The organism is Nonomuraea sp. NPDC050394 (genome assembly GCF_044459065.1).
In the GTDB taxonomy this organism is placed as follows: Bacteria; Actinomycetota; Actinomycetes; order Streptosporangiales; family Streptosporangiaceae; genus Nonomuraea.
In genome coordinates, this window is sequence record NZ_JBITIO010000001.1 from 893,554 (window position 1) to 948,493 (window position 54,940).

At 69.0% G+C, this 54,940-nt stretch carries 58 protein-coding genes, 1 tRNA gene and 2 pseudogenes (2 of these 61 running past the window's edge); 19 read left to right on the plus strand and 42 right to left on the minus strand.

Annotation, left to right across the window (positions count from 1 at the left end; all coding sequences use genetic code 11):
• The 3 genes in view from ACIBKY_RS04410 to ACIBKY_RS04420 are tightly spaced (at most 9 nt apart) and all read left to right on the plus strand, a layout consistent with a single transcriptional unit that may run on beyond the window.
• Window positions 1–94, plus strand: partial view of an alanine racemase gene (locus ACIBKY_RS04410; RefSeq protein WP_397094328.1) — the 3' portion only. The gene continues 965 nt to the left of window position 1, outside the view; 94 of the gene's 1,059 nt are visible here — the last part of the coding sequence; its start codon lies beyond the left edge, outside the window; the stop codon is at window positions 92–94.
• Between the two features lie 8 nt (window positions 95–102).
• Window positions 103–483 (plus strand): RidA family protein, encoded by a 381-nt coding sequence (locus ACIBKY_RS04415; RefSeq protein WP_379621854.1) that lies wholly within the window; start codon window positions 103–105, stop codon window positions 481–483.
• Between the two features lie 9 nt (window positions 484–492).
• Complete coding sequence (locus ACIBKY_RS04420; protein WP_397094329.1) at window positions 493–1,689, plus strand: hypothetical protein; 1,197 nt, start codon at window positions 493–495, stop codon at window positions 1,687–1,689.
• Here ACIBKY_RS04420 and ACIBKY_RS04425 read toward each other — a convergent pair.
• From ACIBKY_RS04425 to ACIBKY_RS04465, 9 genes are read right to left on the minus strand one after another with little or no spacing between them, the layout of a single operon-like run.
• Entirely contained in the window at window positions 1,682–2,224 is a 543-nt protein-coding gene (locus ACIBKY_RS04425) for a TetR/AcrR family transcriptional regulator (RefSeq protein ID WP_397094330.1), read from the minus strand. The two genes, ACIBKY_RS04420 and ACIBKY_RS04425, sit on opposite strands and share 8 nt — an antisense overlap.
• A gap of 5 nt (window positions 2,225–2,229) precedes the next feature.
• Window positions 2,230–2,847: a LysE family translocator gene (locus ACIBKY_RS04430; RefSeq protein ID WP_379621848.1), complete on the minus strand. Its 618-nt coding sequence runs from the start codon at window positions 2,845–2,847 to the stop codon at window positions 2,230–2,232.
• A gap of 55 nt (window positions 2,848–2,902) precedes the next feature.
• Window positions 2,903–3,700, minus strand: coding sequence for a class I SAM-dependent methyltransferase (locus ACIBKY_RS04435; RefSeq protein WP_397094332.1), 798 nt, complete (start codon window positions 3,698–3,700; stop codon window positions 2,903–2,905).
• 21 nt (window positions 3,701–3,721) lie between these two features.
• Window positions 3,722–5,284, minus strand: a complete 1,563-nt coding sequence (locus tag ACIBKY_RS04440) for an amidohydrolase (RefSeq protein WP_397094333.1) — start codon at window positions 5,282–5,284, stop codon at window positions 3,722–3,724.
• Window positions 5,281–5,967: an ABC transporter ATP-binding protein gene (locus ACIBKY_RS04445; protein WP_397094335.1), complete on the minus strand. Its 687-nt coding sequence runs from the start codon at window positions 5,965–5,967 to the stop codon at window positions 5,281–5,283. Before ACIBKY_RS04445 ends, ACIBKY_RS04440 begins: the two co-directional genes overlap by 4 nt.
• A complete protein-coding gene (locus ACIBKY_RS04450; RefSeq protein WP_397094337.1) occupies window positions 5,964–7,664 on the minus strand; it encodes an ATP-binding cassette domain-containing protein in 1,701 nt (566 codons plus the stop codon). The genes ACIBKY_RS04445 and ACIBKY_RS04450 overlap by 4 nt, the downstream gene beginning before the upstream one ends.
• Window positions 7,651–8,508 (minus strand): branched-chain amino acid ABC transporter permease, encoded by an 858-nt coding sequence (locus ACIBKY_RS04455; protein WP_397094339.1) that lies wholly within the window; start codon window positions 8,506–8,508, stop codon window positions 7,651–7,653. The genes ACIBKY_RS04450 and ACIBKY_RS04455 overlap by 14 nt, the downstream gene beginning before the upstream one ends.
• The gene (locus ACIBKY_RS04460; protein ID WP_397094340.1) at window positions 8,508–9,695 is read right to left on the minus strand and encodes an ABC transporter substrate-binding protein; all 1,188 of its coding nucleotides are present in this window, start codon (window positions 9,693–9,695) and stop codon (window positions 8,508–8,510) included. The genes ACIBKY_RS04455 and ACIBKY_RS04460 overlap by 1 nt, the downstream gene beginning before the upstream one ends.
• Before the next feature lie 30 nt (window positions 9,696–9,725).
• Complete coding sequence (locus ACIBKY_RS04465; protein ID WP_397094341.1) at window positions 9,726–10,121, minus strand: nuclear transport factor 2 family protein; 396 nt, start codon at window positions 10,119–10,121, stop codon at window positions 9,726–9,728.
• A 73-nt stretch (window positions 10,122–10,194) separates the two neighbouring features.
• On the opposite strand from ACIBKY_RS04465, the gene ACIBKY_RS04470 reads away from it, so the two are divergent.
• Window positions 10,195–11,628, plus strand: a complete 1,434-nt coding sequence (locus tag ACIBKY_RS04470) for a GMC family oxidoreductase (protein WP_397094342.1) — start codon at window positions 10,195–10,197, stop codon at window positions 11,626–11,628.
• Here ACIBKY_RS04470 and ACIBKY_RS04475 read toward each other — a convergent pair.
• The 3 genes from ACIBKY_RS04475 to ACIBKY_RS04485 form a co-directional block, all read right to left on the minus strand.
• On the minus strand, window positions 11,617–13,842 hold the full coding sequence (locus ACIBKY_RS04475; RefSeq protein ID WP_397094344.1) for a xanthine dehydrogenase family protein molybdopterin-binding subunit: 2,226 nt from the start codon (window positions 13,840–13,842) through the stop codon (window positions 11,617–11,619). The genes ACIBKY_RS04470 and ACIBKY_RS04475 overlap by 12 nt on opposite strands.
• Before the next feature lie 121 nt (window positions 13,843–13,963).
• Window positions 13,964–14,944 (minus strand): FAD binding domain-containing protein, encoded by a 981-nt coding sequence (locus tag ACIBKY_RS04480; RefSeq protein WP_397094345.1) that lies wholly within the window; start codon window positions 14,942–14,944, stop codon window positions 13,964–13,966.
• Between the two features lie 215 nt (window positions 14,945–15,159).
• Window positions 15,160–15,654 carry a (2Fe-2S)-binding protein gene (locus ACIBKY_RS04485; protein ID WP_379630824.1) on the minus strand — a complete coding sequence of 165 codons (495 nt, stop codon included), beginning with the start codon at window positions 15,652–15,654 and terminating at the stop codon, window positions 15,160–15,162.
• Between the two features lie 712 nt (window positions 15,655–16,366).
• On the opposite strand from ACIBKY_RS04485, the gene ACIBKY_RS04490 reads away from it, so the two are divergent.
• Window positions 16,367–19,114, plus strand: a complete 2,748-nt coding sequence (locus ACIBKY_RS04490) for an AAA family ATPase (RefSeq protein WP_397094346.1) — start codon at window positions 16,367–16,369, stop codon at window positions 19,112–19,114.
• 98 nt (window positions 19,115–19,212) lie between these two features.
• Here ACIBKY_RS04490 and ACIBKY_RS04495 read toward each other — a convergent pair whose 3' ends face one another.
• Window positions 19,213–19,599, minus strand: a complete 387-nt coding sequence (locus ACIBKY_RS04495) for a response regulator transcription factor (protein ID WP_397094348.1) — start codon at window positions 19,597–19,599, stop codon at window positions 19,213–19,215.
• A gap of 117 nt (window positions 19,600–19,716) precedes the next feature.
• On the opposite strand from ACIBKY_RS04495, the gene ACIBKY_RS04500 reads away from it, so the two are divergent.
• Window positions 19,717–19,788, plus strand: a tRNA-Arg gene (locus ACIBKY_RS04500).
• Between the two features lie 168 nt (window positions 19,789–19,956).
• Here the strand turns inward: ACIBKY_RS04500 and ACIBKY_RS04505 are convergent.
• The 10 genes from ACIBKY_RS04505 to ACIBKY_RS04550 all read right to left on the minus strand — a co-directional run bounded on the left by ACIBKY_RS04505 (window position 19,957) and on the right by ACIBKY_RS04550 (window position 25,654).
• The gene (locus tag ACIBKY_RS04505) at window positions 19,957–20,961 is read right to left on the minus strand and encodes an HNH endonuclease (RefSeq protein ID WP_397094350.1); all 1,005 of its coding nucleotides are present in this window, start codon (window positions 20,959–20,961) and stop codon (window positions 19,957–19,959) included.
• Window positions 20,962–21,037: 76 nt separating this feature from the next.
• Entirely contained in the window at window positions 21,038–21,832 is a 795-nt protein-coding gene (locus ACIBKY_RS04510) for a tyrosine-type recombinase/integrase (protein ID WP_397094351.1), read from the minus strand.
• Window positions 21,833–21,950: 118 nt separating this feature from the next.
• On the minus strand, window positions 21,951–22,181 hold the full coding sequence (locus ACIBKY_RS04515; RefSeq protein ID WP_397095444.1) for an integrase core domain-containing protein: 231 nt from the start codon (window positions 22,179–22,181) through the stop codon (window positions 21,951–21,953).
• Window positions 22,142–23,011, minus strand: coding sequence for a helix-turn-helix domain-containing protein (locus ACIBKY_RS04520; RefSeq protein WP_397094352.1), 870 nt, complete (start codon window positions 23,009–23,011; stop codon window positions 22,142–22,144). The genes ACIBKY_RS04515 and ACIBKY_RS04520 overlap by 40 nt, the downstream gene beginning before the upstream one ends.
• Before the next feature lie 65 nt (window positions 23,012–23,076).
• Entirely contained in the window at window positions 23,077–23,229 is a 153-nt protein-coding gene (locus tag ACIBKY_RS04525) for a hypothetical protein (RefSeq protein ID WP_397094354.1), read from the minus strand.
• A 157-nt stretch (window positions 23,230–23,386) separates the two neighbouring features.
• Complete coding sequence (locus ACIBKY_RS04530; protein ID WP_397094356.1) at window positions 23,387–23,740, minus strand: YybH family protein; 354 nt, start codon at window positions 23,738–23,740, stop codon at window positions 23,387–23,389.
• A gap of 237 nt (window positions 23,741–23,977) precedes the next feature.
• Window positions 23,978–24,124: a hypothetical protein gene (locus tag ACIBKY_RS04535; RefSeq protein ID WP_397094357.1), complete on the minus strand. Its 147-nt coding sequence runs from the start codon at window positions 24,122–24,124 to the stop codon at window positions 23,978–23,980.
• A gap of 476 nt (window positions 24,125–24,600) precedes the next feature.
• Window positions 24,601–24,795: a hypothetical protein gene (locus ACIBKY_RS04540; protein ID WP_397094359.1), complete on the minus strand. Its 195-nt coding sequence runs from the start codon at window positions 24,793–24,795 to the stop codon at window positions 24,601–24,603.
• Between the two features lie 166 nt (window positions 24,796–24,961).
• Window positions 24,962–25,474, minus strand: a complete 513-nt coding sequence (locus ACIBKY_RS04545; RefSeq protein WP_397094360.1) for a hypothetical protein — start codon at window positions 25,472–25,474, stop codon at window positions 24,962–24,964.
• 30 nt (window positions 25,475–25,504) lie between these two features.
• Window positions 25,505–25,654 (minus strand): hypothetical protein, encoded by a 150-nt coding sequence (locus tag ACIBKY_RS04550; protein ID WP_397094362.1) that lies wholly within the window; start codon window positions 25,652–25,654, stop codon window positions 25,505–25,507.
• Between the two features lie 235 nt (window positions 25,655–25,889).
• Between ACIBKY_RS04550 and ACIBKY_RS04555 the strand changes: the two genes are divergently transcribed.
• Window positions 25,890–26,303, plus strand: coding sequence for a hypothetical protein (locus ACIBKY_RS04555; RefSeq protein WP_397094364.1), 414 nt, complete (start codon window positions 25,890–25,892; stop codon window positions 26,301–26,303).
• Between the two features lie 243 nt (window positions 26,304–26,546).
• Here the strand turns inward: ACIBKY_RS04555 and ACIBKY_RS04560 are convergent, their stop codons facing one another.
• The 5 genes from ACIBKY_RS04560 to ACIBKY_RS04580 all read right to left on the minus strand — a co-directional run bounded on the left by ACIBKY_RS04560 (window position 26,547) and on the right by ACIBKY_RS04580 (window position 30,866).
• The gene (locus tag ACIBKY_RS04560; protein WP_397095445.1) at window positions 26,547–28,052 is read right to left on the minus strand and encodes a serine hydrolase domain-containing protein; all 1,506 of its coding nucleotides are present in this window, start codon (window positions 28,050–28,052) and stop codon (window positions 26,547–26,549) included.
• Window positions 28,053–28,150: 98 nt separating this feature from the next.
• Window positions 28,151–28,795 (minus strand): response regulator, encoded by a 645-nt coding sequence (locus tag ACIBKY_RS04565; protein ID WP_397094365.1) that lies wholly within the window; start codon window positions 28,793–28,795, stop codon window positions 28,151–28,153.
• The gene (locus tag ACIBKY_RS04570) at window positions 28,786–29,844 is read right to left on the minus strand and encodes a sensor histidine kinase (protein ID WP_397095446.1); all 1,059 of its coding nucleotides are present in this window, start codon (window positions 29,842–29,844) and stop codon (window positions 28,786–28,788) included. The genes ACIBKY_RS04565 and ACIBKY_RS04570 overlap by 10 nt, the downstream gene beginning before the upstream one ends.
• The gene (locus ACIBKY_RS04575) at window positions 29,738–30,142 is read right to left on the minus strand and encodes a transposase (protein ID WP_397094367.1); all 405 of its coding nucleotides are present in this window, start codon (window positions 30,140–30,142) and stop codon (window positions 29,738–29,740) included. Before ACIBKY_RS04575 ends, ACIBKY_RS04570 begins: the two co-directional genes overlap by 107 nt.
• Window positions 30,143–30,365: 223 nt before the next feature.
• A complete protein-coding gene (locus ACIBKY_RS04580; RefSeq protein WP_397094369.1) occupies window positions 30,366–30,866 on the minus strand; it encodes a nuclear transport factor 2 family protein in 501 nt (166 codons plus the stop codon).
• Window positions 30,867–31,086: 220 nt separating this feature from the next.
• Here ACIBKY_RS04580 and ACIBKY_RS04585 point away from each other — a divergent pair.
• A pseudogene (locus ACIBKY_RS04585) lies at window positions 31,087–31,224 on the plus strand (aldehyde dehydrogenase family protein); the annotation flags it as partial.
• 113 nt (window positions 31,225–31,337) lie between these two features.
• Here the strand turns inward: ACIBKY_RS04585 and ACIBKY_RS04590 are convergent.
• Window positions 31,338–32,399 (minus strand): integrase core domain-containing protein, encoded by a 1,062-nt coding sequence (locus ACIBKY_RS04590; protein ID WP_397094370.1) that lies wholly within the window; start codon window positions 32,397–32,399, stop codon window positions 31,338–31,340.
• 849 nt (window positions 32,400–33,248) lie between these two features.
• On the opposite strand from ACIBKY_RS04590, the gene ACIBKY_RS04595 reads away from it, so the two are divergent.
• Window positions 33,249–33,839, plus strand: a complete 591-nt coding sequence (locus tag ACIBKY_RS04595) for a hypothetical protein (protein ID WP_397094372.1) — start codon at window positions 33,249–33,251, stop codon at window positions 33,837–33,839.
• A gap of 383 nt (window positions 33,840–34,222) precedes the next feature.
• Here ACIBKY_RS04595 and ACIBKY_RS04600 read toward each other — a convergent pair whose 3' ends face one another.
• The 3 genes from ACIBKY_RS04600 to ACIBKY_RS04610 all read right to left on the minus strand — a co-directional run bounded on the left by ACIBKY_RS04600 (window position 34,223) and on the right by ACIBKY_RS04610 (window position 37,462).
• Complete coding sequence (locus tag ACIBKY_RS04600; RefSeq protein WP_397094374.1) at window positions 34,223–34,921, minus strand: molybdopterin-dependent oxidoreductase; 699 nt, start codon at window positions 34,919–34,921, stop codon at window positions 34,223–34,225.
• A gap of 474 nt (window positions 34,922–35,395) precedes the next feature.
• Window positions 35,396–36,559: a hypothetical protein gene (locus ACIBKY_RS04605; protein WP_397094376.1), complete on the minus strand. Its 1,164-nt coding sequence runs from the start codon at window positions 36,557–36,559 to the stop codon at window positions 35,396–35,398.
• Window positions 36,560–36,976: 417 nt separating this feature from the next.
• Window positions 36,977–37,462: a hypothetical protein gene (locus tag ACIBKY_RS04610; RefSeq protein WP_397094378.1), complete on the minus strand. Its 486-nt coding sequence runs from the start codon at window positions 37,460–37,462 to the stop codon at window positions 36,977–36,979.
• A gap of 202 nt (window positions 37,463–37,664) precedes the next feature.
• On the opposite strand from ACIBKY_RS04610, the gene ACIBKY_RS04615 reads away from it, so the two are divergent.
• The 3 genes from ACIBKY_RS04615 to ACIBKY_RS04625 all read left to right on the plus strand — a co-directional run bounded on the left by ACIBKY_RS04615 (window position 37,665) and on the right by ACIBKY_RS04625 (window position 39,258).
• The gene (locus ACIBKY_RS04615) at window positions 37,665–37,799 is read left to right on the plus strand and encodes a hypothetical protein (RefSeq protein ID WP_397094380.1); all 135 of its coding nucleotides are present in this window, start codon (window positions 37,665–37,667) and stop codon (window positions 37,797–37,799) included.
• A gap of 81 nt (window positions 37,800–37,880) precedes the next feature.
• Window positions 37,881–38,600, plus strand: a complete 720-nt coding sequence (locus ACIBKY_RS04620) for a pentapeptide repeat-containing protein (protein ID WP_397094382.1) — start codon at window positions 37,881–37,883, stop codon at window positions 38,598–38,600.
• A 148-nt stretch (window positions 38,601–38,748) separates the two neighbouring features.
• Entirely contained in the window at window positions 38,749–39,258 is a 510-nt protein-coding gene (locus ACIBKY_RS04625; protein WP_397094384.1) for a hypothetical protein, read from the plus strand.
• Window positions 39,259–39,290: 32 nt separating this feature from the next.
• Here ACIBKY_RS04625 and ACIBKY_RS04630 read toward each other — a convergent pair whose 3' ends face one another.
• Together ACIBKY_RS04630 and ACIBKY_RS04635 are read right to left on the minus strand one after the other, a co-directional pair.
• Window positions 39,291–39,809 carry a hypothetical protein gene (locus ACIBKY_RS04630; RefSeq protein ID WP_397094386.1) on the minus strand — a complete coding sequence of 173 codons (519 nt, stop codon included), beginning with the start codon at window positions 39,807–39,809 and terminating at the stop codon, window positions 39,291–39,293.
• Window positions 39,810–40,435: 626 nt separating this feature from the next.
• Window positions 40,436–41,224, minus strand: a complete 789-nt coding sequence (locus tag ACIBKY_RS04635) for a helix-turn-helix domain-containing protein (protein WP_397094388.1) — start codon at window positions 41,222–41,224, stop codon at window positions 40,436–40,438.
• Window positions 41,225–41,450: 226 nt separating this feature from the next.
• On the opposite strand from ACIBKY_RS04635, the gene ACIBKY_RS04640 reads away from it, so the two are divergent.
• Both ACIBKY_RS04640 and ACIBKY_RS04645 read left to right on the plus strand, forming a co-directional pair.
• Window positions 41,451–42,119 carry a DUF4097 family beta strand repeat-containing protein gene (locus ACIBKY_RS04640; protein ID WP_397094389.1) on the plus strand — a complete coding sequence of 223 codons (669 nt, stop codon included), beginning with the start codon at window positions 41,451–41,453 and terminating at the stop codon, window positions 42,117–42,119.
• 135 nt (window positions 42,120–42,254) lie between these two features.
• Entirely contained in the window at window positions 42,255–43,484 is a 1,230-nt protein-coding gene (locus ACIBKY_RS04645) for a serine hydrolase domain-containing protein (protein ID WP_397094390.1), read from the plus strand.
• Between the two features lie 407 nt (window positions 43,485–43,891).
• Here the strand turns inward: ACIBKY_RS04645 and ACIBKY_RS04650 are convergent, their stop codons facing one another.
• The 4 genes and pseudogenes from ACIBKY_RS04650 to ACIBKY_RS04665 form a co-directional block, all read right to left on the minus strand.
• Window positions 43,892–45,334 (minus strand): serine hydrolase domain-containing protein, encoded by a 1,443-nt coding sequence (locus tag ACIBKY_RS04650; protein WP_397094392.1) that lies wholly within the window; start codon window positions 45,332–45,334, stop codon window positions 43,892–43,894.
• 37 nt (window positions 45,335–45,371) lie between these two features.
• Window positions 45,372–45,962, minus strand: coding sequence for a hypothetical protein (locus ACIBKY_RS04655; protein WP_397095477.1), 591 nt, complete (start codon window positions 45,960–45,962; stop codon window positions 45,372–45,374).
• 103 nt (window positions 45,963–46,065) lie between these two features.
• Window positions 46,066–46,743: pseudogene (locus ACIBKY_RS04660) on the minus strand (MFS transporter); the annotation flags it as partial.
• Window positions 46,744–46,842: 99 nt separating this feature from the next.
• On the minus strand, window positions 46,843–47,265 hold the full coding sequence (locus tag ACIBKY_RS04665) for a VOC family protein (protein ID WP_397094393.1): 423 nt from the start codon (window positions 47,263–47,265) through the stop codon (window positions 46,843–46,845).
• A gap of 171 nt (window positions 47,266–47,436) precedes the next feature.
• On the opposite strand from ACIBKY_RS04665, the gene ACIBKY_RS04670 reads away from it, so the two are divergent.
• Window positions 47,437–48,348, plus strand: a complete 912-nt coding sequence (locus tag ACIBKY_RS04670) for a LysR family transcriptional regulator (protein ID WP_397094394.1) — start codon at window positions 47,437–47,439, stop codon at window positions 48,346–48,348.
• A gap of 101 nt (window positions 48,349–48,449) precedes the next feature.
• Window positions 48,450–49,325 (plus strand): Tn3 family transposase, encoded by an 876-nt coding sequence (locus ACIBKY_RS04675; protein WP_397094396.1) that lies wholly within the window; start codon window positions 48,450–48,452, stop codon window positions 49,323–49,325.
• A 334-nt stretch (window positions 49,326–49,659) separates the two neighbouring features.
• Here ACIBKY_RS04675 and ACIBKY_RS04680 read toward each other — a convergent pair whose 3' ends face one another.
• Window positions 49,660–50,385, minus strand: coding sequence for an SDR family oxidoreductase (locus ACIBKY_RS04680; protein WP_397094398.1), 726 nt, complete (start codon window positions 50,383–50,385; stop codon window positions 49,660–49,662).
• A gap of 67 nt (window positions 50,386–50,452) precedes the next feature.
• On the opposite strand from ACIBKY_RS04680, the gene ACIBKY_RS04685 reads away from it, so the two are divergent.
• Window positions 50,453–50,884 (plus strand): MarR family transcriptional regulator, encoded by a 432-nt coding sequence (locus tag ACIBKY_RS04685; RefSeq protein WP_397094400.1) that lies wholly within the window; start codon window positions 50,453–50,455, stop codon window positions 50,882–50,884.
• Window positions 50,885–51,661: 777 nt separating this feature from the next.
• Here ACIBKY_RS04685 and ACIBKY_RS04690 read toward each other — a convergent pair.
• The 3 genes from ACIBKY_RS04690 to ACIBKY_RS04700 are packed head-to-tail and all read right to left on the minus strand — an operon-like array spanning window position 51,662 to window position 53,991.
• Window positions 51,662–52,990: an alpha/beta fold hydrolase gene (locus ACIBKY_RS04690; RefSeq protein ID WP_397094402.1), complete on the minus strand. Its 1,329-nt coding sequence runs from the start codon at window positions 52,988–52,990 to the stop codon at window positions 51,662–51,664.
• 11 nt (window positions 52,991–53,001) lie between these two features.
• Window positions 53,002–53,325, minus strand: a complete 324-nt coding sequence (locus ACIBKY_RS04695; protein WP_397094404.1) for an ArsR/SmtB family transcription factor — start codon at window positions 53,323–53,325, stop codon at window positions 53,002–53,004.
• A gap of 54 nt (window positions 53,326–53,379) precedes the next feature.
• Window positions 53,380–53,991 carry a dihydrofolate reductase family protein gene (locus ACIBKY_RS04700; protein WP_397094406.1) on the minus strand — a complete coding sequence of 204 codons (612 nt, stop codon included), beginning with the start codon at window positions 53,989–53,991 and terminating at the stop codon, window positions 53,380–53,382.
• A 104-nt stretch (window positions 53,992–54,095) separates the two neighbouring features.
• On the opposite strand from ACIBKY_RS04700, the gene ACIBKY_RS04705 reads away from it, so the two are divergent.
• Window positions 54,096–54,674 carry a TetR/AcrR family transcriptional regulator gene (locus ACIBKY_RS04705; protein WP_397094408.1) on the plus strand — a complete coding sequence of 193 codons (579 nt, stop codon included), beginning with the start codon at window positions 54,096–54,098 and terminating at the stop codon, window positions 54,672–54,674.
• Between the two features lie 85 nt (window positions 54,675–54,759).
• A protein-coding gene (locus tag ACIBKY_RS04710) for a hypothetical protein (RefSeq protein ID WP_397094409.1) crosses the window boundary here: on the plus strand, window positions 54,760–54,940 show its beginning. Its footprint extends 182 nt past the window's final position; only the first 181 of its 363 coding nucleotides appear in the window; its start codon is at window positions 54,760–54,762; the stop codon falls past the right edge of the window.

Genomic DNA, 54,940 nt, shown 5'->3' on the forward strand with positions numbered 1-54,940 from the left:
CTCGCACCCGTGCACCGCCTTCGACAAGTGGCGCGCGCTGCCCCTCGTCGACCCTGACTACCGCCAGGTCGGCACCATAACCACGCATTTCTAGGAGATCTCGTGAAGAAGGAAATCAGGACCAACGACGGCGCCGCTCCCGTCGGGGCCTACTCCCAGGGCCTCGTGGTCGGCGACTTCGTCTACACCTCGGGCGCCGGGCCGCTCGACCCGGTGACCGGCGAGGTCGTCGGCGACGACGTGGCCGCCCAGACGCACCAGACGATGAAGAACCTCGGCGCCGTCCTGGCCGCCCACGGGCTCGGCTTCGACGACGTGGTCAAGGCGACCGTGCACCTGCAGCACCTCAAGCGCGACTTCGCGGCCTACAACGAGGTGTACAAGTCGTACTTCAACCAGCCTTTCCCGGTCCGCACCACGGTGGGATCCGACCTGATGGACATCCTGGTGGAGATCGACTTCGTCGCGCACAAGAGCGCGTAAGGTCAACCCGTGGACAGTTCGGTATACGTCTTCGTCGAGGACCTCCGGGGTGAGGGCGTCGACAAGGTGCTCGACCGTGTCGCCGGATACGGCACGGCCGGCATCACCGTGGGCGCCGTGCACCACGGCTCCCGCGACGTCACCCCGCACGGGCTGTCCAGGCTGACCCTGCGCCACGACGGCGCCCACTTCGTCCCGCCGCACGAGCTGTTCGCCGGGCTGCGCCTCACGCCGGTCCCCGGCTACACCGACGCCCTCGACGGCGTCCGGGAGGCCTGCTCGAAGCGGGGCCTGAAGCTCCACGGCTGGACGGTGTTCCTGCGCAACCTCACGCTCGGCACCCGCCATCCCGACGTGACCGTGCGCGACTGCTTCGGCGACCGCGGCTCGCTCACCGACCTGTGTCCCGCCCACCCCGACGTGCGCGAGTACGCCGTGGCGCTGGCCAGGTCGGTGGCGAGGCTCGGCGTCGACAGCGTGGTGGCCGAGTCGCTGCACTTCCGGCCGCTGCGCCCCGAGCGCTCCTTCGTCCCGCTCGGCCCCATGGACAACTACCTGTTCGGCCTGTGCTTCTGCGACTACTGCATGCGCCGCGCCACCGACCTGGGCGTCAACGCCGAGGTGGCGCGGGACGAGTGCGCCAGGATCGTCGGCGGCGTCTTCGACGGCGACCCCGCCGCCCAGGGTGAGGTGACCAGGGCCGCGCTGACCGCTTACGCCGGTCCCGACGTCGTGGCCTACGCCCGCGCCCGCTCGGAGACCGTGACCACGCTGGTGTCCGAGGTCGCGTCCGCGGTGGCGGAGGAGGGTTCCAAGCTGGTGTTCATCGACTACACCGGCTCGGTCAAGGGCTACCGCGACGGCCTGCCATCGCCCGGCCTGGCCGCCCACGACGCCTGGCAGCTCGGCGTCGACCTGGTCGCCCTGGGTGACCTGGTGCCCGCCTTCGGCGTGCTCGCCTACGCCCGCGACGCCGCCCGGGTGGCCGACGACGTCGGCGCCTATCTCCGCTCGGTCGGCAAGGACCGGGAGGTACGGACCGTGCTGCGCCCCGGCTACCCCGACAGCGACTCCACCGACCGGCTCGTGGCCAAGGCGCTCGGGGCCAAGGCGGCGGGCGCGGCGGCGGTCGACTTCTACGCCTACGGGCTGGTGCCGCACCCGGTGCTGGAGCGCATTCCGGCGGCGCTGAACGAGGCTAGCTGACCCCGTCGAGCACGGCGGCGACCGCCTCGGCGGCGAAATCGGCGCCCAGCGGCAGGCCCCTGAACACCGCCCTGATCCACATCGCCCCCGCCAGCAGGTCCATGACGAGCATCGGGTCGGTCGACTCGGGGAGTTCGCCGCGCCGTACCGCGCGCTCGAAGACCACGCGCTCGCGGGCGAGGCGGTCGGCGAAGAAGCGCCGCGCGTCGATCTCGGGATGGTGTACGGCGGCGCCGAGCGCGGCCACCGCCACATCCCGCGCGGGCGGTTCGGTGAGCAGCACCCCCATCGCCTCCACCAGCGCCACCAGGTCGCCGCGCAGCGATCCGGTGTCGGGCACCTCGAACTCGAGCATGTCCGCCTCGACCAGCGCCGCCGCCAGCAGGGCGGCCTTCGAGGGCCACCAGCGGTAGATCGTCGTCTTGTTGACGCCCGACGTCTCGGCCACGCCCTCGACGGTCAGCCCGTCGTAGCCCTTGGCGGCCAGTAGCCGCAGCGTCGCCGCGAAGATCTCCCGCTGCTTCCTCGGTGCCATGCGGCCTATTTTCTCCCGGTGAGCGCGGTGACCACGCCGAGTCCCAGGTAGACCACGCCGGAGAAGTAGCGCAGCGCCCGCGCCTTGGCGGCCAGCCGGTGGCCCAGGGCGCCGGCGGTGAAGGCGTAGATCATGTCCGAGAGCAGGCCGAGCACCAGCAGGATGGCGCCGAACACCACGATCTGGAGCGCGGGGGAGCCGGCGGCCGGGTCCACGAACTGCGGCAGGAGCGCCAGGAAGAACAGTGTGACCTTGGGGTTGAGGATGTTGATGACCACGCCTTCGAGGAACACCTTGCGCAACGGCTGCGGCTCGGGCGCCTGGGCGTGCTGCTCGTCCTTGCCGGTGAGCGCGCGGATGCCCAGGTAGACGAGGTACGCGACGCCGGCCCACTTGACGATCGAGAACAAGGCGGCCGACTGGGTGATCACGTAGGAGAGACCCGCGGCGGCGGCGAGTATGTGCACGAGCGTGCCGGCCTCCACCCCGAACGCGCTGGCCAGCGCGGCCGAGCGCCCCTGGGCCAGGCCGCGGGCGGCGATGTAGAGGTGATTCGGCCCCGGGATGACGACCAGGGCCAGCGCGGTGGCGGCGAACAGGGCCAGGGTGGGAAGGGCGATCATGCCTCCGACAGTAGAGGAGTCTTGGTCCACGAACGGAGTCCAATGCGGTGGTGTCTCAGTGGGCCAATACCTCGCCGCGTACCGCCCAGGCGCGGGTCCGCAGGGTGATCGAGCCGTCCGCCGCCGCCGGCATCCGCTCCCGGATCCGCTCACGCAGCGCCGCCCGGCGCGCCCGCGGCAGCGCGGCCGCGTACGCCGGTGCCGGTCCCTGACCGGCGAGGAAGGGCCGCCAGTAGTCGTCGAAATCCCGGAACACCGCGTCCATGTCGATCGGCGCGACCTCTACCCGGGCCAGCCCGGCGCCGTCCCACAGCGCCCGCAACGGCTCGGGACGGCACAGCGGGAACCGGGCACCCTCGTCCAGCGCTCCGGCGTCGGGATCGAGCTCGACGGCCGCGGACCAGAAGGCCCTGATCACGTCCATCCGCCGGGCGTAGTCCCAGACGTAGGCCGCGACCGTGCCGCCCGGGGCGGTCACCCTGGCCAGCTCCGCGACGGCCGCCGCCGGATCGGGCACGAAGTTCAGCACCAGCCCGCTCACCGCCGCGCCGAACCGCCCGTCCCCGAACGGCAGAGCCCGCGCGTCCGCGACGGCGAACCCGGCCCGCGCGTCGGCGACCAGGTCGCGGGCGTGCCGGACGAACCCGGCCGACGGATCGGCTCCGGCGACCCCGTCCGGCGCGGCGGCGGCCAGTACCGCGGCGGTCAGCGCGCCGGTCCCGCAGCCGGCGTCCAGCCAGCGCCGCCCGGCCGGGACGCCCAGCCAGGTCACGAACGCCGCCGCCACCGGCCTGCTCCACCGGCCCATGTAGCCCTCGTAGGCATCTCCGGCCGCCCAGATGTCCGCACCCATGCCCGAACGGTATCCAGGCGCTCAGCCCGGATGCACGATCCTGCCGCCGAAGACCGTGAGATCGACCGGCGCGTCGACGAGCTCGGCCGGTGCCGTCGCCGCGCTCACGCAGAGGTCGGCGACCTTGCCGGCGCTGACCGTGCCCTTCCAGCCCTCCGCGTGGTCCTGCCAGGCGGCGCCGCGCGTGTAGGTGCCCAGCGCCTCCTCCAGCGTCAGCCCCTGGCCCCGCCTGGCGACCAGCGCGGCCACTCCGGCCCGCCAGTCGGGGCCGGTCACCGGCGCGTCGGAACTGCACGCGGTGTTCACTCCGGCCGCGAGCGCCGAGCGCGCCGGCCACTCCCGCTCCGCCCAGTCCGCGCCGAACAGGGCGCGGGTGGTGTCCGACTCCATGGCCTGGAGCACCGGCTGCAGGTTGATGCCGTAGCCGAGCCCGGCGAGCGTGGCCAGCGCCGCCTCGCTCGCGAACTGCCCGTGGATCAGATAGTGCCGCGCCCCGCCCGGCAGCGCCGCCAGCGCCGCCGTCACCGCGTCGACGCCCCGGCTGCCCACCACGTGCACGCCCAGCTGGTGACCGGCGGCGTGCACCAGCCGCATGATCTCCTCCAGCTCGGCCACCCGCTCGGCGTCGCCGTCCCCGCGCGTGCACAGCGAGCCGTGCCCGCCCGACGGGTACGGCTCCCGCATCCACGCCGTCTCGGAAGGCGGGATCCCGTCGGCGAACACCTTGACCCCCAGCAGCCGCAGCACCCGGGGATCGACCCCGTCCAGCCGGGGCGGATCGGCCAGCCAGGCCCGGGTGTCGGCCACCGACGCGCCCGACATCGGGCTCGGCAGGCCCAGCACGCTCACCCGCGCGGTCAGCTCGCCCGAGCGCGCCAGCTCGACGTAGGCGTCCAGCGCGGCGCCGCTCATGCCGCCCGCGAACGCCTCCTCGCCGCCGGGCCCGAGACCGGGTTCGGTGAAGCTGGTGATGCCGAGCCGGTTGAGTTCGGCGACCACGTCGCGCACCACCGCGGCCAGCCCGCCCTCCGGATGCGGCACCGCCCGCATGACCAGGCTCTGCTCGCCGTGGTGCAGCACGCCCCCGGACGACTCGACTCCGGCCAGGCGCAGCGCCGTGCTGTTGGCCCAGACCGCGTGGCCGGAGAAGTCCTGCAGCACCACCGGATTCGCGGGGGCCGCGGCGTCCAGGTCGGCCGCGGTCATCGTCCGGCCCGCCGCCACCTCCGCCAGCCGCCCGGGGTGCCAGCCGATGCCCCTGATCCAGGCGCCCGGCTTGGCCTGCTGTACCGCGTGGGCGACCTTGTCCTGGACGGCGGCGACGGAGCCGAGCGCGACGTCCAGGCAGAACGGCGGCCGGTGCAGCCCGTACCCGACGGCGTGCAGGTGGGAGTCGTTGACGCCGGGCAGCAGCAGCCGCCCGCGCAGGTCGATCACCTCGGCACGGGGTCCCGCCCACCGCGCGGCCCGCTCGCCGACGTGGACGATCTCGCCGCCGCGCACCGCCACCGAGCTCGCGTACGGCATCGCCGGATCCATGGTCAGGACCCGCCCGTTGACCAGCACCAGATCCGCGGTCGTCATGCCCGGTCCTCTCCCAGGTAGGCGCGCCGCAGCGCGGAGTCGTCCTCGCGCAGCGGCCCGGGGTCGCCGCTGTAGGTCAGGGCGCCGCGCGACAGCACGTACGCGGCGTCGGCCAGCGCCAGCGCGGCGTGCGCGAACTGTTCCACCAGCAGCACCGCGCACCCGGCGTCGGCCAGCGCGCGGATGACCGGCAGCAGCCTGCGCACCACCGCCGGGGCCAGGCCCATGGACATCTCGTCCAGCAGCAGTGCGGCCGGTTCGCGCAGGATCGCGCGGGCCAGCACCAGCATCTGCTGCTCGCCGCCGGACAGCAGCCCGGCCCGCACCTCCAGTCGGGGAGCGAGCTCGGGGAAGAGCGTCAGCGCCCGGTCCGGGTCGCCGGCCAGCAGGAGGTTCTCGCGGGCGGTGAGCGTGGCGAAGACGGCTCGGCTCTGCTCGACGTGGGCCAGGCCGAGCCGGGCCCGCCGGGTGCGCGGCCGTCCGGTCAGGTCGTGGCCGTCGAGCGTGATCCGGCCCGAACGGCTGGGCAGGACGCCGGAGACCGCCTCAAGCAAGGTGGTCTTGCCCGCGCCGTTCGGCCCGAGCAGCACGCTCACCTGCCCGTGCCCGGCGCGCAGCGTGACCTCGCGCACGACCGGCTGCCCGCCGCGCGCCACGGTCAGCCCATCCAGGGAGAGCGTCACGCCGTCACCTCCTCACCCAGGTAGGCGCGCAGCACCCGCGGTTCGGCGAAGACCTCGGCCGGCGGGCCGTCGGCGATGACGCGGCCGAAGTCCATCACGCTGACCCGCGCGCAGACCGCCCGCACGAGGTCGAGGTCGTGCTCGATGAGCAGGACGGCGCAGCCGAACCGCTCAGGAGCGGCGCGCAGCCACCGGCCGAGCCGCTCGGTCTCGGCATGACCGAGCCCGGCGGCGGGCTCGTCCAGCACGGCCAGCTCGGGCCGGGCCAGCAGCGCTCCGGCCACCTCCAGCAGGCGCCGGGTGCCCACGTCCAGGTCGGTGACCGTCCGCCCGGGGTCCACGGCGACCAGGTCGCCGAGCGCCTCGGCCAGGTCGCGGGCGGTCAGCGGGCGGCGGGCGGCGAAGCGCAGGTACTCCCCGGCGGTCAGGCCGGTGGGCACCCGGTCCTGCTGGAACGTCCTGCGCAGGCCCGCCCGCGCCCGCAGGTGGGCGGGCCGGCCGTTCAGGTCGCGTCCGGCGAGCTCCACCGTCCCCGTGGCGGTGGTGAAGCCGGTGATGGCGTCGACCAGCGAGGACTTGCCCGCGCCGTTCGGCCCGACCAGGCCGTGCACGCCACCCGCCCGCACCTCCAGGGAGACGTCCTGGACGGCGGCCACCTGCCCGTAGCGCACGCTCAGCCCGGTGATCCGCAACGCCGTACCGGTGGCCGCCTGGGGAACGGCCTTCTCCGCGAGCGGAACCGGCGCCCTCGCCCGGTGACCGTCGCGCCGCCGTATGGCCGCGCGCAGCGCGTCGCTGATGCCCGCGCCCTGGGTGAAGGCCTGGATGGCGCCGACGGCGAAGACCACGTTCGCCCACTGCTGCGGGATGCCGAACCGCCTCAGCAGTTCCGCGACCAGCACGCCGAGCGCGCCGCCGATGAGCGCGCCCTCCGCGTGGTGCGCCCCCGCCATGACCGCCACCGCGTACGCGGTCAGCGACTGACCGGGGTCGAAGTTGCGCGCGAGCAGCATGCCCAGCTGCCCGGCCAGCAGCGCCCCGGACAGCCCCGCGATGAACGAGCTGACCGCGAAGGCGCTCAGCTTGGCCCCCGGCACGCTCGTACCGGCCGCCGCGGTGGCCCGTTCCGACTCGCGCAACGCCCGCCACGTGGCGCCGAACCTGGTCCGCCGCACCACCGCCAGCGCCACCGCGACCAGGGCGAAGACCCCGGCGCAGAACAGGAAGTACTGCCGCTCCGAACTCAGCCCCGCCGGCCGGCCCACGCTCAGCCCCAGGTCCACGCCGGGAAAGGAGGCGGCGGCCAGCACGATGTCCACGGTCGCCGCGAAGCCGAGCGTGACGATCGCCAGGTGCACCCCGCGCAGGCGCAGCGCGGGCAGCCCGATGAGCAGCCCGAACGGCACCGCCGCCAGGCCCGCCAGCGGCAGCCACACGTACAGCCCGCCCGGCACGCCCCACAGGTTGAGCTGCGCGGTGCTCCAGGCGCCGATCGCGGCGAAGGCCGCCTGGCACAGCGAGACCATCCCGGCCTGGCCGGCGATCACCCCGAGGCTCTGCAAGAGCACGCCGGAGATGACCGCGGACATGGCCAGGAACACCCAGTAGGCGGGCAGGGTGGCGGCCAGGCCGTACGCGAGGATGGCGAGGGCGAGCGCGGCCAGTCCCCGGCGGACGGCCCGGTCAGCGCGCGGCATCCCACACCTCCCCGCGCCGGCTCCACAGCAGCAACAGCAGGATGGCCGCGAACGGCACCGCGTCGCGGTACTCGCGCACCGCGGCGGAACCGGCCAGCAGACCCTCCAGCAGGCCCAGCGCCAGCCCGCCCAGCAGCGCCCCCGGCAGCCGCGTCAGCCCGCCCGCCAGCGCCGCGGCGCAGGCGGGCACGATGAGCATGCTGAGCGACAGGATGTCGCTGGAGCGCACCGGCGCGACCAGCAGAAGCACCAGTGCGGCCAGCGCGCCGGCGGCGCCCCAGAGTGCGACCGCCGGCCCGCGGGTGCCGATGCCGAGGAGTTCGGTGGTGACCGGCCGCTCGGCCATGGCGCGCAGCCGCAGCCCGAGCGAGGTCCGCGCCAGCAGCAGGTGGGTGCCGCCGCCGATGAGCACCGCCAGCGCGATCAGCACGGGCGTGCCCCAGGTGACCACCACCCCGGCCAGCGTGGCCACCGGCGCGCCGGCCGGGTTCTGCAGCACCCGCGGGGTGTCGCCGAACAGGATGTAGGCCAGCGCGATGATCCCGATGAGCTGCGCGATGGAGACAGCCGTGCGCAGCTGGGCGCCGCTGCCGGCGAACCACCGCACCATGACCGCGCCGCACCCCGCCGACGTCAGCGCGCCCGCCGCCACCCCGGCGACCGCGGCCATCCCGTACGGCAGGCCCGTCTCGGCCAGCGCGGCCATCACGTAGACCCCGGCCATGCCGGTGGCCGCGACGGCCAGGTTGACCGTGGCGGTCAGCCGGTACATGGCGGTGAGCAGCAGGCCGAGGGCGGCGTAGGTGCCGCCCGCCGCCAGCCCGGAGACGAGGCCCTGGAGCATCAGCCGAGCGTCCCCGGATAACGCACCCACTCGGGCGTGACGACCTGCCAGGCCCCGCCGCGCAACTGGACGATCTTCCCGGCCCGGTTGGACCGGTGCTTGGCCGCCGCGCCGAACTCGTACGCCGTGCCCACCAGCGGATTCTCGATCGGCTTGAGCGCCTTGAACGCCTGGCCGGCCGACTCGCGGGTGATCGCGCCCTTGATGCCCTTGAGCGTGTCCACGACGTAGGTGGCGGCCAGATACCCGCCCTGGCCGAACGAGGTCAGCGGGACCTTCTTGGCCGCCATCAGCTCGCGCCAGTCCTTCAGCACCGCCGAGTCCGCGTCGGTGAAGGGCTCGAACTCGGCGTTCGCGTAGGTGCCTTCGCCGTCGGGGCCGAGCGCCTTGGCGACCGCCTCGGTGTAGGGGGCGGTGGTGAGGAGCCAGTCGATGCCGGTGACGTTCTGCTGCTTGACCACCTTCATCCAGGCGATCGCCATCGGCTCGGTGCCGTTGTAGAGGACCGCCTGGCAGCCGGCCGAGCGGGCGCGCAGGACGAACGGGGTCGGGTCGGAGTCGGGCTTCACCGTGCGGTCGTCGAGCGTGAGCTTCTTGCCGGTGAGCTTCGACCAGCTCCGTACGGCGCCGCCGTACGCGTCGTTGGTGTTGCCGAGGATCGCCAGGAACATGCAGACCTTGTCCCGCTTGAGCACCTCGGAGGCGTAGTACATGTTGATCGCCATGTTGAGGTACGGCCCCGTGTTGACCGGCGAGATGGCCGGCGACTCGAAGCAGGTCGGGTCGACGCCGGTGCCCTGGACCGCGACGATCGCCGACTGGACGTAGAAGGGCGCGTTGACCGCGCAGTCCAGCAGGCTGGCAGAACCGGCCAGCAGCACCACGCCCTGGTTGGTGACCAGGTCGCGGGCGGCCTGCGCGGCGGCCGCCGGGTCGCCCTTGTCGTCGGCGACCAGGTACTCGATCTTCTGGCCGTTGATGCCGCCCTGCTCGTTGACCCGGTCGAAGACGGCCTTCGCGGCGGCGGAGGAGTCGGGGAAGGTGACGGGCCCGCTGAGCGAGCTGACCGCGCCCACCCGGATGACGCCCGTGCCCGGACCGTCCCGGCCGGTGGTGGGGGTGTCGGCGAGCCCGCAGCCCGCCAGGGCGGCCAGCAGTAAGACGGACAGCGTCCTGGAAGCGATCATGACGATGGGACCTCTCGTGCGTGAAGTGCCCTACGCGCTCAGGGCCTCGGCCACCAGCGCGGTGTCGGTGAACTGCTCGAAGCTGACGGCCGCCCCGTCGCGCAGCTTCCAGACGTGGGTGAAGCGGACCCGCATCGCCTTGCCGGTGGCCCGGTAGACGCCGCTGTAGAAGCCGATCACGACGATGGTGTCGCCGCCGTCCACGTACTCCTCGGGGTCGGCCCGGTAGTCCGCCCATTCGCCGCCGAGGCGGGAGAAGACGCCTTCCAGCACCTCCTCACGGCCCACGTACGTGCCCGCGTACGGGAATCCGGCCATCTCGGTCCAGCGGGCGTCCGGCGCGAGGAGGGCCAGGATGCCTTCGATGTCGCCGCGGGCCGAGGCGGCGTAGGACTCACGGACGGCGTCCAGGTTCTTGCCGGTCATGGCCATCCTTCCTCCATGAAGTCGTCTATGAAATCATATAGCTTTCCTCATCGTCCGAAAAGGAGCTGTCCCGATGGAGAGCGCTGACGTGGTGGTCATCGGAGCCGGGTCGGCCGGGGCGGCGGTCGCCGGGCGGCTGGCCGAGGTCGAAGGGCTGTCCGTGCTGCTTCTTGAGGCGGGCGGTCCCGACGGCAATCCCGACATCCACGACCCCGGCGGAGTCTTCCGGCTGTGGGGCGGCGCGGAGGACTACGACTACCTCACCACGCCACAGGCCGGGCTCGGCGGGCGGCGGCTGCACTGGCCGCGCGGGCGGGTGCTGGGCGGCTCCTCCTCGCTCAACGGCATGATCTTCGTACGCGGCAATCCCTCCGACTACGACTGGGGGCCGGGCTGGACCTGGCCGGAGGTGCTGCCGGTCTTCAAGCGGCTGGAGGACTTCGACCGCGGCGCCTGCGAGCATCACGGCGCGGGCGGGCCGGTCCGGGTGATGTCCGACTACCGTCCGCATCCGGTCAACGCTTCCGTGGTCGAGGCGGCTGTGGGGCTCGGCCTGCCGTACAACGAGGACTGCAACGGCGCGGCGCAGGACGGCGCCGGCTTCTGCCAGCTCACCGTCAAGGACGGTCGGCGGCACAGCACGGCGGCGGCCTATCTGCGCGGCGGCCGGGTGCGGATCAGGACGGGAGCGGTCGCGACCAGGCTCCTGTTCGAGGGGCCGCGGTGCGTCGGGGTCGAGATCGGGCGGGGCGAGCGCGTGTACGCCGGGCAGGTCGTGCTGAGCGCGGGCGCCCTGGAGTCGCCCCGGCTGCTCATGCTCAGCGGCATCGGACCGGCCGCCGAGCTACGCCGGCTCGGCGTGCCGGTGCGGGCGGACCTGCCGGTCGGCGCGAACCTGCACGACCACGCGCTGGTCCCGGTGATCGTGGCGGCCCGGGGGCCGGTGCCGCCGCCGGTGCCGGGGCTGCCCGTGATGCACAGCCAGCTGTTCTGGCGCAGCCGCGGCGGCCTGCCCGCGCCGGACGTACAGCCGCTCTTCTTCCACGTGCCCTTGTACGACGAGACGATGAGCGGGCCGCCGGACGCGTTCACGCTGATGGCCGGGATCATCCGGCCGGAGAGCCGGGGCACGCTCCGCCTCACCTCCGCCGACCCGGGCGCGCCGCTGCTGGCCGACCCCGCCTACCTGCGCGAGGAGGCCGACCGGCGGTGCATGCGGGCGGCGGTGGAGCTGTGCAGGGAGATCGGGGCCGAGCTGGGCAGCGAGCTCTACCCCGGAGACGCCGACGTCCCGGTCCACATCGAGCGCACGCTCGTCACCTACCACCACCAGGCGGGCACCTGCCGGATGGGCACGGTCGTGGACCACCGTTTACGCGTGCTCGGCGTCGACGGACTGCGCGTCGCCGACGCCTCGGTGATGCCCACGGTCACCTCGGGAAACACCAACGCTCCCGCGATCATGATCGGGGAGCGTTGTGCGGACCTCGTGCTGTCAGAGCAGTGACTCGATGGTGATCGGGAACGAACGCACCCGCCGCCCCGTGGCGTGATGAACCGCGTTGGCGATCGCGCCCGCCATCCCCACCATGCCGATCTCCCCGATGCCCTTGACCCCCAGCGGGTTGATGAACGGATCGTCCACCTCCACCGTCTCCACCATCACCTCGGGCACGTCGGCGTTGACCGGCACCAGGTAGTCGCCCAGGCTCGGGTTGGCCCAGCGGCCGTAGCGCGGGTCCATGTGCGTGGCCTCGAGCAACGCCTGGGACAGGCCCCAGATCATGCCGCCCATGAGCTGGCTGCGCGCCGTCTTCTGGTTCAGTACGCGGCCGGGCGCGAACACCCCGGCCATCCTGCGCACCCGCACCACCCCCAGAGCGGCGTCCACGGCCACCTCGGCGAACTGGGCGCCGAAGTTCAGCAGCGCGTGCTCCTCGTCGACGTGGTGCTGGTAGGAGCCCAGGTACTCGGTCTCCGGGACGAAGTTGCGGCTGAGCATCTCGCCGTAACTCTCCGACCCCGACGGCCCGGTCATGACGCCGTCCACGACGTCGACCAGCTCCGGGTCCGCGCCGTGCAGCGGCGAGCCCTCGTCCTGGACCGCCTGGGCGACGAGCTGCTCCCGCAGGCCCGTCGCGGCCAGATGCACGGCGTTGCCACCCGCCGTGGACCCGGTCGAGCCCACCGAGGCCGCCAGGAACGGCAGGGACGTGTCGCCGTACTCCACCCTGACCATCTCCAGCGGCAGCCCGAGCCCCTCGGCGGCGATCTGGGTGAGCACCGTGGCCGCGCCGGTGCCGATGTCGGAAGCGGCGGTCTGGATGACGGCGGTGCCGTCCGCATACAGCCGGGCCCGCGCCCGCTGCGGATTCATCAGCGGATAGACGGGATAGATCGCCGTGGCCATCCCCATGCCGATCAGCCAGTCGCCCTCACGCCGCATGCCGGGTCGCGGGTCGCGATCGGCCCACCCGATCAGCTCGGCGCCACGCGCGTAACACTCCTTGAGCCCCTTGCTCGACCACGGCCGCCCGCTCACCGGATCGACGTCCGCGTGGTTGCGCAGCCGCAGCTCGATCGGATCCAGCCCGGCCCGCTCCGCCAGCTCGTCCATCGCGCATTCCAGTACGGCCAGCCCCGCCGTCTCACCCGGTCCGCGCATGAACGTGGGCGTCATCGTGTTGCCCTTGATGAGGTGGTAGGCGGCCGCGAAGTTGTCGCAGGCGTAGAGCTCGCCGGAACCGCCCAGCGCGGGCTCGGCCCAGTCGTCGTAGGCCGAGGTGATCGACACCTTCTCATGGCGGATCGCGGTCAGCCGTCCGTCGGCGGTGGCGCCGAGCGTGATCGTCTGCTCGTTGTCCTCCCGCAGCCCGCACCCCGTGAACATCTGCTCTCTCGTCAGCGCCAGTTTGATCGGCCTGCGCATGATCTGAGCGGTCATGGCGGCCAGCGTCGGATGCGCCCAGATCATGGCCTTGGCGCCGAAACTGCCGCCGACGAACCGGGTGATCACCCGGATCCGCGAGGCCGGGATGCCCAGCAGGTTCGCGACCGTCATCTGAGTGGCGGTCGGACCATGGGTGGCGTCCCACAGCGTGAGCTGCCCGTCGTCCCAGGAGGCCACCGAGGCCGACATCTCCAGCGGGTTCTGGTGGTTGGCCGCGAACGTGAACGTGGCCTCCACCGTCAACGCGGCCGCCGCCAGCCCGGCGTCCACGTCGCCCCGGCCCATCTGGCCCGGCGCCAGGCCGGCCAGGATCCGCTCGGGCACGTAGGTCCGGTCGCGGCCCTCGTCGATCACGGTGATCGACGCCGCGCGCTCGTAGGTCACGTCCAGCAGCTCGGCGCCCCGGGTGGCGGCGTCCAGCGTCTCGCCCACGACGATGGCCACGGGCTGGCCCGCGTAGTGGATGACCGGGTCCTGCATCGGGAAGAAGCTCTGGCCATGGGCGACGGTGCCGGCCAGCGAGAGCGTGAGGACCGGCTGCGCGGCCACCTTCGGAAGATCCTCACACGTGAGTACGGCCAGCACGCCCGGCTCGGCCATGGCCCTGGACTTGTCGATCCCGGTGACGCGCCCGGCGGGAATCGCCGAACCGGCGATGACCGCGTGGCGCATGCCCGGCAGGGAGACTTCGGCGGTGTACTTGGCGGCGCCGGTCACCTTGGCGCGGCCGTCCACCCGGGTGACGGGCTGACCGATGAGTGTGGTGGTCATGCCGCGCTCACCTTTTCCGGTGCTTTCGCGGTCCTGTTCGTGCTGCGGTCACCCTTTTCCGGTGCTTTCGCGGTCCTGTTCGTGTCGCGGTCACCCTTTTCCGGTGCTTTCGCGGTCCTGTTCATGCGGCCGTCACCCTTTCCAGGACCCGCACGATCGTGCGTTTGGCCAGCTCGATCTTGAAGGCGTTCTGCGGGTGGCCCACGGCCGGGGCCAGTTCGGCCGAGGCCGCCGCCTCGAAGGCGTCGCCGATGGCAGGACCGCCGGTCAGGAGCTGTTCCGCCGCTCTGGCCCGCCATGGCCGGGTGGCCACGCCGCCGAGCGCCAGCCGTACCTCGCGGATGACACCGTCGGTCACCGTGGCCGCCACGGCCGCCGAGACCAGCGCGAACTCGTAGGACTCGCGGTCACGCACCTTCCAGTACAACGACGTACGCGCCACCGGAGCGGCGGGCACCTCGATCGCGGTGATCAGCTCGCCGTGCTCGATCGGGTGCTCGCGTTCCGGCGCGTCGCCGGGTTGCAGGAAGAAGTCCTCCAGCGGCATCGACCGCTCGCCGTACCGGCTCCGCAGGTGGATCACCGCGTCCAGCGCCACCAACGGCACCGCGACGTCGGACGGATGCGTCGCGAAACAATGCTCGCTGATCCCGAGTACGGCGTGCCCCCGATGAAACCCACCCTCGGCCGCGCAGCCGGAACCCGGCTCCCGCTTGTTGCACGGCATGCCGGACTCGCGGAAGTAGCCGCAGCGGACCCGCTGCATCATGTTGCCGCCCATCGAGGCCATGTTCCGCAACTGCGCCGACGCGCCCAGCTCCAACGCCTGCGCGATCATCGGGAAGCGTTCCCGCACGCCGGGCGTGGCGGCGACGTCACTCATCCTGGCCAGGGCCCCCAGCCGCAGACCGCCGCCCGGCAGGTCCTCGATGGCGTTGAGCGGCAGATCGTTGATGTCGACCAGCCGCCGCTCCTGGGCCACCCCGATGCGCAGCATGTCCACCTCGGTGGTCCCGCCGGCCAGAAACCTGCTCCCCGGATCGGCCCCTTCGGCCAGCGCCGAGGCTACGTCGCCGACTCTGGCGTAACTAATGGCGTGCACTGGTTACCTCCCTTGATGTGTGGACACGTGCGCTCGGCCGGCGTGACCTTGGCCGGTGCGCTTGACCGGTGTGGGTTCGGCTGGTGTGCGCGTGGTTGGCGTGCGTTTGGTTCGTGCGCGTTTGGCTGGCGTGGGCTTGGTTGGTGTGCGTGTGGCTCGTGTGCGTGTGGGCGGTGTGGGCTTGACCGGGGTGCGTTTGGCTGGTGTGCACCGTTCTATTGGTGCCCGCCATCGCGCACCTCCCGGATCGCCTGGCGGATGTGCGGGTAGGCGGCGCAACGGCACAGGTTGCCGCTCATCCACTCCGCGATCTCGGCATCGTCGCCGGCGTGGCCCTCCTCCAGCAGCTTGACCGCCGACATGATCTGCCCCGGCGTGCAGTAGCCGCACTGCAGCGCGTCACAGGCCAGAAAGGCGTCCTGCATAGGGTGCTCGACCAGACCCTCGATCGTGGTGACTTCCCTGCCCTCGCACGCGACCGCCAACGTCAGACAGGACACGACCCGACGGCCGTCCACCCAGACGGTGCACGCGCCACAGGCACCCTGGTTGCAGCCCTTCTTGGTACCGGTGAGATCCAGGCTTTCACGCAGGGTGTCCAGCAGACTGGCCCGTGGCTCCACCTCGGCCACCAGGGTGGCTCCGTTGACGGACAGGGACAGCTTCGCGGGTTCGGGGCCGCGCTCGGTCTTCTCCAGCGGACCATCCATCGGGGCTCCTCAGCGTTCTCCTGGCCCTTCCTCCAGCAGTGTCCAAGCCGCCGGGTTTTCCACGAGCAAAGCGCGCCCCACTATGCGGGTATTTGTCCCCCAATCCCCACCCCTCCCCGTCACCCACCCCACCCCTCCGCCCCGCCCTTACGCCCGCCCCTCCGCCCCGCCCTCTTGCTTCGCCCCTCCGCCCCGCCCTCTTGTTTCGCCCCTCCGCCCCGCCCCTCCGGCCTGTCCTCTCCCTTCGCCCCATCTCTCCGCCTCACTCCTCCCCCGCCCCTTTCCTCGCCCCTCCGCCCCGCCCCCTCTGCTCAGCCCTCCCGGCCCGTTCCTCCCGGCCCGTCCCTCCCGCTTCGCCCTCCCGCTTCGCTCCTCTTCTCCGCCTTCCCACTTCGCCCTCCCCGCCTCGTCTCTCCGTCTCGCCCTTCCCGGCCGTCCTCCAGCCTCGCCCTCCCGCCTTGCCTCTCCACCTGCTCCCTCGCCTCGGGCTCTGCTTGTCCGGCCGCGGTCCCTGCCTCCGGCCCCCGGCCTGCCTTGCCGGTCAGGGGTAAAGAGGGGACCACTTAGGGGGTGGACACAGGCCGTGACGGCGACCAGCCCCGTCCGACGTGAGAAGCGATCCCCCCGATCGGCGCCGGCGCACGGCGGCGGGTGGCGGGGGTGGGGCTGTGCCGTAAAGAATCATGATTCTGTTACATATAGAGTTACCGAGGTGAACAGTCTTCTTATCGGACGCTCAGCTGAGCTGAGGAGACTAGTTCGCGTGCTCGAAACCGCCGGCGACGGCACCGCCGGCGTGGCGCTCGTGGGCGGCGACGCGGGCATCGGCAAGACCCGCCTGACCTGCGAGCTCGTGGCCCAGGCCCGCGAGCGCGGCTTCAACGTCATGATCGGCCAGTGCGCCGAGCTGGGCGATGCGCTCCCATACCTCCCGCTCGCCGACGCCCTGCGCGGCGCCGACCCCACGCTGCGCGCCGCCATCGCCGAGCGCCCCGTCCTGGAGCAGCTCCTGCCGGGCAGCGAGACCGCGCCGTCGTCGGGCCTCACCCAGCAGAGACTGTTCGGCTCGCTGCTGGGCCTGCTGGCCGCGGTGCAACCGGTCCTGTTCGTGATCGAGGACCTTCATTGGGCCGATCGTTCGACCCGCGACCTGCTGGTGTTCCTGAGTCGCATGCTCCAGAGCGAGCGCGTCTGCCTCGTCGGCACCTACCGCACCGACGACCTGCACCGCCGCCACCCCCTGCGCTCCGTCCTGGCCGAGCTCAAGCGCCTGCCCGCGGTCACCGCGGTGGACGTGGGCCCCATGCCCTCAGCCGAAATCTCCGACTATGTCGCCACATTCGGTGACATGGACAGCCGTGAACTCGGTGAGATCGTCAGCCGCGCCGACGGCAACCCCTTCTACGCCGAAGAGCTCTACGCCGCCCTCTCGGAGGGCGAGACCCTCCCCGACGGCCTGGCCAGCCTGCTGATGTCCCGCGTCGAGGTCCTCTCCGAGCCCGGCCAGCGCGTCCTGCGCGCCGCCGCCGTCGCGGGCCGCCGCGTCGAGGACGTGCTCCTGCGCGAGGTCTCCGGCCTGCCTCTCGCCGACTTCGAGGAGGCCGTGCGCGAGATCGTCTCGCGCGGACTGCTCAGAGTCGACGGGTACGGCTACGCCTTCCGCCACGCCCTCCTCCAGGAAGCCGTCTACACCGACCTCCTGCCCGGCGAGCGCACCAGGCTTCACGCCACGTTCGCCACCCTGCTCACCGCACCCGCCGAGCTGGCCCACCACCACCTCGCCGGCCACGACCTGTCCGGCGCCCTGACCGCCTCCGCCGAAGCCGGTCGCCAGGCCGAACGCCTCGGCGCGCCCGCCGAAGCCCACCGCCACTACGACCAGGCGCTCAGCCTCTGGGACCGCGTTCCCGACGCCGAGTCCCTGGCCGGCGAGGGCCGCGCCGACCTGGCTCTGCGCAGCGCCATCATGGCCGCCGACAGCGGAGACAACCACCGCGCCGTCACCCAGCTCCGCGCCCTCCCGCAGACCTCGCAGGTCAACGAACGCCTGGCCTACTACCTGGCCGAACTGGGCCAGGACGAAGCCGCCGTCCAAGCTGGCGAGACCGCCGTGGACACCGCGCGAACCCCGGCGGAACTCGCCCGCGCCCTGGCCACCAGCGCCCGCGCCCTGGCCTGGACCGACCGCCACGCCGAAGTCGCCCCACGCGCCCGCCGCGCCCTGGAGGTCGCCCGCTCCGCCGGCGTCCCCGACGCGGAGAAAGGCGCCCTGATCAGCCTCGCCCTGCTGTCGGAGCTGGACGGCGACTTCTCCACCGCCGCCGCCCGCTACGAACAGGCCACCTCCCGCACCTCCGGCATCCTCGCCATGGACCTGCGAGCCGAGTTCGCCCGCGCCCGCCTCCTGTACGAGCAGGGCGACCTCGTCGAGGCCGCCTCCGCCACCGACAGCGGCATCCGGCTGGCGGAGGAGAACGGGCTGAACTGGAGTACGTACGGCACCGACCTGCGCTTCCTTCGTTTCCTCATCCATTACGTGGCCGGCGAATGGGACGACGCCGAACGTGTGGCCGGAACCTTCGGCGCCCGCGTCGGAACGGTCCCCGAGGCGATCCTGTCGTCGTTCGCCCTGTTCGTGGAGGTAGGCCGCGGACTACCTGCCGTGGGCCCCCGCATCGACTGGCTGCGCCCCTTCTGGTCCAACGACCTCGTCACCTACATGGCGCGCGGCCTGGCCGCCGAGGACGCCCTGTGGAAGGGCGATCCGACCGCCGCGTGGGAACACGTACGGGCCTGCCTGTCGCAGCTCATCCCCGCCGACCCGGCCAACCTGCGGATCTGCGCCACGGGGTTGTGGGCGTTGGCGGAGCTGGGCCGTACCGACGAAGCCGACGACCTGCGCGAACGCGCCCGCACCGCGGTCGCGGGCCCGGACGGCAAACGCGGGCCCATGGGCCTGGAGGGCCGCGCGTGGGCACTGCGCGTCGAGGCCGAGTGGGTACGCGTGCAGGGCCGCCACGACGTAGCCCTGTGGGAAAGGGTCGTGGAAGCGTTCGACTACGGCTTCGTGTACGAAACGGCCCGAGTCCGCTGGCGCCTGGCCGAAGCCCAGCTCGCCACCGGAGACCGTGAATCCGCGCAGGCCACCTGGCTGCTCGCCCGGGACGCCGCCGACAACCTGAAGGCGGTTCCGCTGGCATCGGCACTGGAGGAGTTCGCCCGCCGGGCCCGCTTCACCACCGCCTCGGCTGACGGCTCCCTGACCGCCCGCGAACTCGAAGTCCTCCGCCTGGTCGCCGACGGCCTCACCAACCGCGAGATAGCCGAGCGCCTCTACATCGCCCAGAAGACGGTAAGCGTCCACGTCTCCAACATCCTGGGCAAACTAGACGCCTCCACCCGCACCCAGGCCGCCGCCACCGCCCGCTCCCGCGGCCTCCTCTCCGACCAACCCGCCTAGCAACCTCCAGCCACGACCCCGAGCAGCCCTTGGCTGCGAGCCCGAGCAGCTCTTGGCTGAGACCCTGACCAGCCCTTGGCTGAGACCCCGAGCAGCCCTCAGCTGCGAGCCCGAGCAGCCAGATCGCGAACCACCTGAATGAGCTCGGCCGGATCGAACGGCTTGGTCAGATAGGCGTCCACCCCGATCCCCATCCCCCGGCGCCGATCATCATCCTGCGCCCGAGCCGTGATCAGCACCACCTTGATATGACTCGTGGCCTCATCAGTCCGCAACCGATGCGCCGTAACCCACCCATCCAGGCACGGCATCATCACATCCAGAGTGACCACGTCGGGCATGACATCAAGCACACGATCCAGACAGTCCGCACCATCGGTGGCGGTCTCCACCTCGAACCCCTCCAGGGTCAGGTTGACCGCGATGAGCTGCCTGATGACCTCGTCATCATCGACAACCAGAACTCTGCCCAGTACCTCGCCCACGGCCACGAAGCTAACCCGTGACGGGGTGGTCACGTGCGGTTTTCGATGGATGTGTGCCCGGAGCTTTATCGTGTGCGGAGTGGTGGCAGGATGCTGATAGCCTTAGGGCTCGTTGGAGCCCCCTTAGCTCAGGGGATAGAGCACCGGCCTCCGGAGCCGGGTGCGTAGGTTCGAATCCTACAGGGGGCACCCATTACCAGCCAGGCCAGACATCGTCTGACCTGGCTTTTTGCTTGATCGGCCGGGATATCGGTCATGCCATGTTGCGACGGCCGTAGACGCTAAATGACGACCGCCACGGGCAGCCCACGGGCAGAGATCTCTAGCAGGCCATTGATCTTCGGCGTGCTCGCAGGCTCACGACTGGGAGGGTTGGCCCGAGGCAAGGGTCGCTTGAATGAGGTCGCGGAGTTCGGTCGGAGTCGGCCACGGGGCCTTCCGATGGATCATCCGGTGGCAGTTGCTGCATATGAGCGCAAGATCGGAGAGCTTCGTGCGCCCTTCGCCGGCTTGGTGGAGCGGGACCACATGGTGGACCTCGATGTAGCCTTCGCCGCGCTGGCCGTACCGGCTGGCGAAGTCGAAGCCGCAAGCTTCACAGACGAGCTGACCGCCGCCTTTGAGAACACTCTCAATCTTGCGGCGTCGAAGCTCGTGGCTTCGCTCGCGAGCGAGATGGCGACGCAAGAGCAGTCGGCCCTCAGGCGCGCTGAACTCGTCCTCATCGCCGTCTGGGGGGAGCGATGCGAGGTCTCCCTGCAGGCCCTTCCGGATCAGGTCGGCGGTTTGTGCCATCTCCGCAGGTCGTTCGATGAACGCCTTGATGACTTGCAGATCAAGGGCGCCGCCCTTTGTTGGCCGGCCGGTGTAGTCCGGGTGGTGTGTAGCCAGGTCGAAGGTCTTGCGGGCAACGCCGTTCGAGTTTCGGAAGGTTTCGCCGCGGATCTCTGACGGGTGGATCGGTGCGGTCTGCAGGAGTGCGGAGAGGTCGCTGACGGCGGGGTTGGTTGAGTCGAGCCCTCTCCACCCGTGCTTGACGACAAGGTCGCACGCGAGAAGTAGCTCGTCCCATGCCCAGTCGGGATTGCGCACGACCTTGATACGGAAGCCGGACTTCTCAAGCCAGCCAGCGGCGCCTTCACGCCCGCCGCTGAACTCATCAGCAGTTAGCGGCGCCCCGTATTCGTATCGATGAGCGACACCAGCGATCGCCTTGGAGTCGTACTCCTTGCCATCGTGAACCAGGAGATACGAACGCGCGGGTCCGTACCCATAGGTGGCGAGGAACTGGTCCCTGCCTAGCTCGTCGTACTCGATGATCGTCTTGAGCACGGATTCACGGCTGATCACTCCCTTGGGCATGGCCGAAGCGTAGGTCTCACATCCGACATATATGGGCCTATTGGCCTACAGGGTGCAGTGTCGGTACATGAGGCATTCAATCCAGTTGGTGAAGTGGCTGGCGTGCCTGGTTCATCCGGTCGATCCAAATGTCGTCGTAGCCGTCCATGCAGCGGTGATAGATCCGCTGCAGGACCTCGACGCTGTGCCCGGCCCACTCCGCTACCTGCGCAGCCGGGACGCCGGCCGACAGGCGCCAGGTGACGCCCGCGTGACGTAAGTCGTACGGCCGACGCATAAGTGGGGAGGTCACCTGCTCCGGGGTGAGAGTGAGGGGGCGGATTTTGGCCCACAGGCGGGAGTAGGTCGACTTCGGTACGGGGTTGCCGCTCTCGGAGCGGAACAGGCGGCCGTCGGGGGCGACGCCGTACCTGTTGATGTGCTGGCGGAGCAGGGTGACCAGCTCAGGCGGGATCGGGATCGACCGGACCGTCTTTCTCGATCGGCCCTTCAGGCCGCGGTTGTCGTGGAGCTGGCCAGAGTCGGTGTAGTCCTTGCCGACCTCGGGTTTGGAGCCTTCAAGCAGGAGCTTTCCCCATCCTGTCTCAGGGAGTTCGCAGTTGGTATCGCGGAGGCGGGCGGCCTCGGCAGGGCGCATCATCGCGTAGTACAGGCAGGCGAAGAACGCAACGAAGCGCGATCCCTGGCGGGCGCCGATGTAGCTGCAGGCGGTCAGGGCCTGGCTGATCTGGGCTGGGTTGCCGACGGCCCGGGGGTCGATGGCGATGTCGACGGTGGGCTGGGCCCAGTCCTGTTTGAGCGTGGGGGAATCGAGGGGGTTGACTCGCAGACGCTCACGGCTGACCGCGTAGCGCAGGCTGTTGTAGAACACGCGGCGCATCCTGCGGTGGTACTCGGGTGCCGCTTGGCTGCCGTCGAGTTTGGTGCTGCAGGCCTGTACCGCTTCACAACTCGTAAACATGCTCTGAGCTGGCATTTCTTCGGATCAGCTAGGCGGCTCGGTGGTACTCGTTGATGGCCCCGCCGAGCACCTTCCGGCGCTGAATCCGGCCTTCCAGCGGCACCACGACGTCCTCGTGTTGATCAGGTGGGCGTTGCCGGCGGGACTGGTGCGGGCGGTGCGCGTTGTAGTGATCGGTGTACTCGTTCAGGATTGATCGAAGGTGGCGTTCGTCGTAGATCAGCATCCGGTCGGTGCATTCGGCTCGGACGGTGCGGATCCAGCGTTCGGCGTAGCAGTTGGCGCGGGGCGTTCGTGGCGGTGTCTCATCACCGTGACGCCCTGGCTGGTGAAGATCTCGTCGAAGGCGGCGGTGAACTTGGCGTCCCGATCACGGATGAGGAACCGGAACGAGGTGGCTCTGTTCCCGAGGTCCATGAGCAGGTTGCGGGCCTGCTGAGCGGTCCAGGCGCCGGCAGGATGGGCGGTGACGCCCAAGACGTGAACGCGTCGGGGTTCCACCTCCATCACGAACAACACGTACAAGCGCTTCAAGAAGACCGTGTCGACGTGGAAGAAGTCACAGGCGAGCAGTCCCTTCGCTTGCAGCCGTAGAAACGTCCGCCACGAGGTGTCGAAGCTTCGTGGCGCCGGACTGTGCCGGCGTGAACGCAGGATCCGCCGCACGGTCGCCGCGCTGACCTGCATGCCGAGGCGAACCAGTTCACCGTGGACCCGCCGGTACCCCCATCTTGGGTTCTCACGGGCCAGGCGGAGGACCAGATCCCGGACCTCTTTGCTGGTTCCGGGACGGCCAGTGCGGTGGAGATAGGTCCAGGAGTGTTTGATCAGACGACGGTGCCAGGCCAGCAAGGTTCCCGGGGTGACCAGCCTATGAGCTCGCAGCACCGACGGCAGGAAGCGGGCCAATGCAGCGAAGAGCGCCCTATCGGCCCAGTCCGGCCTCGGCCGGACGACCTGACGCTTCAACACGGCAACCTCGTGGCGGAGCACCATGATCTCGGCATCCTTGGACGCCTGGCTACGCCCCAGCAACACCAGCCAGCCGAACACCCGGATCAAGGTCAGATACAGCAGACGAACCGACACGAACTGCGATCTTGCCCATAGGGCCTGTGGAGGTCAAAGCCGCAGATCAAGCGCCACGCGATGAGTTATGAAGCGGTACAGGTGAAGTTCAGGGTCAGGGTGCTGGTCTGGCCGGTGTTCCAGGTGATGTGCGAGGTGGCGGTGCCGGCCAGGGTCAGGCAACTGCGGCCCGGTACCAGGAAGCCGCCGGACGCGGTGCCGGAGGTGATGGCCGGCACGCTGACCGATGTGCACGGGTCGAACAGGTTGGCCCGATTTGATGGTGACGGTCTGCGGTGTGGAGGCTGCTCGTACTTGGTCTGTCCCTATCGCAGCCGTCACCTGGGCAAATACACCGACAGCACTTGATCGAGCCAATGTACCACTGCGGATGAGCTACACACTGAGCACGTTGGCCCAGTCGAGTGCCCAGCGCCAGCTTCCGTCGGCCTGACGGCGCGCCACTTCGACGGGGACGTCACCGATGGGCAGATGGCGGCTGGTCATCGCCAGATCACCGTTGACCAGGGACGGCCTGTCTTCAACGGGGGAGAACTCGACGCCCGAGGCGACTAGTTCCTCGAAGGCCGCGCGCAGCTGATCATGCCCGACCGCGAGTGTGCCGTCGGGGAACCTGGACACCGCGTCAGGCTCGAACAGCTCAACCACTCCGTCGACATCACCGGCGTTCACCCGCTCGAAGAACAGGCGGGACAGGTCCCTGGGCTCCTTGGCGACTTCCCGGCTCATCACGTGCTCCTTCATTCGATATCCGTGATCACAGGGTAGGCCGGGGGGCACGCGTGGAGTATCGGGCGGTGGTCCTCGGCCTTTAGCCCTATGCTGTCTAGGCCCAGCTCGACGGCGAAGGTCCTGGCCAGTGCTGCCGGGTGTCGGACGGTTCTGGCATGAGGGCTGTCTCGCAAATGGTGGCCGCCCGTAACGCCGTCAATGTGGTGGCCTCCTGCGGGACGGCGGGCGACACGTTCAGTCGCTCTTGTGGCCCGGGGTGTCGCCGTTCCATTCCAGGAGGGCAGTCAGGATGGTTTCCAGGGTGCGCCGATCCTCTTCGCCGAGGGTGTGCAGCAGGCGGGCGTGGTTGGCGAGGTGGAGCGGCAGGACGCGGTCGATCACGCTGAGCCCGTGCGGGGTGAGCCGGATCTTGACAGAGCGGCGGTCGTGGGATCGTGGTCCCGGGTGACCGGGCCCTTGTCCCGCATCCGGTCGACCGCAGGGTGATCGCACCGGTGATGAGCAGCGAGGCCTGGAGAAACTCGCCAGCCTTCAAGGCGTAGGGCTCTCCGGAGCGTCGCAGCGTCGACAGGATGTCGAACTCGCCAGGCTCCAGGCTGTGCTGGGCGAGGAAGTCCTTGATTTCCCTGTCCCACAGCCGGGCCAGTCGCATGATGCGGCCGACGATGCCGATCGGCGTCGGGTCGAGATCGGGCCGTTTGCTGCGCCACTGCTCAAGCACCGCCGCCACGGAGTCTGCCATGCCCGCCTCCAAGTATATGAGTGCTCATCTATTTGACATGCATAAGACCGCTCATTATCTTAGCGCTCACTTAACTATCGCTCATCCAAGGAGTGCAGTCATGTCTTTCGTCACATCAGGAGATGCCCGCGTGCACTACGAGGTCGACGGCCATGGGCCCGGCCTGGTCCTGGTCCACGGTATGGGCGGTGAGGGCTTGATGGGATCGGTGCCGGTTGTAGAAGTTCTCGTACGCGCCCAGCGCGTGGCGTAGATGGCGTTCGTTCCACAACAGACATCGGTCCGCCCGCAACGGCACGTCTGCACCCACCTCTCCATGACGGAGTTCATCCGCGGCATCCGGATACCGGTGAGCACGGTCTGGATCCCGGCTTCGGCGAGGATCTTCTCCATCAGAGCGGGGAACTTGCCGTCCCGGTCGCGGATCAGAAAGCGCGCCCTGCAACCCGCATCCTCCAGGTCCATCACGAGATTCCTTATCGCTTGGGTGACCCAAGCCGCGGTCGGGTGAGCGGTGGTGCCGAGCACGCGGACGCGTCGTAGCGTCGGCCGGTGTGCTCGATGACGGCCAGGTTGTACTGGCGCTGTCCGCTCAGGGTGATGGTCTCGATGAAGTCGCAGGCCAGACGAGCGTCGGCTTGCGAGCGCTGGAAGTCGGCCCAGGTGGTTGACGCTCGCTCGGGTGCTGGGTCGGTCCCTTCCTGCTGCAGGATCTCCCAGACCGTGGAAGCGGCGATCTTGAGGCCGAGCGTGGTCAACTCGCCATGCCCCCGCCGATATCCCCAGGACGGGTTCTCCAGAACCAGACGCAGGATGAGCGTGCGGATGGAGCGGGCCGTCGGCGGACGCCCGCGCCGCTTCGGCCGGCAGGTACGCGCATGCCGCCGCTTCACGATCTCGCGGTGCCGGCGCTGGATGGTGTCCGGGCGGACGACAAGCCGCAAGCGACGCAGGAGCGCTCGAGGTAACGAGGCCAGAAGGGCGGCCACGAAGACACGCTCCTCAGGAGCGAACCTCACCTAGGTATCGGCGCCGAGCTGCCGTTCCAAGACCATGACCTGGTGACGCAGGGCGAGAATCTCGACATCCTTGTCCCGATCGGTCATCGGTAGCAGCCGTAGCGCGGCGAATGCGTTCGTGACGGTGAGATAGGCCAGGCGAAGTAGCACGACCGATCATCATGCCGCGCTCCGCGCGGCTGGGGATCGCGTACAGCAGGTTGTTCCAGCAGCTCATTGACCTGGCCGGATGGCATTTTCGGCAGGCGCAGGGCCCACGCCCGCCGCAACGATGCGATCCGTCAGGCCATAAAGCGAATCAATAACGACCTCTCCTAGTATCCGCAACACCCGAACTCGTCGACTGCGGTGGCGAGGCAGAGATCGCAACTTAGGGAGAGCCAGCATGAGGATCGCGTCACCAAGTAGAGCCGCCATCGCTGTCACGTTCGTCGCCAGCCTGGGGCTGATGGCCGCCGCCCCGGCAGCGCAGGCAACAGCTTCCAGCGCGTCAACAGCCTCCAGCGCGGCGTGCGAGCTGCATATCGGGCTCACCCGCAAGGACGGCAACTACATCCGAGGCTACGGCAGCAAGCTGGGCTGCGAGAACAGCACATCCTGGCTGTATCTGCAGTGGGAGCGCTGGAACGGCTGGTGGACGCAGACCGAGAAGGCGGTGAACGGGAGTGGCTTCGACGTGCCGATCAGCTGGTTCTGCAAAGGGACGGGCACACACAACTTCAAAGTGCGGCACTACATGCGTACCTTGGGCGGCTCCACGAAGGTCAAGGACTCGAACATCATCCGGGTGACCTGCTGACTACTGACTGCGGTGACGGGATGAATTCGCCAGGTTCGACCAGCCGTCCTCCAGCAGGTGGAAGGCGCGGGTGATCGCCCGGCGTGGGTCGTCGTGGCCGCGGGCCGCCCCTTCCCTGCACAGAACCAATGCCGCCTTCGCCAGCCTCTTGACGTCATCTAATGATCGTTAACTTCGGGGCATTGGGTGTTCGCGTGTGAAACGGCGCTGGAAGTCGTGAAGCCACGGAGCCAGTCCCGGTGCTCACGTCCCGGTCGTAGAGGTGTGTGCCTGTGGATGCAGTGGTGCCGGAGCTGACTGGCGACGCTGCTGTCGCAGGAGAGCGCGGATGCGGGCGGTGGTGACCATGATCCCGGTTGCTGTGGTCAGGCCGACCGTGGCGAGGAAGGTCGGCCAGATGTGAGACAGCAGGACAAAAGTGACGCCGCGTCCGCCAGTGATCAGTTCCAGGATGCGCGGTAGGAAGGCAAGCACCGGCAACGGCAGCAGATAGGGGACCAGCCGAAGCGTCGTCCTCCAGGAGGCGGCGGTGGCGCGACGCTGCGCCCAACGTTGCGCTCGGCGAGCTTTGACGGCTCCGCCTGTCGCGATTGAGATCGCGGCGGCGAGGGCGGTCAGGTCGGCGATGAAGGCGAGCGGGAGCGGGGCGCCCGTGCCGGGTGTGCCCTGGGTCAGGGCGATGAGGTCGTCCATGATGGCCTCGACGTCGGCCTCCAGCGGCATGCGGCTGTTGGACATCAGCGCGATGCCGTACCCGCTGTCGGTCAGGAGCACCATGGTGGCCGTGGAGGTGAAGGACGATCCGGGGTGCGTGATCTGGCGGGGCCCGTTGTGGGGGTCGGGGTTGTCCCAGCCGAGGGCGTAGTGTCCGTCGGGTGCGCTGGGCCGGTGCAGCTCGCGCAGCCCCTTCTTGGACAGGACGGTGCTGGCCGTGCCGCGGGTGTGCAGGGCCAGCCAGTTGGCGAGGTCGTCGGCGGTGGTGACGATGCCGGCCGAGCCGGCGACGAACCGGTCAGGCTCGGTGCGTGGCCAGGTGAGGCCGAGGAAGCGGTTGTGCCCGTCGATGAGGCCGGGGACCGGGTCCCGCCAGTTGTCGACGGTCACGGTCGAGGTCATCCGCAACGGGGTGAACACCCGCTGGGTGAGGTAGTCGGCGAAGGGCAGCCCGCTCACCACTTCCACCAGCCGGGCGGCGACCCAGTAGTTGGGGTTGTGGTAATCGTGTCGCCGGCCTGGTGGGGCGGCCAGCTTGGCCCGGCGCAGGTCCGCCACGGCCTGGCGCAGGGAGTCCGGCTGGGCTAGACCGGCCTCGGGATAGGTGGTATCCGACATGCCGGAGCTGTGGTCGAGCAGCTGGCGAATGGTGATCTGCTCGGCTCTGGGGTCGGCCATGGCGAATTCCGGCAGATGCCGAGCAACGGGGTCATCGAGCCTGAGGTCGCCGGCCTCGGCCAACTGCATCACCGCCAGGGCGGTGAATGACTTCGACAGCGACGCGATCCGCATCGGTGTCCGGCTTGTCACCGGCTCACCACGCGCGTCATGCCCGTATCCGCCGGTGTGCAGGACGCGTCCGTTCTTGACGAGCGCCACCGCGACGCCGGCCAGGCGGGCAGGGCCGAGATTGGCCTCCACGACCCCGGCGATCGCGGCCGGGTCCGGCTGCGCCGCCGCGGCGGCGGGTGAGACCGGCGAACCGAGGCAGAACGCCACCACGGCGGCCGCGCTGGTCACGAAGTGCCTTGTCATCAGGTTCACACATACTCCTGTGCAGAGGGTCGGAGGGAAGAGGGCAGGGCCGAGCGACCGGGCGGCCCTGCCGGCCGTCCAGTGGTCAGATCCGGGGGTTAGTCGTTGAGGAAGCGCACGATGGCCAGGACCCGGCGGTTGTAGCCGTCGGCGTGCGCGAGGCCGAGCTTGTCGAGGATGGCGTTGGCGTGTTTCTCCACCGCGCTGCGCGACACATGCAGCCGTCCGGCGATCGATTCGTTGGTATGCCCCTGTGCCATCAGGGCGAGCACCTCGTGCTCACGCACGCTCAGCCGGGCCAGGGATGTGGTGTCGCGGGCCCGGTTGAGCAGCCGCCGTACGACCTCCGGGTCGAACGCCGTGCCGCCGTCGGCCACCCGCCGCAGCGCCTCCAGGAAGTCGCCGACCTCGACCACCCGGTCCTTGAGCAGGTAGCCGACCCCGCGTACGCCACCGCCGGCGAGCTGGGCGGCGTAGCGCGTGTCGACGTACTGCGACAACACCAGCACGCCGATCCCAGGCTGCCGGCGCCGCACGGCGAGCGCGGCCCGCAGGCCCTCGCTGGTAAAGGTCGGCGGCATGCGCACATCGGCGATGACCACCTCCGGCCGATGCTCATCACACGCGGCCACCAGCCCTTCCCCGTCGCCGACGGCCGCCACAACCTGGTGGCCCTCCTCGCTCAGCAGCCGGGTCAGGCCCTCACGCAGCAGCGTGCTGTCTTCGGCCAGGACTATGCGCATGGCAGCTCCACCCGCAGCGTCGTCGGCCCCCCTGCGGGGCTGTCGAGGTCGAAGCGGCCGTCGTAGGCGGCCACCCGGCGGGCCAGGCCGGACAGGCCGCGCCCGCCGAGGCGGGCGCCGCCGACACCGTCGTCGCTGACACGTACGCGCACCATGCCAGCGGCTTGGCGGACCTCGACCTCAACCCGTTGAGCCTGGCTGTGTTTCAGCGCGTTCGTCACCGCCTCGCAGACCACGAAGTAGGCGACCGTCTCCTGGGCCGGGCCCACCCGCATCGGAACGTCGTAGTCCAGGTCGATCGGCACGCTGGAGCGTTCGGCAAGCGACTCCAGCGCCGCCGGCAGCCCGCCGTCGTCCAAGGCCACCGGGTAGATCCGCCAGGCCACCTCCCGCAACTCCTCCAGTGCGCGACGGGATTCCTCCCGTGCCTGCCGGAACAGCGCGGCGGCAGCGCCGGAGTCGTCGAGGCGATGGGCCCGGCCGAGCAGCATGCCCAGCGCGACCAGGCGCTGCTGCACGCCGTCGTGCAGGTCCCGCTCGATCCGCCGCCGCTCGTCATCGACCGCCTCCAGCACCTCTGCCCGCGTCCGCGACAGTTGCTCGACGCGGCTGCGTAGCACCTCTTTGTCGCTGGGCGCGAGTCCCCATTCCGCCAGCCGTCGTTCCAGCGCCGCCAGGCCGATCAGGGCCTGCGCCGCCAGGAAGATGACGAGGAGTCCGAACGCCGTCCAGGTGATCGGGTCGTACCAGCTCATCTCGGCACGTTGCCCGGTACCGCCGGACAGCGCCCGCCAGCTCAACGTCGCCCAGATCCCGACGAGCACCAGCACCCCGCCACCGAGCCCGCCGACGATGCCGCGCATCGTCACGTACGCCAGCGCACGCCCCCCGGCCAGACACGGGGCGACGGCGCCACCCAGCCAGCGATTGACACGGACTCGATCAGCCTCGGCCAGCCACCCGGCGCCACGGAACGACCAAGGCCGGGTAGACGGCATGACCAGCAGCGGCATCGCGATGACGACCCACGCCAGCTCGACCACGGCCATCACCGCCCCGAGCACCAGCCCGACCATGCCACGTACTGCTGCCCACGCCACAACCATGGTCACGAACTCTAGACAGCCGCCCAGCGACAGCACATTGAAGGTTTCCACAAAGCCTGGCCGCGCGAGCTGCCCTAACTCGCCTCATTTGGGCGGCGCGCGCTCGCAGCACCCACTCGCGCAGGCTGCCCCGGCTCACGCCTAGATCGGCGGCGATGCCTTTATAGGTCGCCCCCTCGGTGGACTCGTACAGGGCCACCGCATCGGCCCTGAACTCCTCCGAATAGTCCTTCAACGCCATCGGCGGTCTTCTCGCTTCCTCCGGATCGAGCAAGATCCAGTATCAGCGTGTCCACCGCTCGGGGGAGGTCCCAGTGACCCTCCCCCGTCACGGCGACACACCGTATCGCGATAGCCACAATCCGCTATGCGCGAGACGTCACCCGAGCTGCCGGATGCGGCAAACGCGAAGATCGGGCGAGACGCTCAGGGAGTGGTGAACCCCTCTGGATCGCCCGTCCTGGTCACGTGTCATCGCTATCGGGCTGACAAGCCTCAGCGATGGCCTGGGGATCCCAGTAGAACGGACGACACTCCAGCATGAGTCCATCCCGCACGGTGATCAGTTGCACGATCAAGGTGTCGACTTGTTTGCCGGTGGATCGGGCCCGAAACCGCACCCGATTCCGCACGACGACGGTGTTCGCATCCCCCCAATGCTCCTGCTCCAGGAACTCCATCGACTCCCAGACCTCACTGAAGACGGCCAGAAATCGCTCCATCTCCTCATGTCCACGCCAGATCCCGGTCCCGGTGAACGGCAGTCCTGGAGCCTGGTGAAGCACCACCTCCGGGTCCAGCAGAGCAGCTACGGGTTCATAGCCGGCCTCACCGAAACCACCCGCAGCCACGTACGCGGCCTCGGCCGCGTAAAACCTCTCCATCACCGTCCACGCGTCCGCAGCTCGCGGCGAGCTTGACTGATCCTCGCCGACCTGGACCTCTGACGTCCTTATCGTGCTCATGATCCGAGTGTTTCGAGTATCCCGGATCCCTGCTGGCATGAATCGGACCTCTCACTCCCCCTGGGTCTTAGGACTCCGCGCACCACGAAGGATGATGACGATCACAGCTGGCTGACGAGAGGTTAAAGGACAAGCTCAGGAGGGGAGGAACTTGGTCAGGAGGTCGGCGATCTTCGGCCCGGTCCTGGTCGTCATCGCCTTCGACGACGAGGACGAGGCGGTGCGCATCGCCAACGACTCCCCGTACGGGCTCGGCGGCGCGGTCTGGACCGCCGACCCCGAGCACGGCCTGCGCATCGCCCGCCGTGTGCGCACCGGCACCTTCCACGTCAACGGCGCGGCCCTGGACATGCACGCCCCGTTCGGCGGCTTCAAGGCCAGCGGGCTGGGCCGCGAGTTCGGCGGGGCGGGCCTGACCCTGTGGGGCTCAAAAAATAGGATTCGATGTCTGACCTGCGGATTCTTGGTGCGTCAGCTGGCGATCTGGTACTCGTTGACGAGACCGCCGAGTAGTGGCTTGTGGTGGACCCGATGGCTTGCCAGGTCGGCTGGCGCGGGCGGTCCGGTTTCGGCTTGGGATGGGCTCAACTGGCCGAGGCCCCGGTGAGGCCTGGCCCCGTTGTAGTGCTCCAGGTATCGGGTGAGGGTTCGACGCCGGTGTCGCTCATTGAGGATGAGCATGCGGTCGAGGAGTTCACGGCGTAGGGTGCCGATCATTCTCTCGCAGTGTGCATTGGCTTTCGGGGCTTGTGGCGGACTCTTCAGGACGCGAAGGCTCGCGTCGGCGAAGGCCGTGTCGAAGGCATCGGTGAACTGGCCGGCACGGTCGCGGATCAAGAACGTGATGTTCGTCGTGTCGGTGTCCATGAGGAAGTTACGGGCGGCTTGGACGGTCCATTCGCCCGTGGGGTTGGCGGTGACACCAAGCAGGTGAGTACGACGGCTGCGATGCTCGAGCAGGACCAGGGCGTAGATGCGTTTGAGGTTGACGGTGTCGACGTGCAGGAAATCAACGGCGACGATGTGCTCGGCCTGGGCAGTCAGGAATTGCTTCCACGTTGGTCCGCTGCGGCGCGGGGCGGGGTCGATCCCGGCCTGGTTCAGGATGTTCCACACGGTCGAAGCGGCGATCTTGTGACCGAGGCGGGTCAGCTCACCGTGGATCCGCCGGTGGCCCCAGGCCGGATTGTTGGCGGCCATACGCAGCACCAGAGCCTTGACCGCAGCAGCGGTGGGCGGCCTCCCAGAGCGGCGACGCCGACTGTAGTCCCACTTCCTCGCTACAAGCTTGCGATGCCAGGTCAGCAGAGTGGCCGGGGATATCGGGAAGATCTTCGCCCAGCGACGGGGTAGCAGGGACGAAAGCGCCGCCAACCACAGCCGGTCGGCCGGTTCGTAGCGCACCCGTGGGACCTGACGGCGCAGGACCGCGTTCTCGTGCCTGAGCACCAGCAGCTCCGCCTCCTTGGAGATATCACTGCGAAACAACAGAGCGGGCAGCGACAGCAAACGACGAGTGACGGCGTACACCATGGACAAGAGCACAAACGATGATCCCAGCCAACTCGAACACCAGCTGCCCACTGCCCCTGGAACACCCAGCCCAACCGGGCGATGAACCCTGACCCTGGCGACGAATCGTGTTCTTGAGCCCCACACGCTTAGCCGAAGCCTGTGCCGATGCCGACGACGGTGAGATCACCCAGTACCCGGCTGGCGCTCCAGCCGTACTGGCGCGCTACCGAACTGCCCCGCCGCCAGCCCGCGCCTTGGTTGACGCGGCCCTCGACGCCCGTCGGCTAATCCCTAGCCTTCCTGCGCTTCCACTTTCCTTATTGGCGGCTGGCGCCAGCGGTTACCTCACTGCTCGGCAGTATAGCGATCTCGACGATCGCTGGGTGACCGGGGCGGTGAATCATTTGGCCGACGCTATTTCATGTCGAGGGGCACGCCCTCCGCTCAGTCGCCTCCGCCGCCCTGGGGATCCAGAATCCGATGAATCGTACTATCGCCTGTCCGACTACCTTGAACCAGCAGAGCGCACGTGCCGCGAATGGGTCGTTGAGCCGGCATCGCTTTGGGATGCACTCCTCGAACACGCGCCCGAGAAAGACCTACCGGAGCTTGCTATCGGTGCTGGTATCGATGCCTGTACCGCTATGCCATTCGCTTCGCTGAAGCAGGTGAAACAAACGCTTTTCTGTCGCCCTCCTAAAGCATGCAAGTGGAGAGCGTCGCGTTGAAGTCGCCTATGACGATCGAGACGCCATCGACAAGTACGCGGAGGCCGGTTTTCCGCGTATTGCAGGCTGGGGCGTCGACGAGACGCTCAATTAGTATCAGAGCTTTGTCGACGATGGCGAGGCTGGATGCTTGTTGTGGATGGCTGGCCTACTGGCAGCCGAGGATCGTGCGGAGGAGGCAGTCGCCTACTGCTGGCGGGCCGTCGAAGCAAACGTCGACGGCGCCATGGAGACGACCGTCTCCCTGTTGCAGCAGGCAGGCCACACCAAGGAAGCACTCGCCTGGTTGGAGCACCGCATTGAGCACGGCAGCGTCCGTGCCATAACTCTTATCGCCTCGATATGGCAGACGAAAGGTTGCACCGAGAAGGCGCTCGCAGACTACTGGCGTGCTTTCGAGGCAGGCGATTTAGTCGCTCTATGGCGCATCTCGAAGATTTTCCGTATTCAAGACCGCACCGAGGATACACTCAATTGTTCCCTCCATGCCGTTGAAGCTGGACAGCATTACGCGATGGGACAGGTGATCGACCTCTTACGCGAGTTGGGGAGAGATGGGGAAGCCGAACAGGCTGAGCGCTACGGGCTCGAACCAGGAGGAAGAATCGCCGTCTCGTGGGGTCAAGGGAAAGGCGGATACGCTGTGGCACGTCATCGTGAACGGTCGACTCGCAAAGATACATCAAGCCCCAGCCGCGACAACACCGCTAGCCAGAGCCTGTCGGCGTGACCCCACCGCGGCCGACCACCAAGCTGACGGCGGAGCACCCGGTTCTCATGACGGAGCACCAGCAGCTCAGCCTCTTTGGACAGATCAGAGCGGGCCAGCACCGCCACAAGCCCGCATAAGCACCGAACCACACGGTGGATCAGCGACAACAACACCTCGCGATGGTGACAGCCGCCGCGCTGATCGCGCAGCAGAATCCCAGCTCAGAGCCCGAAACCGTGTTTTCGAGCGGGACAGGTGGAGTACGGCGTCCCCCGCTCGTGGTGGACTTGGCTCGGCGCAGCCAAGGCCGCAGGGGCCGCTGGGACACGTCGCCTGACAGCAGCGCGGATCACGGTCGCCGTCGGCGGCCGGGCCGAGCCGCGGTCCCGGCGGAAAGCGAGTCACCGTCGCCGAGCGCGGGACTCCTGGCCACCGCGAGCGCTGAGAAACCTGATAGGAGCGATGAGCAAGCGGTAGAAGGGCCGCACGATCCAGAGGGGGAGGTAGTGACGCTCCTCCTCCCAGACCCTGGCCCTCGGGTGGGTGGGGACCAGCAGTCGATCGAGGAAGGAACTTTGTTCTCTCGGCTCGGCGGTAAGGACTTTGATCCGGCAGAGATGCTTGGTGTTGATGTAGCCGTACTGTTGCGGGCTTACCAGCCTGGCCGGCGCTCCGTGGTCATCGTTCAGGGGGCGTCCATCGAGGCGCTCCGCGATCAGTACGTCGTCGGCCAGGGCGTCCTCAATGGTGACAACCGAGCGCCAGCCGTCCAGCCCGCGGAACTCGAGATGGGTGGCCGGGGCGCCGGGCCGGAGTACCGGTTCGATATGGGTGCGATAGACCGTCTGGAAGGAAACCCCCTCCCAGCGCAGATCGGTGGCCGACCACCCGGCGACGCAATGGAAGTCGGCAGCGAGCTCTCGCCGGGGAAGCGTCGCCAGCGAGGCGACCGGCAGGTCGAACTCTTCGGCCACCGCTCCGCTGATCGTAATGACGGGGTTTGCGGGTACGGCGGGCGCGGGCTGGGAAAGGCGATGACCAAAGCGCGGGAATCCGTTGACGCGGCGCTGACCGGGGGGAAGCTTGCGACTCGCCTGCATCTGACGATGATCCTTTCGTCTGGTTCGACGGGCTCGTTGATGGCTGTCGTCAGGATCGCGTCCCAGCGCCGGGCGCCGCCTCCCCTGCCAGCGGGAGTTGTCTCCCCCTTCCGGGGGAGAACCGCCCGATGTGGATCTTTATGTGGTCGGGCGTGGCAGGTCCGTGGGGCGCCCATGGTGGCGGTGCGCAAACTCGCCGACCACGTTCATGAACTCCTGTCCGGCTGACACATGGCATTTCTCACGTCGCAGATGACACGACAACCGGAGGATCGCCTGTCTGGTGCCAGATGGACGGCGCAACAGGACACGGACGACGGCAAACGGTGAAGCGCCCCGGTCTGTGGGTGACGCGAAGACGGTCACGGCCCTCAAGTACAAGGCGGTCCTCCCGAGGAAGCGCCAACTCGGGAGGACCTCACGCATCGTCGACCGATGTGGTCTCATGCCTTGCGGGTCAATGTCCGTCTCCGGTCACCCGGAGGCGCAGTCCTCAGCGGCAGCGGGAGTCTCGTCGCTGTCGTCGACCGCGTCGATGGTGAAGTAGTCGTTGTGGATGATCCGGTCATATGAGTACCAGTTGCCCAGAGCGCGGCCTCCGGCCTCGTTGTGATCGGCGTCGATGGGGCAGGCCGAGTAGCGGTTGTCGCCCTTTGCCGCTCCTTGGTAGGTGGAGGCGAAGGGGTATTCGTCGCAGTGGCGCCGTTCCCCGTTGGGGCCGGTTGTATAGTTCTCACCCCATTGGGCGACGCAGGTGCGTACGGCTTGCGCGTGGTTCTTGCGGCCCAGGGTGGGATCTTCGGTGGGCCGGTAGATGCGATTGAGATAGTCACCCGTGGTGCCCGGCTTCCAGTCCGCTCCTGGCCATTTGCCGGGCACGGTCTTGCCGTCCCACTTGGGGAAGGTCCTTTCCTCCGCCTTGTTCTGGGCGTTCCAGATGTGCCGGGCTTCTTCGGCTACGTTGGGGTCGCTGGTGCGGAAGCGCAGGAACGGCATGACCCGGTCGAAGATGGTGCCGTATCGGCGGGAGTCAGGGATGCGGTTGTTCTTCAGGTACCAGGCGGAGTCGAATCTCACCGTGTTGGGCCAGGTGCGGGCGGGCTCCGTCCAGGGCCCGGGGATTCCCGGGATGAAGATGGCCTGGAAGGCGCCGGTGGCTCGGCGTTCCCGGTCGGTGGTGGACTGCCGGCTGTTGGGTGAGTCGAATGCGAAGAGAATCTCTGGCTCGCCACTGATCCATTGGGACACGGTCCTCGCCACTTGCAGGGGTGCTGCACGTCGGCAGGATCTGGCGCGGTCCGGCCAGCCCTGGCAGATCATGGCCACGGCGAACCGTTCCTTGAGGATCCCGGGGTCGGCGGACCATTCATCGAAGGTGATGCCGAAGTCGACGCGTCGTCCGGATGCGGGGTCATCGGCCTGCCAGGCCCAGCCGCGCATGGTGAATCTGAACTTCAGCTCGCCGAGGTAGCGGCCCCGGGGGTCGTAGTATTTGAGCTTGACACGGTTCCACTGGCAGTAGGAGGCGTGGTCCTTGACCCAGCCGGCGTATTCTTCTTCGTCGCCTCGGTCGTTGTTGCGGCATTCCTCGACGGTCATGCTCGGAATCGCCAGGGTTTGGGGGTTGGCGCTGAGCATGCTGGACGCCTCGGTGCCGGTGAAGATGCCGCGGCGTGCTCCGTACTCCCGGTTTTCCCGGTCGCTTGAGGGAGCGGCTTCCGGGGGTTGAGGAGAGTTGGGGTCGCCGATGTAGCTGCCCGGGGGCGGGCCTGGTTCGGCGGTACCCGTAGGGGGAGGAGAAGATGCCGGAGTCGCCTGGCTGGCCCCGGCAGGGGGCCCGGCTAAACCGGCGAGGAGGACCGTAACGGCCATCGTGACCGCCAGCCGTGGCTTTAATCGGGACTGCATCACATACCTCCTGACAGAGACATTTGACAGTCTGCGAGCCTAGGTTTGCTCGCGCTGTCCGTGAAGAGCCCTGCCGTGTAAGCGATGCAGAATTGAGATAATTTGTGGGCGTAGTGGAACCGGTAAGCTTCAATCCGTGGTGTGGATCTACTTATTTGCCGGCCAGATCTGCAAAAGATAACGTTCTATACCGTCGAATTCTTCGGCGCGTTCCAGTTGTCCTTGGCGGGCCAGCTCGGAAATTCGTTGCCTGATTTCGGTTCTGCCTTGAGCGAGGATTCGGACATTGAATCGCCTCGATCCTCCATGAAGCCGGAGTCCGTGCAGGTCAGGCGCCTGCGTGCCCGCAGGGGCAACCGTCACGTACTCATCAATATCTATTTCGTGCCGAGATTCTGCTTCCCATTCAGGCCAGCTCGGTGGCTCGCCATCCGGGACTCCCGCCCACTCTTCCAAGGTGAGCTGCACCTGCGCCAGTCCGTCCTGGGCACACTTGATCGAAAGGATCTCCTCGCCTTCCGCGACGAATCCTTCGAAGGTGCGGGGCGGCTGCTCGCCGCTTTCACCGCCGACATCGATCGCCCCATACTCGGGGTAGCACAGCAGTACTATATGAGTGAACCGTCGACTCACTGATTTCCTCTCGTTATTCACGCCATGGAAAGACTCTGGGAGATCAGGGCAGCCCCGGGGCTACCGCAGCCGAACTTACCGTTTGAGCAACGCCGTATCGACGTGCAGAAAGTCACTTGCCAGAATGCCAGCGGCCCGAGCGGTAAGGAACTGGCGCCAGGTCGGTGAAACGCGACGCGGGCTGAGCCCCCACCGCCACGACGTGATCCGCAACCTCGCCCTCCACCGCGCCCGCATGGCCAACCTGACCCTGCTCGCGATCGAGGCCAAGGTGCCCGCCGCTGTACCGCCGCACGTGGAGGAGTTCCTCGCGCTGCTCGCCCCGGCACAGCCCTGACCCGATGTCGCTCGCAACCTTGCTGATCTCGAAGTGAGCAAACCGCTCGCAGGACCATGCGGAAGCGGTTGAAATCACGTTATGCCACGCCACCAGATGGGCGGCCACGTCCCCGCGCTGGAAGTGGTCGCCGCCGCGACCAGCGCCAAGGCCCGGCGCATCGCTCGCGCCGAACCTCTCGCGACCCCGGCCGCCGGCGACACGACGAAGCACGGCGGCTTACGCGTCACCCCGCCCACCCATGCCGAGTACGACGCACTTCCCGCCGATAGGCGGATGGAACTGGCCGAGGCGCGACGGCAGCGCCCCTGGCAGCACTTCACCGCGATCGGCGTGGTCGTCGCCAAGGACTCGCCAGCCGATGCCACCACCATCGAGGACGTCGTCGTAGCGTTCATCCTCGAACACGACTACCAGCCGACCAAGACGGCACCCCATCCGCCGGAGTCCGGCTGGCAGCCTGGCCCTGACGAGGCCCACGCAGTGCGCGTCCTCGGCAAGGTCCTGGACGGTAGCTCGGGTTACCGATCACTTCGTTCGGCTCAGCTCGCCGGGGTGCGCTGGGGTGGCGCCGATCTCACCGGCAGCCATTTACCACACGCGGACCTCTACAAAGGGGACCTGAGCAGCGCGAACCTGCACAGCGCGAACCTGATCGGCGCGAACCTGCACAAGGCGGACCTTTACGGCGCGGACCTGAGCAGCGCGGACCTGAGCGGCGCGGACCTGCGTGGGGTACGCGGAATGACAGAGCAGCAGATCAGGGCGGTGGCCAAGGTGGATGCCACCACCACGTTCTGATGCTCCACTCCTCCGGCATGCCGAGGGCGCGGCCCGCGCACGCCACGCTCTCCCTGCCGCGAGCGTCCAACCAGCCCGGCGCGACGTTAACGCCACAACCCGGCATCCTCCCCGGCGACCCACCACTGACCCGCGCAACGGGGGAGCGATGCAGAAGATCCAGGCCCGCTACTACACCAACGGCCGCCTGCGCCCGGTCCGGCTGATCGTCATGCACTCCATGGAAGCCCCGGAGAAGCCGACGACCGCCGAGAACGTCGCCCGCTGGTTCGCCACCAGCAGCCCGAAGACCTCCGCCCACGTCAACGTCGACAACAACAGCGCCGTGCGCAGCGTCGAGGGGTTCGGGATGCAGGTCGGTGATGGAGAGGTAGAGCGGTTCCCCGTCTGGGTGCCCGGGGTCGACCACGATGAAGGATTGATCGTTATCGCGGCGCGTGGCGATGCCAGGCATGAGGTTGGCGGTAGCGCGCAGGGTGAATGGCTGGGTCATCTGGAGCATCACGGTGTAGGCGACCGGAGTGGCCCGCATTCGCTGATAGGGGCGGCCGCCGTAAGAGCTGTCGGGATTCCCGTCCATGTGTTGCACCTCAACCGTGACGCCCGGGGGCAGCTCAATCTCAGCGATGATTCGAACGGCGGCATCGGCGAGCAGTGAAATAAGGTCTCTGCCGTGTTCTTCGACCACGCTTAGAGGCAAGCCTCCGTGGGCGCGCAGTGTGTCCTTGAGCAGGTCCAGTCCAGCCCGGCAGGTGCCGGGTGATGTGCCGGATTGCGAGCAGGGGCTGTGGGCTCTTGCATGCGGGAGGCGGGTGGTTGAGCCGACTCAGAGCTGAGGGCCAGACTCTCAAGAGGTCCATCCGCCATGGGCGCGAACTCGGCCATCTGGTCGGAAGTACGGACCGCGTCGTAGAGCCTCTTGAACAGCACCGCTTGGTCGTCTCGGTCAAGGGCGGGCGTGTGCTGGTCGGCGAGGTAATAGACAACGGCCTTGAAGCGCAGCCACTGAGGCACGCCTCCTTCTCCCCGCAGAAGCTGACGGACTCGCTCATCACTGATCGTGCCCGGGTAGCGGTCGTCCTGATTGATGGCGTTGGCGATCTGGCCAGTTCCCGGACGGCCGGCCCCGTCGTAAAGCCTGAAAAGAGCAGAGGTCATGGTTCGCAGCGGCAGGGCGCGCTCATTCGGTAGCTCGATCGATTTGCGCATGGGCACCAACTCCGCCAACAAGTGCCAACTTTTACCAACTGGGTCAGGTAGCGGCGCAGAGGTTCGGCGGTGGGCGCCTTGGAAGAACTCGGCAGTCCAAGAGGGGGAACACGTCCAGGACCAATGCGAAACGACTTCCGCCAGAGATCAACAACTGGTCGTGTGGGGGTCGCATCGTGAAATCAGGCGTCTCGCTCACGAGCCGCCTGGGGGTTCAGATGACCGTGCGATCGGATCGACCCGTCCGTCGGTACCCCCGGCAACACGCGCATCGAGGAAGGCGTAGGACAATGACCGGGATCTTGGTGGAGTTGCTGACGGGGCAAGCCCCGCATGGAGCGTCGTCGGCGTGGCGCTCATCGTGCTCATGGCCGCGGTACTGTCCTTCGTGGGCCTGGCCGTGGGCAGAGCGCTGTTCGCCGCAGACCCCGCGGCCCGGACTCACGCCCGGAACGTGCTGCGGGATCTCCCTGGGTCGTTCTTTCGCAGGCCGCCTCGCTGAGAGCCCGGCCCAGCGCGGCCAGCAGCACCACGTCGCTCAGCGCGTCATCGCCCAGCCGGGAGGCGGCGAGCGCGACCAGGTCACCGGCGGGCAGGTGCTCAACGTCGTCGGCGCCGCTTTGAGATCATTTGTGTTGGGCGCCTCCGTGGTCGGTGCGTCTGTCCGCGGTCGGGGCTGGCGTGTCCGTGTCGTCCGTGGTCGTTACGGGTTGCGTGTGGAGGATCTCGCGCGCCTGCTCGGCGGCGCGGGCGATCCTCTCTCCGACGAAGTCGACGAAGCGGGCGATGTTCTCCAGGCGCACGGCGGCCGGGGTACCAGGACCGAGGATGTCGACGCCCTGCCGGGCGGTCTGAGCGAGCCGGGCGTTGTCGCGGGCGGCGGCGATCATCGACTGGTACCAGACGTCGTCGTCAACGCGGTATCGCTCGCGGCGGCGCTCGTCGCGTTGGCGGTGGACGAGGCCCTGGCTTTCGAGGAGCGCGATCGCTTTGGAGACGGACGCCGGGCTGACCTGGAGGCGTTGGGCGAGTTCGGAGGCGGTCAGGCTGCCCGCGTCGGTGGTCAGCAGGCAGGTCTGCAGCCGGGCCGTCATCTTGGGCATGCCCTGGTGCATCAGGAGGGTGGTGAACACCTCCTCGTACTCGCGTACGGCTTCGGCGTCGCGGCCGTAGGCCTGCTCGGGTGCCTGAGGCTCGCGGGGGGCGGGCTGCCTGCGCCGGCGGATGCGGCGTTCGGTGGCGCGGTGGGCCAGGCCGGCGCGGTAGGCGGTGGGGCCGCCGTTGCGCAGCACCTCACGCGTGATCGTCGAGGTGGGGCGGTCCAGCCGTCGGGCGATCTCCGCGTAGGCGAGGCCGTCGGCCAGGCCCAGTGCGATCTCCTGGCGGTCCTGCTGGGTGAGTCTGCCTCCTGGCACCGCGATCTCCCTCCGTGCTTCCTTGGCGCCCTCACCATAGCGTTCATTCTCCATCCAATGCAACGACCGGTTTCGGCGACGTTGCATTGAATCTAGCGCCATCGCAACGATAACTGGCTCTTGAACAGCATGTTTGGAACGCGAAAGCGACTTTCTCGTTGCCTTATCTAGAAAGACAACGTAGCGTTTCCAATATCAGAAACGACGAGCGCGGAAGAAGAGCACGATGCAGAAGTTCGACACCCCCACCCCGATCTCCGTCGACCTGGACATCCCGGCCGGACGCGTGCAGTTCATCGCCGCCGACCGGGGCGACGCCACCGTCGAGGTCCTGCCCGCCAATGCCGAGAAGGGCCGCGACGTGAAGGCGGCGAACAAGACCGAGGTCGCCTACGACGGCGGCGTCCTGCGGATCAAGAGCCCTGAGGCGAAGAACCAGTACTTCGGCCCCTCCGGAGCCATTGAGGTCACGGTCCAGTTGCCAGCCGGTTCGCGGGTCATGGCGAGATCATCCTGCGCCGAGTTCCGGGGCGTCGGCCGGTTCGGCGATGTCGCCTTCGAGGGCGCGCAGGGCGTGATCAAGATCGACGAGGTCGCGAGCGTCCGCGTCACCGCTTCCGGGGGTGACGTCTCGGTCGGCCGCCTGGGCGGCCCCGCGCAGATCAGTACCGGGCACGGTGACATCACCATCGACGAAGCCGTGCGCGGCGCGATCGTGCTGCGCACCCACATGGGCGACGTGTCGGTACGCGCCGCCGCCGGAGTCTCCGCCTCGCTGGACGCCGGCACCGGCTACGGCCGGATCCACAACGCGCTCAAGAACACCGACGGCGCCGCTGACCTGAACATCCAGGTAACCACCGGGCACGGCAACATCGACGCCCGCAGCCTCTGAACAGTGCCCCCACGTCCCTTTGACCACCGCGGCGAATGAACTGCGCATGTCCCGGCCCACACCACCGAGGCCATGAACGCCCCGCGGGCGGCCTCGAAAGATCGAACACCGTAATAGGTAGTTGAGGAGATCATCATGAGAACTGGCTTTTCCGAAGCAGGGCTGCGCAGGCTGCGCGAGGTGCTGGCACGGCATGTCGAGTCCGGGAAGATCCCCGGGCTGGTCGCCCTGGTCAGCCGGGGCGAGCAGACACACGTCGAAACGCTCGGCACGATGCGCCACGAGGGCGGCGCGGCGATGAGCCGCGACACCATCTTCCGGATGGCCTCGACGTCCAAGCCGGTCGCCGTATCCGCGACGATGGTGCTACTGGACGAGTGCCGGCTGCGGCTGGACGACCCGGTCGATGAGTGGCTGCCCGAGCTGGCCGACCGCCAGGTGCTCACCCGGCCCGACGGACCGCTGGACGAGACCGTGCCCGCGCGGCGGCCGATCACCGTACGGGACCTGCTGACCTCCACCTGCGGACTCGGACTGGACCTGGCGGCGAAGACCGCCCCGATCATGGGCGCGCTCTTCGAGCGGGGGGTCTACGGCCAGGAAGACGGATGGCTGCTGCCCGCACCGGACCCGGATGAGTGGATGCGCCGCCTGGCCACCCTCCCGCTGGCCTACCAGCCCGGCGAGCGGTGGCAGTACAACCTCAGCGACGACCTGCTCGGCGTACTGGTCGCCCGGGTCACCGGCCGCCCCTTCGCGACATTCCTGCACGAACGCATCTTCGAGCCCCTCGGCATGACCGACACCGGCTTCCACGTGCCCGCCGACAAGATCCACCGGCTACCGCCCCTGTACGCCCCCGACTGGCAGACCGGCGCGTTCAACGTGGAAGACGAAGCCGAAACAGGACACCACAGCAAGCCCCCGGCCTTCCCCTCAAGCGGCGGCGGACTCGACTCCACCGCCGACGACTACCACGCCTACTACCGGATGCTCCTCAACGGCGGCACGCACGACGGCCGACGCATCCTGTCCCAGGCCGCCGTCGAACTGATGACCACCAACCAACTCCCGCCCGCGCAGCAGGCAGCCCGGCAAGCCTGGGCCCACGACAACGTCCACGTGGGATACGGCCTGGGACAGCATGGCGGATGGGGCTTCGGCATGGCCGTACGCACGCACCGCGCCGACTACGCCCCCACCGGCCAGTTCGGCTGGGACGGCGGCGCCGGCACCACCACCTACGCCGACCCCGACAACGACCTCGTCGGCATCCTGCTCACCCAGACCGGAATGTCCACCCCAGACTCGGCCCGAGCCATCCACGACTTCTGGACCACCCTCTACCAAGCCCTCGACAACTGACCCGCCTACCTGATCGAGGCCGGTTCGGTCATCAGAGTTCTGCTTCCGGCGATGGGCCCCGATGCCCGTCGGGCAACAGCAACCTCGGCCAAGTCGACGCCGAGCCTGGCCGGCTCCGACCGTGAGCGGCAGTAGCCGTACAGGATGACCCGCTCGTCCGGCATGCGCCGCACGGCACGCAGGCGTCGGCCGTCCGCCCAAGCTGATCGCCTCGACCTCCACGCCGCCTGGGTGTCAGCTTAGGGATAGGCGGCCGGGAATCTCCAGCGCAATCTGGCCGCCGGCCGTGCAGATCATACATGCTGTCTGGCCTCCTCGACGATGCCATCGCAGGTCAGCGGCAAGGCCTCGGCGACAACTGCGATTCGGTCACTGACCAGGCGCGGCCGCGGAACGCCGAAACGCCGTCAGCCGATTTTGGGGGTGGCGCGCATGCCGACGTACACGCAGGCGGTGCCGTTGGACAGGGTGGAGAAGACGACGGGCATGTAGTCCTCGCTGAAGGCCGCTCCGGCGCCGGTCGCGGCGAACACGGTCGGGGTCACCGGGGCGAGGTCCATGTCCAGGGGCGGGGACATGTCCTTCATGCCGTCGACGAACTCGTAGAGCATTCGCGCGCCGCCGTCCTCGCCCCGGCTGACGGTGATGACGACACCCTCGCGCCGGTAGGTGCCCAGCAGCGAGTCGAGATCGACTGCGGGCGGCTGGGCGGGCGGCCCGAACGGGTCGGGCATGGCGACCCCGGCCAGCTCGGCCAGCAGTTCGCGGAACAGGTCGGCATACAGCAGGCGGGCGCTGCCGCCGTTGGTCATCAGTGCGACGGCCACCCCCGCGTGCGGGACGACGCGGAGGTAGGCGTACTGGCCGATGGCGGCGCCGTCGTGACCGTAGCCGGCGATGCCGTCCCAGTCGTAGAGCGTCCAGCCCAGGCCCCAGCCGTCGGCCGAGACGGTCCACTTGTCGGGCACGTCGGTCTCGCGGTGCTGCATGGCCTCGACGGCCTGCGCCGACAGCACGCGGGTGCCGTCGGGGGCCAGACCGCCGTCCAGGTGCAGCTTGGCCAGGCGGGCCATGTCGCCGGCGGAGACGATGACTCTGCCGTACGGCCCTGCGGAGCGCGGCATCAGGTCCCAGGCGGGCGCGGGGTCGGGATCTTGGCCGGGCTCGCCGAGGTGGCTCATCGCGACGGGGAAGCGCAGTGCCTGCTCGGGCAGGGTGACCGAGCGTTCCAGGCCGAGCGGAGTGAACAGCAGGTCCTGCAGGGCCTGGTCCCAGGTCTTGCCGGTGAGCACCTCGATGAGCCGGCCGAGCACCACGTAGCCGAGGCTGCCGTAGGAGACGGCGGTGCCGGGCGGGCAGTCCAGCGGCACCTCCTGAGCGGCCTTGACATACTTTTCGAGACAGTCGTCGCCGCGGCCGCTGTCGTGCATGAAGTCGTTGGTCACGCCGCCGGTGTGGGAGAGCAATTGCCGGACGGTGATCGTGGCGGTGGCCATCGGGTCGGGCGTGGCGAACTCCGGCAGTACGCTCACGACCGGCGCGTCCAGGCTCAGCTTGCCCGCGTCGACCAGCTGCATGACCAGGGTGGCGGTGTAGACCTTGGCGATCGAGCCGGACAGGAACACCGAGTCCGTCGTCACCGGCCATCCGATGCCCCGGTGCAGCACCCCGCTGGCCAGCTCGTACACCTGCCCGCCCACCAGCACGGTCAGCTGGGCGCCCGGGACGTGATGCGCGGCGCGCAGCTCATCGAAGCGGGCCTGCCAGCGGGCCAGATCGAAGCGGCGGCCCTGCGAGTCGCGCATGCCCCAGTCGCCCTGCGCGGTCCAGTTCAGTTCGGTGGTGGTCATCAATGTCTCCTCGGTGAGTGTCGATATGAGGGAAAGGTCAGGAGCGGGGGAGCGTCGCAAGCTCGCGTTCCGGCGCGTCGGCGGGTGCCGCCGGGCGCGGCGCTGCGGTCTCCTTGCGGCGCAGGACGATCAGGGCCAGGACGGCCGCTGCCAGTACTCCGGCGGCGCTGATCATGAACGCGGATGACATGGCCGTGGTGAAGGCCTCGCGGGCGGCCTGCGCCAGCGTCGCGTCCCCGGTGATGAGGGCGTCGGCGATGGAGCGGCGGGCCGCCTCGGGGGCGTCGGCCGGCATCGCGGCGGTGTAGGTACCGGCCAGGACGCTGCCCAGCACCGCGATGCCGAGGGCGGCGCCCATCTGCTGGATGGTGTCGTTGAGCGCGGAGCCGACGCCTGCCTGCTCGGCGGGAACGGTGCCCATCAGCGCGGACACGGCGGCGGGCATCGCCAGACCGCCGCCGGCGCCGAGCAGGAGCAGGGCCACGGCCGGCAGGACGAAGCCGTACTCGGCGGAGGCCGCGGAGAGCACCCCGAAGCCGCAGGCCGACACGGTCAGCCCGGAGACGATCAGGGCCCGGTTGCCGATCCTGGAGCCGAGGGTGTTGAACGACAGGGAGGCGATCGCCATCGGGGTTGAGCGGCACCATCGGATGCGGGGTGCGCAGCTCCCACGCCACGAAGCCGGTCAGCGCGAGCACGGCGAGCACCGCGGCGACGGCCATGGACGGGTGGGCGAGCCCGTGCCGGGGCAGTTCGATGATCGTCCAAACCAGGGCGGTCATGCCGGCCACCGACAGGATCGCGCCCAGCGGGTCGGGCTTGGTCCACGGGCCTTTGGACTCCGGCATCAGCGTCAGCGCGGCGACGATCGCGAGCACCGCGATCGGCACGTTGATCAGGAACACCGCGCCCCACCAGAACCAGGCGATCAGCACGCCGCCCAGCACCGGGCCGCCGATCAGCCCCACCATCGCGACCGCGCTCCAGGCGGCCATGGCCTTGCGCCGTTCGGTGTCGTCGAACACGGTGATCAGGATGGACAACGTGCTCGGCATGATCAGCGCACCGCCGACCCCCATGAGGGCGCGGGCGGCGATGAGCTGGACCGGGTCACCGGCATAGGCGGCGGCCAGCGAGGCTGCGCCGAACACCACCAGCCCGATGACCATGACCCGGCGCCGGCCGTACCGATCCGACAAGCCGCCCGCCGCCAGCAGCAGACCGGCGAACACCAGCACGTAGGACTCCAGGATCCACTGGGTGTCCTGGGCGCTCGCGCCGAGATCGGCGGCCAGCGGCGGGATCGCCACCGTGAGCACCATGTTGTCGATCACCAGGACCAACGTGCTCAGGCACAACACCACCAGGATCAGCCACCTACGCGGATGGCGTCCCTGTATTGCCTCCATCAGAAAACCCTTCAATGGCGCACGATGCACGCTGATGCGAACATTGTACGCAGAAACGAACAGAACGAAAATTTGAGGACGCGAACGCTGGTCGGCCGGTCAGGCGCCCGCCGGGGGCTGCCACTCGACGAGCTGGACCACGACGCCGTTGGGATCGGTGAGCCTCAGCACCCACTCACCCCAGGGCTCCTGCCGCAACGGCTCGGTGATGGTGGCGCCCTCGCGGCGCAGCCGCTCCTGCTCGGCGGCGATGCCGTGGACGGCGAAGGACACGATCACCTCCGCCGGGCCCTGCGGGTGCGGTGACTCGCCTTCGCGTGGCAGCAGGACGATGTCGGCCGCGGCGTCGTCACGGCCGAGGCAGACGACGCCCTCGGCGGCCACGAGTTCCCGGAAACCGAGGTGGGTGGTGAAGAACTGGGCGGCGGCCGGGATGTCGGCGACGTTCAGCGATACCGTGGTGGCGATGACGTTCATGACGTCCTCGCCGCCCACGGCATCGGTGCCCGCCCCCGACGCCACGGCCGCTGCCGCACCGCGATGCGAACAAAGGTCATGCCAGGACCGCCCTTCGTTGTGCCCCACCGGTCGCAACCACCGGCGATAGGTCAAGCATTGGCCCTGGTCAGGGTGGAGAACAACGGGAGATCCCGTAAGGTTGGTTAACACAGAGGTTTATGAACAGGGGTCAGGGTGGAGCTGCGCGACATCGAGATCTTCCTGACCCTGGCCGAGGAGCTCCATTTCGGCCGCACCGCCGAGCGGCTCCACGTCTCCCCGGCACGCATCAGCCAAGCGATCAAAAAGCAGGAACGCGTCCTCGGCGCCGCGCTGTTCGAGCGCACCAGCAGGCAGGTGAGCCTCACCCCGGCCGGACGGCAGTTCCGCGACGACCTGCTCCCCGGCTACCGGCAGATCCAGGAGGCGATCGCCAAGGCCACCGCGGTCGGCCGCGGCATCACCGGCACACTACGCGTGGGCTTCTCCGCCGCCTGGTGCGGCAGCCTCATCGTCAAGGCCGCCGACGCCTTCAACGCCCACCATCCCGACTGCGACCTCCAGATCCAGGAACTGCCGCTCAGCGACGGATACGCGCTGCTGCGCGCCCGCGAACTCGACCTCCAGCTCACCGAACTCCCGGCCGACGAACCCGACATCACCACCGGGCCCACCCTCTTCTCCCTCCCGCGTGCCCTCGTCGTCCCAGCCGGACACCCGTTCGCCGCGCGCCCGTCCGTCTCGCTCGAAGATCTCGCGGACGTCCGGTTGATCACGATCGCCGGCCCGCCGCAGTACTGGCTGGACTTCCACCTCCCGAGCCACACTCCCGCGGGTCGCCCCATCCCCCGTGGCCCGGCGACCATCGCCTGGCAGGAAGTCCTCTCCTTGGTCAGCGCAGGCAAGGGCGTCTGCCCCACCTCCGCCCTCGCCGCCGACTACTACTCCCGGCCCGACCTCGCCTTCGTCCCCTTCCACGACGCCCCACCCTGCGACTACGCACTTCTGTGGCCGGCCACCGGACAGACCCCCAAGGTGAGCGCCTTCGTCCAGGCACTCCTCACAGTCGCCCGCGAGCACGGCGGGAATGCCGCCCGGCCGACCTGACCGGCCACCTGCGCCGGTACGACGGCCGGCGGCGGGGCCCGCTGCGCGCCCACCGCGCCGATGCAGACCTGTGGGATCTCGGCCAGGGTGAGCCCGGCCGCTTGCGCATCACGGACAAAGGCCAGCCGCCCCGGCGGCTCGCCCACGTGGTCAACGCCTACCTGCGGCTGGACCTGCCCAAGGTGTGGGGAGAGGGCAATGCGGTGGCCGCCGACGGCACCAAGTACGACATCTACGTGGACAACCTCATCGCCGAGTTCCACATTCTGTACGGAGGCGTCGCCTACCATCACGTCGCCGATAACTACATCGCGCTGTTCTCAAGATTTGTGCCGTGCGGGGTGTGGGAGGCGGTCTACATCATCGAGGGGCTGCTGGAGCAGGAGAGCGAGGCGGCCCCCAAGGAGATCCATGCCGACACGCAAGGCCAGTCGTTCCCGGTCTTCGGCCTGGCGCACCTGTTCGGGTTCGAGCTGCTGCCGCGGATCCGCAACTTCCGGGACCTGACCTTCCACCGGCCCGAGCCTGGTATCCGCTATCGGCATATCGACGCGCTGTTCGGCGAGCCGATCAACTGGCAGCTGATCGAGAACCACTGGCAGGACCTGATGAAGGTGGCCATCTCCATCCGCGAAGGCGAGCTGTCGTCGATCACGCTGCTGCGGCGGCTGCGGCACGACTCCAAACGCAACAAGATTTACCGCGCCTTCCGCGAGCTGGGCCGCGTGATCCGCACCATGGTGCTGTTGCGGTACGTCTCCGACGCCACGCTGCGGGAGAACATCACCCGGGCCACCAACATGGTCGAGTCCTACGACAACCGGCTCGCCGTACTACACCGGCGTAGGATGATCCAGCCCCTCGATGGTCCGCTTTCGCTTCGTGAAACGGCACGGCGTCTCACCCCGATCACGTCGGCTCGAGGGCAGCCGGCCCCACCGCGCAAGAGCCGATCGTCCGCTGCCCGCAACGCCTGACGGCCCCGAGGCCAGGTCCTCCCACCAGCAATCTGCGGATGCCACCCCTTTACACGGGTATGCCGAACCGGACACGTGTATCCGTGCCACCCAGCGGCGCAACCGGCGACGTCGTCGCAGACAGCCGGGTGCCAGAGCCTGAGCCCAACGCAACAACGATCACTCGGAGGGCGTTTCGTGAGTCCGCTTCATGGAACAGTGACTCTCCAGGTCGGCGATGGCTCAGGCGGCTGTTCACCAGGCGACCACTCATGCGACACGCCCCCGGGCCGCCGGAACCCTGGCCGCGTTCTCATTTGTCCCGTCTCAAGCACCTTCTCTGCGTGCTCACGGTTCAGGACAGGCCACCGTCCACGGCGATGCGCTGGCCGGTTACCCACCTCGCCGCATCGGACGCCAGAAAGGCGACGACGTCAGCGATGTCGTCCGGCTCCCCTACACGACCGAGCGGCGTCTGAGCTATGAGCGCTTCGACCTGATCCGGCGTCGCCGCGAAACCATCGGTGCCAGTCGGCCCCGGCAGCACGCTGTTGACGGTGATGCCCCGTGGCCCGAGTTCGCGGGAGAAGGTGCGGACGAGGTGTTCGCCAGCCGCCTTGCTCGCCGCGTACAGAGCCTCACCGGGTGGGTTGAGGCGGGTGACCACTGAGGAGATGACCACGATGCGCCCGCCATCGCGCATTCGCCGCCCCGCTTCGCGCAGCGCGACGAAGGTGGCATGCGTGTTCGGCGCGAAGACCCGCTGGTAGTCATCATCGGCGGCCTCGCTCAGCGGGCCGCGCACGAACCCGCCGACGTTGTGCACCATCACGTCCAGCCTGCCGTACCGCTCGTCGGCCACATCGAACAGTGCCTGGAGCCGTTCCGGATCGGTCGCATCCGCCCGGACCATCGTGGCGTGCCCACCCTTTGCCTCGATCTCGGCAATGACCCGCCCTGCGGCCCTGCCGTCGTCTCGGTAACCCCCGACCACAGCCGTGCCGTCCGCGGCCAGCCGTAGCGCGACCGCCCGCCCGATCCCACGCGAGCTCCCAGTGACCACTGCCACACGCTTGACCACGATACTTCTCCTCATTGGTACATGCTCTTAACAGTTAAGGTAACGTACTAATAGTAGACTCTCGATCATGAAACTCGCACCTGAGGAACTCACCCCCACCGAGGCGCTGCTCGAGCTGTGCTGCGTGGTCGAGGGAGTCCGGGCGAGGATCAGCCGTGCATTCGACCTCACCCCCCAACAGGCCCAGCTCCTCACCGCGCTGGCCGCCGGGCCGTTGTCCCACGGCGAGCTGGCCACTCGAATGCACTGTGACAAGGCCAACGTCACCGGCCTCGTCGACCGCCTGGAACGTCGCGAGCTCATTCGCCGCCGCCCCGATCCCAGCGACCGCCGCGTATCCCTGGTATCCCTCACCCACTGCGGGACGGAACTGGTCGAACGCTTCAAACAAGCCGTCAGTACGGCGATCGCCGTACCACTAACGTCGTTGGCCCCCACCGACCTCCACCACCTAGCCACCCTCGCCCAATCCACAGCCCAAACCCTGCGCCAGAGCTAGATGGTGTGTAGCCGGTCGGCGAATTACTGTCGCCCCGGCCCGTCTACGTCCGCGTCGGCGGCGGCCGCCCGCTCCCACGCAGGATGAGAGGTGATCGCCGGTTCATCGCTGGCCGTGATGTTCCGCGGTTTGTGCACGTTGTCTCGTCTCACCGCGGGCACCACCGTGGCCGGACTCCGCCAGGTTCGCCGCCTTTGTCATCCCTTGCCGCACGCGCCGGCCGTAGCCTCCTCGCGCCTGCCCGCCCGTACCCCGGCCGCCGTGATAGCACGGAATCAGCGTCGGCCGGTTGTCGGGAGGACCGGCCCCGCGCGTGAAGGAGGGCAAGAGCGCCGGGTCTGCGCGCTCCATCCCAGCGCCTCATCCTGGCGCTCTTGCTCGTCCCGGCCCCGGGGGTACGGCCGCGCCCGGCTATCGCCGCGCGAAGGCCGGCGGATGGAAGGGCGCCCGCTCGGCCCAGTGGCAGGAATGGACACCGGAGGCGTGGGTCAGCACCCGCCACCAGGGCTGCGCGGGTGACTGGGGCAGCGGGCGCTCCGCCCTGTGCGAGCCTGGCCGCCCGTTGCAGTCGCCTGCCCGGCACGCGTCTGGCCAACCTGACCTGCGCGCCGGGCCGCGGGCGCGGGCAGTAGGTGCGGGACTGTGGGCCGGGGCCGTGGGAATCTTTCCCGCCTGGCCGGGCCTTGGGCTCGCCTGCGGCCCGGCGCGCAGCGGTGAGGGCGGCCTCGGCGTCGACGACCTCGGCGGAGGCGTCTGCCGGTCTGGCTGCGGGGCTGGTCAGCCGAGGAGGAAGGTGCGGGCCTGGTCCGCGACGGGTTCGGGGGCCATCCAGAAGGCGGAGTGGTCGTGGTCGGCGAGTGTCAGGACGGTCACGTCCGGCAGGATGGCGGCCAGCGCTTGGGCGCCGGTGCGGATGAAGGGCTCGCCGTTGCCGCCGACGGCGACCGCGATGGGCGCCTTGATCGACCAGCGGTCGGTGGGCAGGGGCTTGCCGTCCTGGAGGCCGCGCATGATCTGGCCGTCGTAGGCGTAGGTGTGGGCGTAGGCGGCCATGGCGTCCCAGGAGGGGTCCTGTTTCATCGCCGGGATGTACTCGGCCGGGACGCCGATCATCTCGGTCATGAAGTACTCGACGGCTTCGCTGCGCTTGCCCGAGGCGACCAGGTCGCGCTGATGCTGGACGTAGCCGGCGGGGGCCGGGGGCTTGGAGTCGTCGACGATGAACGGCGGTTCGTACAGGTAGAGCCCTGTGATCTTGTCGCCCAGCGCGCTGGCGGCGTCCAAGGTCAGCCCGCATCCGCCGGAACCGCTGGTCAGGGCCGCGCGGCCGCCCGCGATCTCGATGAGGGCGGCGATGTCTTCGATCTCGCGGGCCGGGTCGTAGGGCTGGGGGTCGCCGCTGGCGCCGCGTCCGCGCCGGTCGAAGCTGATCACGGTGAAGTCCTTGGACAGCGCCTCGGCGATGCCGGCGACGCCGGTGTGGTCTTCGGCGACGTTGCTGATCACGATGATGGCCGGGCCGGAGCCGGCCTTCTGGTAGGCGATGGTGGTGCCGTCGGCGGAGGTGAGGGTGGAAAGCTCGGGCATGGTCGTTTCTCCTTCGTGGGTGGGTGAGTGGTCGAGCAGGCCGCCGAGCCGGTCGAGCGCTTCGGCGTAGCCGTCGGCCATCTGCAGGTCGACGGCTCGTTGCAGGGCCTGGCCGTCGGGGAAGTGCGCGGTGACGGAGACGTTGCAGCCCTGGCCGGTCGGGGTGAAGGTGACCGAGGTCGGGAAGGCGCCGCTGTCGGGCTGCCACGCCGCGTCGGCGAACGTGTCGTCGTAGGCGAGCTCGCTATGGTCGGCGACGGCGGTGTAGATGGCGATGGTGCGTACGGGCTCGGCGGAGGCGTCCACCGGTGCGATCTCGAAGCGCCAGCGTCCTCCCGGCCGCACATCCATCTCGTAGACGGTCGCGGCCCAGCCCTGGGGACCCCACCAGCGGGCGAGCGCCTCGGCGTCCGTCCAGGCCCACCACGCGCGCTCGACCGCGGCCGCGTAGGTGCGGCTGATGTGCAGGGTGTTGGCCGACCTGTCGACCACGATCCCGTCTGCGGATTGCGGGGACATGCTCACGCTCCTCATTGATCGGTCGTGTCGTCGAGAAAGGCGCCGAGGCGGTCCATCCGCTCCGACCACAGAAGGGCGAATCCTTGCGCCCAGTCGCTCAGCTCACGCATCGCGCCCGGGTGCAGCCGGTAGATCCGCTGCTGTGCTCGCTTGGTCACCTCGACCACGCCTGCCTCCGACAGCAGCCGCAGATGCCGGGACACCTGCGGCTGGCCCAGGTCCAGCGCCTCGACGATGTCACCCACCGCCCGCGGGCCGTCCCTGAGCAACTCGACGATCCGGAACCGGTTCGGCTCCGAGATCGCCGTCATTCGCAGTTGCACGTTGTTGACCACACCCAGAACATATACCGCCGTGTATATATACGCAAGTGTATGTATGGGGCTGGTTCAGGGGCGGCGGTAGCACAGGGTGACGGCACCGGTCGTGGGGACGGTGATGGCGTGGGAGAGCCGCCAGGTCGACGTGAGGCTGTCGGGCAGCAGGCGTACTCCGCCGCCGAGGGTCGCCGGGACCACGGTCATGTGGAGTTCGTCGATCAGGTCGGCCTTGAGCAGGGCCTTGATGATGCTGGCGCTGTTGATGACCAGAATGTCGCGGCCCGGCGCCCTCTTGAGGGAGCGCACCTCTTCTTCGAGGTCACGGGAGACGCGGGCGTTGCTCCATTGCGTCTTGTCCAGGTCGGCTTGCTGCAGGGTGGTGGAGAAGACCACCTTCTCTACCGTGGCGAGCCAGTTGCCCAGCTCACGGGTGCGGGCCGAACTGCTGGGGTCGCTGGTCAGGCCGGGCCAGACGGAGGTGAAGCCCTCCCAGTTGACGCGGCCGACGAGCGCGGTGCTCACGCCTCGCCAGATTCCCTCGTACATGAGCTCGCTCTGCTCGCTGCCGATGTGGGCCATGGCCCAGCTCATGTCGTCGTCGGGGCCGGTGCTGGTGTAGCCGTCCATCGAGACGACGGCGTCGGCGATGACCTTGCGCTGCTGTCCGGAGTTCTCCTGCATGGGGCCCCTTTTCCTGGTTGACGATCCAACACACTGTGTCCTATGGACACTGTGTATGCTAGACACGGATTCAGGGTGACAGCAAGCCTTATGGAGGACCAAGATTGGACAGCACCGTGGAACTGCTGTGGGGGGTGCGCCAACCGCCGAACCGGGGGCCCAAGCCCGCGTTCACCATCGAAGACATCGCCAGAGCCGCGATGGACATCGCCGACGCCGAAGGACTGGCCGCCCTGTCCATGCAGCGGGTCGCCCGCGAACTCGGCTTCACCAAGATGGCGCTGTATCGCTACGTCAGCGGCAAAGCCGAACTCATCGCCGTCATGATCGAGGAAGCCGTGGGTGAGCCGCTCGACCTAGTAGCGGTCCCGGGCGGCTGGCGCGGCAAACTCGAACGGTGGGCCCATCAACTGTGGGCGACCTGGGATCGCCACCCGTGGCTGCCCGGCGCCACCCTCGGCGAGCGGGTCATGGGCCCCAAAGAGATCGGCTGGACCGAGATCGCGGTGGCCGCCCTGGCCGGAACCGGGCTGAACGGCAGCGAACAGATGGACGCGGTCCTCCTGCTCAGCGGCCACGTCCGCAACACCCGATCGGCCGGCTCGGCGCGGTGCATCTGCAGCACGGCGGTGATCGCCTCGGGCGGCAACTGTCGCGCAGGGCGACGGGCGGCGCCGCGGTAGCTGTCCTGCAGGGCATCGCGCGGACGGTTGCTCGTGAGCGGAGCGGGCCAGCAGCAGTGGGTGGGCGGCGAGCACGTCGCGGTGGTTGCGGTATTCCGGCGGCATCGCCGCCAGCAGCCGGCCGACCGCCTGGTCCGGCCAGCCGTCGGCGCCGGGCGCCGGCACCTGCGGCGGCCAGCCGTCCGGCGGCCGCCGACACCGCGGCGGCGGTGGTGGCTGCTGGTTCGTCCCAGGGCAGGCGGGTGTGGTCGACACCGTCGATCGGG

What these genes read in the sequence shown, in the direction of transcription:
- ACIBKY_RS04425 (WP_397094330.1), bottom strand. Translation starts at nt 2,224, where the DNA reads ATGGCACCGAGGAAGCAGCGGGAGATCTTCGCGGCGACGCTGCGGCTA.
- ACIBKY_RS04430 (WP_379621848.1), bottom strand. Translation starts at nt 2,847, where the DNA reads ATGATCGCCCTTCCCACCCTGGCCCTGTTCGCCGCCACCGCGCTGGCC.
- ACIBKY_RS04435 (WP_397094332.1), bottom strand. Translation starts at nt 3,700, where the DNA reads ATGGGTGCGGACATCTGGGCGGCCGGAGATGCCTACGAGGGCTACATG.
- ACIBKY_RS04440 (WP_397094333.1), bottom strand. Translation starts at nt 5,284, where the DNA reads ATGACGACCGCGGATCTGGTGCTGGTCAACGGGCGGGTCCTGACCATG.
- ACIBKY_RS04450 (WP_397094337.1), bottom strand. Translation starts at nt 7,664, where the DNA reads ATGCCGCGCGCTGACCGGGCCGTCCGCCGGGGACTGGCCGCGCTCGCC.
- ACIBKY_RS04455 (WP_397094339.1), bottom strand. Translation starts at nt 8,508, where the DNA reads ATGCTCCAGGGCCTCGTCTCCGGGCTGGCGGCGGGCGGCACCTACGCC.
- ACIBKY_RS04460 (WP_397094340.1), bottom strand. Translation starts at nt 9,695, where the DNA reads ATGATCGCTTCCAGGACGCTGTCCGTCTTACTGCTGGCCGCCCTGGCG.
- ACIBKY_RS04465 (WP_397094341.1), bottom strand. Translation starts at nt 10,121, where the DNA reads ATGACCGGCAAGAACCTGGACGCCGTCCGTGAGTCCTACGCCGCCTCG.
- ACIBKY_RS04470 (WP_397094342.1), top strand. Translation starts at nt 10,195, where the DNA reads ATGGAGAGCGCTGACGTGGTGGTCATCGGAGCCGGGTCGGCCGGGGCG.
- ACIBKY_RS04475 (WP_397094344.1), bottom strand. Translation starts at nt 13,842, where the DNA reads ATGACCACCACACTCATCGGTCAGCCCGTCACCCGGGTGGACGGCCGC.
- ACIBKY_RS04485 (WP_379630824.1), bottom strand. Translation starts at nt 15,654, where the DNA reads ATGGATGGTCCGCTGGAGAAGACCGAGCGCGGCCCCGAACCCGCGAAG.
- ACIBKY_RS04505 (WP_397094350.1), bottom strand. Translation starts at nt 20,961, where the DNA reads ATGCCCAAGGGAGTGATCAGCCGTGAATCCGTGCTCAAGACGATCATC.
- ACIBKY_RS04530 (WP_397094356.1), bottom strand. Translation starts at nt 23,740, where the DNA reads ATGAGCCGGGAAGTCGCCAAGGAGCCCAGGGACCTGTCCCGCCTGTTC.
- ACIBKY_RS04555 (WP_397094364.1), top strand. Translation starts at nt 25,890, where the DNA reads ATGAGGATCGCGTCACCAAGTAGAGCCGCCATCGCTGTCACGTTCGTC.
- ACIBKY_RS04560 (WP_397095445.1), bottom strand. Translation starts at nt 28,052, where the DNA reads ATGACAAGGCACTTCGTGACCAGCGCGGCCGCCGTGGTGGCGTTCTGC.
- ACIBKY_RS04565 (WP_397094365.1), bottom strand. Translation starts at nt 28,795, where the DNA reads ATGCGCATAGTCCTGGCCGAAGACAGCACGCTGCTGCGTGAGGGCCTG.
- ACIBKY_RS04570 (WP_397095446.1), bottom strand. Translation starts at nt 29,844, where the DNA reads ATGGCCGTGGTCGAGCTGGCGTGGGTCGTCATCGCGATGCCGCTGCTG.
- ACIBKY_RS04575 (WP_397094367.1), bottom strand. Translation starts at nt 30,142, where the DNA reads ATGGCGTTGAAGGACTATTCGGAGGAGTTCAGGGCCGATGCGGTGGCC.
- ACIBKY_RS04580 (WP_397094369.1), bottom strand. Translation starts at nt 30,866, where the DNA reads ATGAGCACGATAAGGACGTCAGAGGTCCAGGTCGGCGAGGATCAGTCA.
- ACIBKY_RS04590 (WP_397094370.1), bottom strand. Translation starts at nt 32,399, where the DNA reads ATGGTGTACGCCGTCACTCGTCGTTTGCTGTCGCTGCCCGCTCTGTTG.
- ACIBKY_RS04595 (WP_397094372.1), top strand. Translation starts at nt 33,249, where the DNA reads ATGGCTGGCCTACTGGCAGCCGAGGATCGTGCGGAGGAGGCAGTCGCC.
- ACIBKY_RS04600 (WP_397094374.1), bottom strand. Translation starts at nt 34,921, where the DNA reads ATGCAGGCGAGTCGCAAGCTTCCCCCCGGTCAGCGCCGCGTCAACGGA.
- ACIBKY_RS04605 (WP_397094376.1), bottom strand. Translation starts at nt 36,559, where the DNA reads ATGCTCAGCGCCAACCCCCAAACCCTGGCGATTCCGAGCATGACCGTC.
- ACIBKY_RS04620 (WP_397094382.1), top strand. Translation starts at nt 37,881, where the DNA reads ATGCCACGCCACCAGATGGGCGGCCACGTCCCCGCGCTGGAAGTGGTC.
- ACIBKY_RS04625 (WP_397094384.1), top strand. Translation starts at nt 38,749, where the DNA reads ATGCAGAAGATCCAGGCCCGCTACTACACCAACGGCCGCCTGCGCCCG.
- ACIBKY_RS04630 (WP_397094386.1), bottom strand. Translation starts at nt 39,809, where the DNA reads ATGCGCAAATCGATCGAGCTACCGAATGAGCGCGCCCTGCCGCTGCGA.
- ACIBKY_RS04640 (WP_397094389.1), top strand. Translation starts at nt 41,451, where the DNA reads ATGCAGAAGTTCGACACCCCCACCCCGATCTCCGTCGACCTGGACATC.
- ACIBKY_RS04645 (WP_397094390.1), top strand. Translation starts at nt 42,255, where the DNA reads ATGAGAACTGGCTTTTCCGAAGCAGGGCTGCGCAGGCTGCGCGAGGTG.
- ACIBKY_RS04650 (WP_397094392.1), bottom strand. Translation starts at nt 45,334, where the DNA reads ATGACCACCACCGAACTGAACTGGACCGCGCAGGGCGACTGGGGCATG.
- ACIBKY_RS04655 (WP_397095477.1), bottom strand. Translation starts at nt 45,962, where the DNA reads ATGGCGATCGCCTCCCTGTCGTTCAACACCCTCGGCTCCAGGATCGGC.
- ACIBKY_RS04685 (WP_397094400.1), top strand. Translation starts at nt 50,453, where the DNA reads ATGAAACTCGCACCTGAGGAACTCACCCCCACCGAGGCGCTGCTCGAG.
- ACIBKY_RS04690 (WP_397094402.1), bottom strand. Translation starts at nt 52,990, where the DNA reads ATGTCCCCGCAATCCGCAGACGGGATCGTGGTCGACAGGTCGGCCAAC.
- ACIBKY_RS04700 (WP_397094406.1), bottom strand. Translation starts at nt 53,991, where the DNA reads ATGCAGGAGAACTCCGGACAGCAGCGCAAGGTCATCGCCGACGCCGTC.